Below are 57,671 nucleotides of genomic sequence, written 5' to 3' on the forward strand. Positions count from 1 at the left end.
CGCGGAATGAAGAACACTCATTCCCATCAGGATATCGCGGTTTTTGAAATTGTAGGATTTCTGCCATTGTTCATCACCCCTTTCATTTAAAGAAATCAGCCAAAGATCTGTTCCTTCTTCCAATCCAACAGTTTTGTTTCCTGATCTTTCCGATCTTGATTCTCCTCCAATGATGAATCCGTTTGAAGTTAATGCCAAGGTTCTGATATGATCATCTCCTTTTCCTCCGAAGTTCTTCTCCCATTCTACTTTTCCGTTTTTATCGAGCTTAACGATCCAGTAGTCACCTTCACCGAAGTTTTCAGTTTGCTTCGAAGTTGCAGATAGTAGGTTTGGGGTTGCTGTTCTGTCAGACGGAGTATTTGTATTGATCGTTGATTGCTGATGAGTTGTTTTAACAGATGTACTTCTGGAATAAATTCCCAGTAATGCTCCGCCGTCTCTCGTTGGAATCATCTTTTCCACTTCATCTAAACCTTTTCCACCTAGGATTAATTGTGATAATTCTTTTCCATCTTTATCCAATTTTGTGATCAAGACATCTTTAGAACCGTAACCTTTTGAAGAACTTTGAACGTTGCCCGCAACAAAGAATCCTAAATCTGTTGTTTGAATGACTGCTCTTGCTTCTTCATCAGAAGAACTTCCCAAGGTTTTCTGCCATAACTGATCTCCAAATTCATTGATTCTGATCAGCCAGATATCTGATCCTCCTTTGGAATCCTCTTTTTTATCAAGACCTTTTCCGGAGTAAGACGTTCCTGCTAAGAGAAACCCACCATCCTGTGTGGTAACGGTTGCTGATAAATAATCATGATTCTGTCCGGAAAAGTATTTTTCCCAAACTTCTTCACCCTGTTGATTTAATTTTACCAGATGAAAATCATAACCGTTGTTTTGCTTACTTCCAGCCTCCAGCTTCCCGCTTCCTGGCTGTATAGAACTTCCTGTGATCAAATATTGCTGATCAATGGTTGTGGTTACCTGGCTTAGAAAATCCTGGGTAGAGGATTTGATATCTTTTTGCCATACCACTTCCTGAGCGGATAAGCTCAAGCCTGCGCATAAGATTAGCGCACTGAGATAAAGTTTTCTCACACTTTGTTGTTTTTTGAGTTATTAATCAGTTTATTTAAAACTGCGCGAATTTAACACTTTTTAAGACACGAAACTTATTTTAATGTGGTACGCCGTAAATCATTCTATTAATCTTTAAATCTCTTTTATGATGTAGTAAAATATGTCTTATTCTAATGCAAAATTATCTCTCTACAACGACAAAACCTGTCGTATTAAAAATAAAAAAGGGCCAATCCTAAAAGAATTGACCCCAAAACATTAACTGTTTATTGATAGAATTATGATGTTTTATTTCCAGCCTCCACCTAAACTTTTATAGATGTCGACTACTGTGCTGAGCTGCTTCTGTTTTGCTTCGATAAGCTCCATTTTAGCATCCAGCGCATCTCTCTGGTTCAAAAGAACTTCAAGATAATCCGCTCTTGAATTGCGGAACAATTGATTAGCAATATCAATAGACTGATCTAGGGCTTTGGTTTCCTGTGATTTCAATTGATAATACTGATCTATATTTTTAACCTTTGACATTAGATTGGCAACATCCAGATAAGCATTCAATATGGTTTTATCATATTCATACAATGCCTGAACCTGTTTTGCATCTGCCGTCTGGAAATTCGCTTTTATCGCGCTCTTATTAATCAGCGGACCTGCCAGTTCACCTGCCAGATTGTAAGCAATGGATTCCGGCATTTTAACAAGATAGGAAGGTTTAAACGCCTCCAGACCTAATGTTGCAGAAATCTCCAAAGAAGGGTAAAACTCTTTTCTTGCAGCTTCTACATCCAGTTTTGAAGCTTTTAACTCCAATTCCGCCTGTTTGATATCAGGACGGTTTGCCAATAACTGTGACGGAATTCCGGTATACACTGTGGGAGGAATGGTAGACATAAAGTTTTCCTTTGTTCTCACGATCGGTTGTGGATACCTTCCGAGCAAAGCATTAATTTGATTTTCCTTCTCCGTGATCTGCTGACGGATCGTATATTCTGCCGCTTTGGATTTCGCCAATTCTGCTTCAAATTTCTTCACCGCCAATTCCGTTGCAGCAGCAGCTTCTTTCTGAATTTTGGAAATTTCCAATGCTCTTTGCTGAAGCTTGATATACTGCTGTATAATATCCAACTGGTTATCCAGAGCCAATAATTCATAATAGTTATCAGCAACTTCTTCAATAAGATTAGACAAAACAAAGTTTTTCCCTTCCACTGTAGAAAGATAGTGGGCAACTGCAGATTCTTTTTCCGTTCTGAGTTTTTTCCAGATATCAATCTCCCAGCTTGCATTTAATCCCGCTCCAAAATTTCCAAGTGGATCTGGCATTTCTTTTCCTGGTTCAATCTCTGTAGTAGCATCCCCTGCTCCTTCGCTGGTGTAGCGTCCGGATTTTTTCAATCCGGCTCCTATCCCTGCAGAAACAGTGGGAGTTAATCTTCCTTTTTTGGCTAAAACACCACTTTTCGCAATCTCAATCTCCTGAAGAGTGATCAACAGCTCCTGATTATTTTTTAGAGCTGTCTCAATCAGGGTTACCAGGTTTGGATCTGTAAAGAACTGTCTCCATGGAGTTGTTCCGCTATTGTTATTAGCATCCTGCTGTTCATCCTGATTAAAGTTTTGAGGAATATTTTCTTTTACCTCGTCTTTTATAACAGTCGCCATTGGCGCCTTACAGCTTGCAAGTACAAGCGATAAGGCAATGGCTGTGAATATATTTTTAGTCTTCGAATTTTCCATCATGTTCATAAGGTTCAGTTTGTTCTGTTAAAGGATTCTCTTCTTCATATCTGGCCAGTCTAGACTTATCAGCAATTGTTCCGAAGATATAATACAATCCTGGGATAATCATCAATCCGAAAATAGTTCCGATCAACATTCCACCTGCTGCTGCAGTACCAATCGTTCTGTTACCAATAGCTCCCGGTCCTGTTGCAATCACCAATGGAATCAATCCCGCAACGAATGCAAATGATGTCATTAAAATAGGTCGGAAACGAATGGCAGCTCCTTCAATAGCAGCTTTTGCTACAGAAATCCCTTCTTCTGCTTTCTTCTGTACGGCAAACTCTACAATTAACACGGCATTCTTACCTAAAAGTCCGATTAGCATAACCATTGCTACCTGCGCATAGATATTGTTTTCCAATCCTAAAAGTTTTAAACATAAAAAGGCTCCGAAAATACCCGTTGGAAGAGATAAAATTACTGGTAACGGAAGAATAAAACTTTCATACTGAGCAGCAAGAATCAGATAAACAAATCCTAAACATACCAGGAAGATAAATACCGCTTCATTCCCACGGCTTACTTCATCTTTGGAAATACCTGCCCAGTCGATACCAAATCCTCTTGGAAGCGTTTTATCCGCAACTTCCTGAATCGCCTGAATTGCCTGTCCACTACTGTATCCAGGTGCCGGAGTTCCACTCACCTCTGCAGAGTTATACATATTATGTCTTGTAATCTCGGATAATCCGTAAACTTTTTCCAATCTCATAAAGTCTGAATACGGAACCATCTGATCTTTATCGTTTTTAACGTATAATTTCAGTATATCTGTTGGTAAGGCACGGTATTGAGGGCCTGCCTGAACAATTACTTTATATGGTCTGTCAAAACGGATGAAACTCGTCTCATAGTTGGAACCGATCAGTGTAGATAAATTATCCATTGCTTTTTCAATAGTCACCCCTTTTTGTTCTGCAAGATCATTATCAATCTTAAGCATATATTGTGGGAAACTGGCAGAATAGAATGTAAATGCCGACCCCAGCTCCGGACGCTTCTTCAGCTCTTTCACAAAATCATTACTTACCTGCTCCATTTTATGATAGTCTCCACTTCCTGCTTTATCCAGCAAACGAAGTTCAAAACCTCCTGCTGCTCCATATCCGGGAACAGACGGCGGCTGGAAGAATTCAATATTAGCTCCTGGAATATTTTTGGCTTTTTCCTCGAGTTTTTCAATGATTTCTGCAGCAGATTCTTTACGTTCTTCCCAGCTTTTAAGGTTGATCAGACAGGTTCCTGAGTTGGATCCGGTACCTTCCGTCAAAATCTCATATCCTGCAAGGGATGAAACAGACTGCACTCCATCAATATCTTCGGATTCTTTCAAAAGTTCTCTGGCAATCTGATTGGTTCTTTCCAATGTAGATCCAGGAGGTGTCTGAATAATGGCATAGATCATCCCCTGGTCTTCTGCCGGGATAAATCCTGAAGGTAAAGAGTTACTCAGGAAGAATGTACAGGCACAAAATGCTAATAGTAACGGTAATGTGACTGTCTTTTTAGTCACTGTTTTATTCAACATTTTCTCATATCTGCCAGCTCCTTTCGTGAACAGGTTGTTGAATTTATCAAGGAAAATAGTAATCGGAGTTTTCTTCTTAGCTTTTCCGTGATTATTTTTCAAGATCAAAGCACACAATGCTGGTGTCAAAGTAAGAGCTACAATTCCTGAAAGGATAATGGATGATGCCATTGTGATAGAGAACTGGCGATAGAATACTCCAACCGGTCCGGACATAAATGCAATCGGAATGAATACAGATGCCATTACCAATGTAATTGCAATAATTGCTCCACTGATCTCATGCATTGCTTCTTCTGTTGCTTTTAATGGAGAAAGATTTTTCTCTTCCATCTTGGCGTGAACGGCTTCAATTACTACAATCGCGTCATCTACTACAACCCCGATCGCCATTACCAAGGCAAAGAGGGAAATCATATTCAGGGTAATTCCAAAGGCTGACATTACAGCAAATGTTCCTACCAATGAAACCGGAACAGCTAGCGCCGGAATTAATGTAGAACGCCAATCTCCAAGGAATAAGAATACCACAATGGCTACCAAAACGAAAGCCTCAAATAATGTGTGAATTACTTTTTCCATGGATGCATCCAGGAATCTGGAAACGTCATAACTAATGTCATAATGCATTCCTTTAGGGAAGTTATTCTTTTCAAGATCTTTCATCAATGCTTTTACGTTTTTGATAACGTCACTTGCATTGGATCCATAGGATTGCTTTACAGTAATTGCGGCAGAAGGCTTCCCATTCAATGTAGAATAAATATCATACATGGAACTTCCGAATTCTATATCCGCCACATCTTTCAGTCTTACCGATTCTCCATCCGGTTTTGCTTTTAAAATAATATTTCCGTAATCTTTTTCATTGTTGAAACGACCCGAATATTTTAAGATATATTCAAATGACTGAGAGCGTTTTCCGGAGCTTTCTCCTGTTTTACCCGGAGAAGCTTCCAAACTTTGCTCATTCAGAGATTCCATTACTTCATCAGCTGAAATATTATAAGCGGTTAATCTATCTGGTTTAAGCCAGATACGCATGGCATATTCACGGGTTCCCAGGATATCTGCAAAACCAACACCACTTACCCTTCTCAATTCAGACATCACGTTGATATCTGCATAGTTGAAAAGGAATTTCTGGTCAGCTTTAGGATCATCACTATACAGGTTAATGTACATCAACATGTTGGGTTCCTCACGTGTGATCTTTACTCCTTCACGTACTACAAGAGGCGGCAGCTTATTCACTACCGAAGATACACGGTTCTGCACGTTTACTGCAGCTACGTTGGGATCTGTCCCCAGATCAAATACAAGCTGAATGGAAGCTTCCCCATCATTACCTGCATCTGAGGTCATATATTTCATACCTGGAACTCCATTTAATCCTCTTTCCAAAGGGATAACTACGGATTTAATCAACAATTCGTTGTTAGCACCAGGATATTCTGCGGTGATATTTACTTTAGGCGGAGAAATAGATGGGAACTGAGTCACTGGAAGTTTTACCAATGACAGCACTCCCATAAATACAATAATCAATGAGATTACTATAGACAGAACAGGTCTGCGAATGAATTTTTTAAACATACTACTTCATTTTAGAGACCACTACTCTGCTTTTAATTTCAATGATTGAAGAACTTTCTTAGGATCCTGGAATTTTGTTTTCACCTTTTGATCGTCCTTCACTTTCTGAACTCCCTCCAGAAGAATCTGATCTCCTTTTGAGATTCCTGAACCTACAATATAAAGATCCGGAAGTTCATAAGCGACTTTGATATTTCGGGATTTTGCCACTCCGTTTTTGTCAATAACAAATACATATTTCTGATCCTGAATTTCATAGGTAGATTTCTGTGGAATAATCAAACCGTTATGAACAGGCATTGTCATCTGTATCTTTCCTGTTTCTCCATTTCTAAGAAGCTTATCCGGATTAGGGAATTTGGCACGGAAAGCAATATTTCCGGTCTCGTTATCGAATTCTCCTTCAATCGTCTGAATCTCTCCTTTTTGTGTATACATTTCTCCATTAGCAGTAATCAGGGATACCTGGTTACTTCCTCTGTCTGCAGCGTGAGTCTGATAACTTAAATATTCAGGCTCGGAAACATTGAAATACGTATAAATATTTGTATTATCCGATAATGATGTCAAAAGGTCTCCTTCATCTACAAGACTTCCCAGTTTCAAAGGAATTCTGTTGATAATACCAGAGAATGGTGCTTTAATATCTGTAAATGAAAGGTGGATCTGAGCCAGTTTCATTTCTGCATTTGCAGCATCCAGCTTGGCTTTTGCCATTGCTTTTTCATTTTTGGAAACAATGTTGTTTCCTGCTAATGTACTTGCATTTTTCAGTTCGATAGAAGCCTGTTCTACCTCTGCTTTTGCTTTTAATAATTCTGCCTGATACAGTTTAGGCATAATCCGGAACAAGGTTTGTCCGGCCTGTACATATTGTCCTTCATCTACAAAGATTTTTTCCAGGAAACCTTTTTCCTGAGCTCTCACTTCAATGTTTTTTACAGATTGAATCTGGGCTACGTATTCTTTGTTGATTACGGTATCCATTACCACAGGGGATGTCACCGGATAGACGGTAACTTCTTCTTTTTCTTCTTTTTTCTTATTGCAGCCAACCGCCAACAAAAGGGCACTCAGCGCAATTCCCGAAGCAACTCTTTTTATCATAATTCTAGAGTTTATATAATCGTTAATGTTTTGATAGAAATAAAAAACGGTAATAAAAAGGGTACGATGTGATGATTACCAACATGCACAACGTAAGGACTTCCCACCTGGTATCAGGCAGAAAATAAATAGAACAGAAAAATTTTAAATTCTGATGGAACGGATAAGAATAAATCTTTTGGTTGCCAAGCCCAGAACAAAGCCGTGAATATCCGGTTTTGATCTTTTATAGCTTTTTAATCCAAAAATGTAGACTAATGAGAAAACCCCGGCAAAAACAATTACAGCCTGTAATACATCAGAAAGCTGGAAATCGTTTTCGGTAAGCTCTAAGGTTGAGTTGTCTACATTGTCTGCCATCTGCTGAACAGAAAGTTTTTCAAAAGTCTGATTCAGGCGATTGGCTCTTTTGGGCATATGATGAGAAGTATGACCGCTGTAGTCATTTCGAAGAGTTTTAATATCGATTCTGCTTTCTACTACAAAGAGTAGAAAAAGACCGGTTAAAAAGTATACTACGAAGTTTCTCATTTTGAAGTTGCAAATGTACACCCAGATTATGACATTATCATCATGGATTAACAAAATTTAACTATCCTTTAAAATACCTGAATATAAAAAACTGATAAATAGTAAATACTTCCTCTATTCAAGCACAATTCGGGAAATTCTGTATTCCATCTGTGTAATTTTCAATTTTCAAAAATCAAGCCAATTTCAACACCTAGAAAAAATTCTAGTCATAAATCTGTTGTGTTTTTTGACATTATAAAGTGCCATTTAAATCAGTTTTAGGGTACTTGTATTACTGAATTAAAACAACTTAACCTAACTTTTGTCATGATTTCATTTTATTAATATTAACTTATTGTTTGTCTCTCTTTTTTGAATTATTTTTGCCAAAGATTAACACAAATAGATAAAAAATGAAAAAAAACCACAGCATCTTTCTGAAAATAAGACGTTTAAAAACCCCTTACTAGACTCTATTTCCCGATTTTTCTACAATAATTATTATTTCCCGTTTCCTGAAAAATGATTCAAAAAATAGTGAGATAAATCTACTTTAATTTATATTTTCTGTTAGTTTATGAAAATTTAACATATATTTATTAAAAATATTTGTAAATTTATAAGGCATTAACATCATTATTCATGAAACACTTTAAAATCACATCTCACTATGAAAAAATTATTAGTACCAATCCTTTTCGGATTGATCATTATCTCCCTAACAGCGTGTAAACATCCCGGAAAAGAAACTGAAACCTTTACTACTACTGCTCCGGAAAATGCAGACGACATTTCCAAAAATGTGTATGTTGACAGCTATGGAGAAAAGATAGAAGTAACCATCAACAGCACCAAAAATACCGCAACTATACATTTAAACGGTAAAACTTTTGACCTTAAAAAAAGTGATGCTTTACCGGAGTATACAGCCTCTAATGATGAGTATCAATATTCTGATATTAAAGGAAATATAACTTTCCTGAAGAAGAATGTAGATATGGTCCTATTCCACCTTAAACAGGAAAAAAAACAATCAGGACCGGCGAAAATGGCATCGTATTAGCATATTGAACACCATTCATCTTAAAAAAAATAAGCATTATGAAAAGTTTATATTATTATTTATCGGCACTTGTTATCGCAACGTTTTTAGTAGTTTCTTGTAAAACACAGAATACACAAAAAGCAACTACTGATATTACAGGAAAAACATGGAAGCTTACTGAGCTTAATGGAAAGCCGATTGATCTTAAAAATCCTAAGAACAATCCTTATTTCAAACTTGATATGAATGGCATGAGATACCAAGGACATGCAGGATGCAACGGTTTGGGAGGAACTTTCGAGATCAAACCTGAGATAATGAGAATAAAATTCAACCAGGGAATGTCTACCATGATGGCTTGCGAAGATCTGGATATTGAAAACCAGTTTACAAAAGCAATCCTTGCAGCGGATAACTATTCTGTGAATGGAAATACGCTTACTTTAAACAAAGCAAGAATGGCTCCTTTAGCCAAATTCGTTCTTCAATAAAATAATTCTATCTCACTTAAATAAAAAAAGACGCCTGAAAATTGGGCGTCTTTTTTTATATACTTTACTCTTTTTTATTGTAAATGATGTAACAAATTAGAAGGCTGATGTTCACCAAAACAGCAAATGCATTTGACAAAATAATAGGTAATTCACCTTTTTCAAAGCCATACCAGACCCACAGTGAAAGCCCTGAAATAAGGACCAAAAGCATAAGCAGAGAAATATCTTCCACATTCTTCTCTCTGATCACTTTTATCAACTGTGGAATCATGGAAACAGAAGTCAGAATTCCGGCAATGATACCTAATATATTCTCATTCATACATTGTACATTTTTGGATAGATATACTAAAATATGTTAATGAAATCTATTCATAGAAACTTCTTCATGCAACGGAATACCTTCTTCAATAAAGCGGAATAAATCTCTTGTAAAATAACAGCCATTCAGAATACCACGGGCACCTAATCCGTTAAAAACATATAAATTTTTCAATGTTTCATGCCTGCCAATGATGGGTCTTCTGTCTTTTACTGTGGGACGGAAGCCAAAGTGTACTTCCGCCACTTCAAAATCGTAAGGATAAAACTCGGAAAGTCCTTTGACCAATTGCTCAACTGCTGATTCGTCAATATGATGATGAAGCTGTTCCCTATCGTAGGTTCCACCATAGAAATAAAGTCCGTTTCCGGTCGGAAATAAGAAATGTTTTTTCTTAACCGTTATGTTTTCAGGAATTGGCTGAGACAATTTTACTTTAATATGGTGACCTTTGTTTGGATTCACTGCTATTTCTGAAAAGTATGGATTATCCTTCACTCCCATCCCTTCGCAGAAAATAATATTTTTGAAGGTAAAATCTTTGTATGTGGATTCTGAAGGGTTCGATTTGGTATAATCGAATTTTTCCTTTACCAAATGATCATTTTTTTCAAAATAATTGAATAGACCTGTGAAAAATCCATTAACATTCAGTCTGGCAGACTGATTCACCTTTCCGGTCTGAAAGTCATTTTTTAATACATTTAAACGATCAAAATTTTCATCAAGAAAAGCCGATAATTCTTCATTCCCCGATTTTTTCAGCCATAGAGTCTGTTCATTCTCATCATGAAAGATTCGGTGAATGGGAGCATTGATCAGGTAGTTTTCTCCGGTATAAGATTCTATTTCATTCAGACTATCTTTAAGAAAATCTATTTGTTCCTGTGCTTTCCAGAATGTGGTAAATTTCTTTAGAACAACCGGATTGATAATTCCTGCTGAAACTTGTGAAGCACTTTTCCTTCCCTCAGAAAAGATAACAAAGGACTTATCATTTTTAATTAGCTGATGAGCCATAAATAGTCCTGCGTATCCATCTCCTACAATAATATAATCTACATTTTTCATATGAGAAATTTCATTTATTTAAAGGTCATATGTAATCGCCTACATTATTGATTATGATTATTGATTAGCAATAAACAAAGGGCGATTTCATAATAAAAAAAACCTGAGTAAAAATACTCAGGTTTTCTATAAATATCAAGTGAAATCTAGTAATTCCACATTTCATTTTCCATATCAAGAATCTGTGCTTTGATTCTATCACTTTCTTCCAGCTGTTCATCAGCATTCTTAGGGATATAGTGATTAATAGTACCATCTCCTAAACCGCTTGAAGATTTATAGATGATAGAAGAGAATCTTCTTGCATTGATTACATCATCGAAAGATAAATCAGCAGACGAATTTTTTCTGTTGAAGACAAAATTGTTTGCTAAAACATCACGAGCATTTGGATAATAGATCCAGAACAGGTCAATAAGCTCATCGTTACCTGCAATAGGTTTACCATCCGGACCAATAACACCCTGTACTGCAGGATCTGGTCCCATTGCAGCAATGCCTAGAGGTCTGTATTTCATTTGCCCATCTCTCTTATCGATAAACCACATACCCATAATTTTAAGAACTTTTACTTTATCAGTAGTTGTCTTAAATACGTCAGTATATTGTTTCTTTTCTGCTTCTGTAAGCTGTCTTCCAGAGTTTAAGATATCAATAGCAGCATCATTGATGATTACTTTTTCCAATCTCTTCTGAATTCCTTCAGGAGAAAGCTTTACAGTAAAGTTTTCATCATCATATATCTGCTCGATCTTTCCAGATAAAGCTGCATCCAGCAATAATTGGTATAAAGATCTTGTTGGAGTAGAAAGAAGACTATTCTCATTATCATAGTAGAATGGCTGGTTGATCTTATCATTCATATCAATGATCTCCCATACAAACATACTCTTAAGGATGTCTTTTTCTTCTACAAAACCATACTCAAGAGGTTTTACCGTTTTATCTACAATAGTATCACCAACTTTCTGTTTGTTTTCTGCTCTCATCTGTCTGAACTCTTCCGGAGAAGCTGCGTTCAGAATAGTCTGGGAAAAAGCAAATCCCGAAACTAATACTAAAAGGGTGCTAATATATTTTTTCATAATAAATTACAATTTTAGTCCTATGGAATGTTAATGATTATAGGAGTAATGTTCTTAATAACCTGGCCATCTAAACCTTGAGCTGTAACTTTAATATCAAAGATAGAAACTACATCTCCTGATCTAAGATTTTTCACTAATCCAGCGGCATCATTTAATGAATTTCCGTGAACTAGTAATGCTGCTCTACCAGGTACTCTTACCATAAACTGCGTTACAGTAAATGAAACAGGGAAGTCGAAGTCAGGAATTGCTGCCTGTACCGTTTGGTTCTGGATAGAAGTTGCCGGCATAGATACTATACTACTTCCTCTGATCTGACCCTGTGGTGGTGGTACATTTTTAATTCTGTATTCAAATACCTGAGATACAGATTTTCCGTAAGGATCTGTTCCTGACAATGTTAACTTAACCGTATTACCCGAAGTTGGTTTTATACTCCATTTTCCTGGGCCTGTACTTTTCACAGATGCACCTGGAGCAGATAATGAAAGTTTAGAATTGTCAGCACCTAAGATTGATCCTGAAACAGGGTTCTCAAGTCCTCTATACATTACATTCATTTTGTCTGCAGAAAGTAATAGTCCTTTTTCAAGTTTTACTTCTCTAGGTCCTGCGATTACATTGTAAGTATGCGTCCAAGGGAAACTTTGTGGCTTACCTGAAGCATCTGTTAATGTAATAGTACCTCCTAATTTATGTTCACCAATTCCAGAACCTGAAATAGATGTAATACCTTTACCGTTTTCTACTCTGCCTACACCAGAGATACTGATCTTATTGCTGTTAGAATAAGTTCCTAACATTACTTTTACTTCAGCTTGTTTTCCTGCCTGGATATCTACCGGACCTGAAACGATTGGTTCATAGCTTGAGAATTTAATATTCGCATCTACTTTTTCCTGAAGTAATAGTGCCAATGCATCAGACTGTACATTTCTGGCATCATTTTGGATAATTTCCAAATTAGATATTGCAGCAATTAGTGTCTGATGAAAAAATTTATTTTGGAACCAAGTCTTTTCATTTGGAGATTTTCCTTTAGGATATTCTGCAATAAGAGACCTGTTAGCTCTTTCAACTAAGTCTTTAAGCTGAGCATTATTTCCAAAAGTAGCATTGATATAATTTCTTACGTCATCAATTTTAGCTTTCAAATCTAATGCATTCTTTGAAGGGGAATTTTCATCTCCTTCTTTAAAGAAATAATCTGTAGTAGCTTCATTATTGTTAAGTGCAGAAAAATTCTCACTTACATCAAGATCTTTACCGTCTTTATCTTTATCATGAAAATCCGACTGTTTCTTTAACAAATCTTTAATATCCTGAGAAGATTTCACCAATACATCAATCTTAGATTTCAACACTTTGTATTGAGCCCAAGGCTGTGCGTAGGTATCCGGAACTTGCTGAGCTTTAGCTTCTAATGTTCTTTCAAAAATCTTTTCGTTCTTTCTTTCTGTTAAAGTTCTGGTTTCATTTAATGCTCTAGTAGAGTCATAGTATGATCTGATGATTTCTGCATCAATATTTAGGGCCATCATCGCGATGAACACCAAATACATCAGGTTGATCATCTTCTGACGAGGGGTCTGTTTTCCTTGTGCCATTCTCTTTTCTTTGTTTTTTGATTAAGTAGTTAAATTTAGAAATGGTTAGGAATTAAGACTTCATAGCAGTTAGCATACCACCATAAACTCTATTTAAATTATTAAGATTAGATGTTAAACCTTGTAGCTCTTGGTTGAACTTTTCAGAGTGCTCTGCAGATTTCTGCATATCTGCTACATATTTATTAGCAAATTCTGATTGTTTTTTACCGCTTTCCAATTGCATAGCATAAAGAGCATTCATGCTTTCCATATGCTGAGCTGCTTTGTTCAATTGGTCATTATATTTATGAGTAGAAGCAGATACGTCAACAGTTTGATTGATCTGATCAACAGAGTTTGAAAATTTATCAATTCCTGTTCTTAATCTCTCAAATAATTGAACATCTAATCTAGCGTCTTCAAGCATTTTGTCCAATTTAGTTGAAAGAGAGTTTTCTAATTCAGCAAACTGAGCTGCAGCGTTATTATTTCTGGAAGAAACATTAGAGTGCAAAGGATTTGGGTTAGCATGTTTATCTAATAACTCAGGATAAACATTCTCCCATGCATAAGATTCTTCTGATTTTGGAGGGTCAAATGCAAAAATGATAAAAATAACAGCTTCGGTAATAAGTCCCACTGTAAGAGCAAGATTACCATTAATTGGTCCCAAGGTATAGTGAGTAATTTTAAGCCAAGCTCCGAGAATTACAATTGCAGCACCGAATGAATAAAAGAAATTCATCCAAGCATCTTTAGTCTTAAACATATTGAGTTAGTTTTTTTAATGTTAAATAAAATTGTTATTGAAAAATTGTCTGATTAATTTCTGTTAACTCTTCTTGGCTTAACAGCTGCTTCAGGAATATCCTGTACAGTTCTGAATCCGATATAGCTTCTTGCGGAATCTTTTCTTTCCCAATCTCTAGCACCTGTCATTAGTGCATATCCTATATCTTTCCAAGATCCTCCTCTTACAGATTTCTTCGTATCCTTTTTATCTTTAGTAGAAGGATTTAGTGTAGAAGAGAATCCAGCTGAGGAATTGTTAAACGAAGATAATGTCCACTCAGAAACGTTTCCAGCCATATCAAATAACCCAAACCCATTTTTCTTAAATTTCTTAACTGGAGCTGTATATGTATAAGTACCTTTTTTCTCGTCTTCCATGTAGTTACCTCTCTTCGGTTTGAAGTTCGCAAGGTAACAACCTCTGTCATCCATTAAATATGGACCTCCCCAAGGGTAAGTAGCATTTTGCATACCTCCTCTTGCAGCATATTCCCATTCAGTCTCAGTTGGAAGACGGAACTCTAATGGTCTTTGTTTTTTTCTTTTTAAACTTTCGTTGTAATCAGTTTTCAATTTAGATCTGAAGTTACAATAAGCTCTTGCCTGATCCCAGGTTACTCCAACTACAGGATAGTCTTTGTAAGCTTTGTGCCAGAAATATTGTTCAAATAATGGCTCATTGTAAGCAAAGTGGAAATCTTTTACCCAAACTGTAGTATCAGGATAGATCGCGATACTTTCACTTTTCAGGTAATTAGCTCCTCTTTCGTTATCTGCAACAGCAGCGTCCATATCTCCCCAACGGTAAGTATATTTCAGCTTACTTACATCTAAAATTCTTTCGTTTCCAATTCTTGAAGAAGAAGGCAGATACATAGATTCTAAAACCTCTGCGTATTCTACATCCGGGTATTTTGTTGTACTCCAGTGTAAAGGAATTTTCCAATCTAACCTTTTGCTAGCATCATATCCTCCATCTTCACGGCCTCCCTGGCCTTCCATATATTCTTGATAAGGTGTTAAATTTTCTTCTTTTTTAGCAAGATATGCGTAATCTCCTATTGCTGCTCCTTTACGTCCGCCTTCATCACCACCTTCTCCGGCAGCTTCAGCAAGTAAAGTTCTCGCAATAGAGTCTCTTACATAATTGATAAATACTCTGTACTCCGAGTTGGTAGTTTCTGCTTCATCCATGAAGAAAGAAGAAACAGTAACAGTCTTCAATGCTGCTTTTTCAGGAGTATTTGTTGGATCCTGATCTGCTAAACCAGCAACAAATGAACCTGCAGGAATTGCGACCATTCCGTATGGTCTTTCCGCAACAAATGATTTAGTTTTTTCTCTTGGTATCAATTCTCCTTTTGTTCCTGGCTTCCCTACAGAAGAGCTGCCACCACCTGAACAAGATACCGATGCTACCGACGCAGACAATAATAAAAGAAATATCCTTTTCATGTTAATTTTTATAATTAAGCCGTAAATATATAATTTTTTTAAGAAACTTTTAAGATTTTTTTTGAAATAACGGAAGAAATCTAAATTTATTTTATTTACAACAACTTTTTATTCCACGGTTACAGATTTTGCAAGGTTTCTTGGTTGATCTACGTTGGCTCCTCTATATACTGCAATATAATAAGCAAGCAGTTGTAGTGGTACGGAAGCAACGATTGGTGAGAAACATTCTGAAGTTTCAGGGATTTCAATAACATAATCTGCCATTGCACTCACCTGACGGTCTCCTTTATTAACTACAGCGATAATTTTTCCTTTTCTCGCTTTAATTTCCTGAACGTTACTTACAATTTTATCATAGTGGCCTTTTTTAGGTGCTATAATTACAATTGGCATATTTTCATCGATCAGGGCAATAGGACCGTGCTTCATTTCTGCAGCCGGGTATCCTTCTGCATGGATGTAAGAAATTTCTTTTAATTTTAATGCTCCCTCAAGGGCAGCTGGATAATTGTACCCTCTTCCTAAATAAAGGAAGTTTGTAGCTTTCACAAAATCTTTTGCAATATTCTGCGTCAGCTCATGGGTTGTATTCAACACTTCTTCAATTTTCTTAGGAATAGCATCAAGCTCAGCAATTAAGCTCATAAATTCAGCGTTTCCTAAGTTTCCGTTGTGTTTTCCTAATTTAAATGCAATTAAAGTAAGGATGGTAAGCTGTGCCGTAAATGCTTTTGTAGAAGCAACTCCAATTTCAGGACCGGCATGCGTATATGAACCTGCATCTGTAATTCTTGCAATTGAAGAATCTACAACATTACATATACCATATATAAATGCACCTTTTTCTTTTGCCAGTTTTAAAGCAGCCATCGTATCAGCGGTTTCTCCGGATTGAGAAATGGCAATCACTACATCTTTATCTGTAATAATTGGGTTTCTGTACCTGAATTCTGATGCGTATTCTACTTCAACAGGGATTCTTGCATATTCTTCTATAAGATATTCTCCGATAAGACCTGCATGCCATGAAGTACCACAAGCAATAATAATGATTCTGTTGGCATTTTTGAATCTTTCCACATGATCCCAGATTCCTGCCATTTTGATCACTCCTTCATCTACAATAAGCCTACCTCTCATTGTATCGTGTACAGATTTTGGCTGTTCAAAGATTTCTTTAAGCATGAAATGCTCATATCCACCTTTTTCTATCTGTTCAAGACTAAGTTTAAGCTCCTGAATTTCAGGCTCAATTTTAGAGTTATCATTGATGGTTCTGATATCTACTCCACCTTCAAGAGAGATGGTAGCCATATGTCCTTCTTCAAGATAAATAGCTTCCTTTGTAAACTCTACGAAAGGAGAAGCATCAGATGCAATAAAATATTCTTTATCACCGATTCCGATTGCTAAAGGAGAACCTAATCTTCCTACTACCAATACTCCGGGATAATCTTCATGAAGTACAGTGATGGCATATGCTCCATATACTTCATTCAATGCATATCTTACTGCTGTCGGGAAATCAGTTTCAGGATTAAGATCCATAAAATACTGGATAAGGTTTACCAATACTTCAGTATCTGTTTCTGATTTGAAAGTAAATCCTTTTTCAGTAAGCATTGTTTTAATGGTATCATAGTTTTCGATAATACCATTGTGTACAATTGCTATTTTTCCGTTGTTTGACAAATGCGGGTGGGAGTTTCTGTCACTTGGAACTCCATGGGTAGCCCAACGTGTGTGCCCCATTCCAATTTTGGATGTTCCTTTTAAATCTTTCGAAATATTCACCAAATCCTCAACTTTACCCTTTGTTTTTTCTACTTCAAGCTTATTGTCTGAACCTTCTAAAACAATTCCGGCACTGTCATACCCTCTATATTCTAATCTTCTAAGACCATTGATTACAATTTCGTAAGCGTCTTGAAAACCTGTATATCCTACTATTCCGCACATATTATTTTGTCTAGTGTTTTTTTATTGTATTTATTTTTTTGTAGCGTAAGTCACTTTAAGCTGGACTCTGTTCGCGTTTGTTTTGTCTAATGAACCTGTAAGAATCATTCTATTCATATCAAATGCTCTTGTTGTATTACGAACACCTAAAAGATTTCCTGTAGCATTTGCAGCGAATGTTCCTGCATTGATCCATAATGGTTTATTAGTTATTGGCTGATCATTTCCACTCGCATCCTTTTCTGTTTTCCCTTCAACAAGATCTTTAAGGGTTTTTGTTACTACAAAATCATAGTACCCTTTACTTTCATTGTAATTATATAACCCAAGACCAGCTAATAAGTCTGATGAATAAGCTAATTTTGAGAAATCAAGAGTTCCATCAGCCTTCATTGGATTCACTGTAAACCTACGGTCTTCTGTTGAATTGGTATTTTTCCAGCTTGCAGGATCCAGATATACTCTGATCTTAGCACTTAAAATACCTATCTTATCTTTTGTATAAATATCTCTAAGAGCAGCAATCGTTTCATCCTTAATTTTCACAACTGCAGAAGGACCTCCCATACCCTGAACATAAAGTTTTGCATCTCCGTCATTGGTATTAATTGATGCCAATGCATTTGCAGACGGAGTTCCGCTTCTGTCGAATTCATATTGTCCAATATGAGCATTAAGACCTCCTACATTAAATACAAGATTTGTTTGTGGTCTTGTAGTTGTTCCGTTATCTACTTTATCATATTTATAATACATGATAAGCTGCAAATCATTAGGAGAGAACTGGTAAAGGTATTTATCCGTTTCATCCACAGAAATTCTGATTCCTTTAAAATATCTGATAAAGTTGGAAGCATCCTGAAGTTCAGGCTTTCCTTTTTTATCAAGAATATGAGTTTGGAAAAAGTCTGTATTGGTCAGCTTCAGTCTGTATCCAAGATTTCCTGTGAATACAACTGAATTATCAGATTTTTTGGTAATAGAGATTGCGCTTACGTTACCGTCAAATACTCCTGACCCTAACAATTCCCCAGTACTTACATTCACATTAGAACGCTTAAAGCTATCATCATTTGAATCCAGAAATTGGGTAATCTCATGTACATTGATCTTCATTGATTTTGAAGCGCCTCCTATTTTACCATATTTACGAACAGGATACGTTTTTTTCTCAATAGAAACTTCTGTAGCGACTCCATCTACCGGGAAATCAGTTTTCGCGTATGTATTGGTCTTTAATGAATCACCTTCAAAGTAATAAGTATTGGAAATTGTATTGGCTGGTGGTCTTACCACAAGAACTACAGAGTCTACTTTTGGGTTTGCACCATTAAAATCGAAATTATCAACAGGCATTCTTAGCTGAGTAAGATAAGAAGCTCTCTGCATTCCGAACTGGCTTTCTGTGAAAGCTCCAAGAACACCTACCGTTAAGGCTCCGCCACTTTCATTCAATCCATTGATCAATCTGGCAGCATCACTCCTGATAGAGTCATTATTATTATAATTGTATGCAACAACATCATATGATATTTCATTACCTTGTGCTGCGTCATTATTAAACAACTGCTCACCAAGAGAATCCGGATCAGGTTCACAGTTATAAAGGATTGTACTTCCGAAAATCGCCAATAAAAGCATGGCGAAGGTCCTTTTAAGAGTATGAGTCATTAAAAATGTGTTTTTAATAAAGTTGATTAATAGAATCTACGTCAAGATATTCCGATTTTTCGGTTGTTGTTTCATTGAAAGCCTTATCCAGGTCTTCATCCAGAAACTCGTCACCTTTTACAACGGCATTTACATAGTTCATACTTTCGATAACAAAACTTTTGATTGTTGGTTTATCTAACGCTTTTAATCCTGAAATATTATCAAATTGTAGCTTTTCGTCGATCTTTTTATCCAGATCAGCATCTTTCTCATTATACAGAGAAAGCACAATTTTCGCGTCTTTGAAATAAGTATCTGATTCGTAGTAAGTTTTAAGGTAAATTGGAACAAAAGAAGACATCCATCCGTTCAAATGAATAACATCTGGCACCCAGTTTAGCTTCTTAATCGTTTCAATAACTCCTCTGGCAAAGAAAATAGCTCTTTCGTCATTGTCTTCGAAAGGATTTCCTTCATCATCGAAATAATATTGTTTTCTTTTGAAGTATTCTTCATTGTCAATAAAGTAAACCTGAAGTCTTTCCCCCGGAAGAGACGCTACTTTAATGATTAGAGGCTGATCCAGATCATTGATAATGATATTCATCCCTGAAAGGCGGATTACTTCATGAAGCTGGAACTTTCTCTCACTTATTTGTCCAAATCTTGGCATAAAAACTCTTACATCATTGCCTTCTTGGTGCATCTTAAGTGCCATTTTGTTTACCACTGCAGCCATATTCGTGTCTTCCTGATATGGATACATCTCTGTAGTAATGTACAGTATTTTTTGATTCGGCATAAACTTTCTATCTAATTTTTGTAAAAATGCTTTAATGTGCAAAATTACAAAAAAACATCCAACATTATTTTAATTAACATTTTTTTACGAAAATTCCCTCGCCCAAATTATTAAAAGTACATATTATTATGCGATATTTTTAGTATTTTTGAAATAGTATTAAAATAAACTATGGAAGTTATAAAAAACAGGAAAGTCCTTCAGGATTTCATTGAAAGACAGAAAGAAATGGGAAAAAAAATTGGCTTTGCTCCTACTATGGGTGCTTTGCACAAAGGCCATCTTTCTCTGTATGAAGAGGCAAGAAAAGAAAATGACCTTGTTATTTCTTCAATTTTTGTAAATCCAACCCAGTTCAATAATCCTGAAGATCTTGAAAAATACCCAAGAGATATTAACAGAGATATCCTTATTCTTCAGAATTCAGGGCTTGTGGATGCTGTTTATATCCCTGAGGTAGCAGACATCTATCCTGAAAAAACCGAAAGCCAGCATTATGATTTTGACGGATTGGAAAATGAGATGGAAGGAAAATCAAGACCGGGACATTTTGATGGCGTAGGAACAGTTGTAGAAGAGCTATTCAGACAGGTACAGCCTGACAGTGCTTATTTTGGAGAAAAAGATTTCCAGCAGCTTGCTATTATTAAAAAAATGGTAGAGAAAAAGCATCTTCCTGTTAAAATAACCGGAGTTCCTATTTACAGAGCAGAAAATGGACTTGCATTAAGCTCTAGAAACCAAAGGCTGCATGAAGATAGGAAAGAAGCTTCAAAACTTATTTATGAAACTCTAAATAAAGTGAATGACTGGTTCAGAACTGTTACCATACCTGAAATAAAACAAAGAGTAACTGATATTTTTGACGACCAGCAGGGCATGAAGCTTGAATATTTCCTGATTGCTGATGAAAACACATTACAGGAAACGGATTTCTTCTATAAAGACAGAAATTTCAGAGCGTTTATTGTTGTAGTAGTGGATGGAGTGAGATTAATCGACAATATGCATTTGGATTAATACAATATACTTTATAAAATAAAAAAACTCTGACGACAACAGCCGTCAGAGTTTTTTTTGTTCTATTATAATTATTGTTACTTATATCATTTCAGACTTCATACAAAAATCAAAGGCCTCCTGAGGGAAGCCTTTGAAACACCAAATCACAAAATATTAATATGAAAAAAATTTACTTTTCAGTAAACTTGTGACCCGGCTGGGATTCGAACCCAGGACCCATACATTAAAAGTGTATTGCTCTACCAGCTGAGCTACCGAGTCGGCCACAATTAAAATGAAATAAATTTCAATATTAATTATAAAATTTTCTTTGCAGTGCCTGCGACTGGACTCGAACCAGCACATCCTTAGGAAACCACCCCCTCAAGATGGCGTGTCTACCAATTTCACCACGCAGGCAATAAAATCACAGAATTTGTAATATTTATTGCTAGTGACCCGGCTGGGATTCGAACCCAGGACCCATACATTAAAAGTGTATTGCTCTACCAGCTGAGCTACCGAGTCGGCCACTTGTGCAACAAGTTTTCATTTAAGTAATGTCCCTTGTTTTAAGTGGTGCAAAGATATGACTTTTTTCTTTATCTCAAAACTTTTTCGCAAATTTGTTAAAAAAAATTTCATGGTAATTTCATTGATCGGATACATGGGAAGTGGCAAATCTCACATTTCCAAAATATTAAGCGAAAAAATCAATTTTAAATTAATTGACCTAGATAAAGAGATTTCCAGAAGAAATAAATTAACCATCCCGGAAATATTTGAAAAAAAGGGTGAGATTTACTTTAGAAAGCTGGAAAGAGAGGCGCTTGAAGAGATATTGGCTTCTGACGAAAATATAGTTTTAAGTCTTGGCGGAGGAACTCCTGTGTATTATAATAATATGGAGATCATCAATCATAATTCTAAAAGTGTGTTTTTGAGAAGTTCTGTTGGAACTTTAGTAGAAAGACTTTCAAAACAAAAAGAAAAAAGACCATTGATTGCCAATATTTCTGATGAAGACCTCCCGGAATTTATCGCGAAACATTTGTTTGAAAGAAATCAGTTTTACAGTAAAGCACAATTTACAGTAGGTACAGATTCACGAGAACCGGAAGACATTGTCAAAGAAATAATAGAAAAGCTCTATCTCTAGAGCTTTTATTATTTTTTTTAATCTTCATTTTCTTCATCACCACCTGTCTCTCCAAAGAAATCATCCCAGTCTGTAAAATCAGAATCAACATCATTTCCCACATAATCATCCATCTCTCGTCTGTCTTTTTTGGTAGGCCTTCCTTCTCCTTTGTTTCTGTAATAGTCTTGTGACATTTTACGAAGTTTCAGTAATTCGTACTGTTCTTTATCGGTAACATCCTTGATATGAAGGGAAACAAGCTTGGCTCCTATTCTGCTTTTAGGAATCTGAATTACCTTTATTTTATAATCAATCTGATTCTTACGGATTTTAATAGTATCTCCTTCTTTTACCTCTTTAGATGACTTTACGGCAGACGTTCCTATAGAAACTCTGTTCTTTTTAATCTCCTCTGCTGCAATACTTCTCGTCTTATAAAAACGAATGCTCCATAAAAATTTATCTATTCTCATAATTTTTTATACTTTTGCCGTTATATTATTTGTAAAGTAATTAAAGTTTTTTGAAATGAAAAAAATATTTTTATATATCCTTGCAGGATCTTTGTGTTTTTCTGCTTGTAAGAAAGATGATGATGTGTCAACCTATGTAGAGCCGGAAGACATTAATACTCAAAACACCTATGACGATCAGGCCATTAAGAAATTTATGGATGAAAATTATCTGGATGCGCAGGGAAATGTAAAAGCTTTTAGTTCCACAGATACTTCAGATGATACCGAAAAGAAATTATCTGAGTTGAATCCTGTAACACTTCCTTCAGGAACAATCTATATTGTTAGAAATGGAGCTCAGCCTTCACCAGCAGATGAGCAAGTAATTGGCAGCACAGATATTCTTAAAGTAATGATGAAAGCGACTACGTATCTGGCAATCAATACAGACGGACAGTCTTCATTTACTGCTGCTACAGATTTCATGAATACAATCAATGGGACTGGAATTCCTGCGATTGACCCTAAGTTCTATTATATTTCTGATGTGAAAGACAAGGAAGATCCATTAATCAAAAATGCAACTACTGATGCTGCAAAACAAAGAAGTTACTATGAGATTGAAGGATTCCGTGAAGCATTGCAAAAATTTAAAGCATTTGACAACTATCCTACTGCATCACCGTATAACCTTCAGGGAGTAATTATTGTTCCTTCAAGAGCTGCTTTCGCAAGAGATCCTTATTTCCCTTACAATTACCAAGGTTACAGCCAGGTAATTTCATTGAGAAATAAAACTTTTGTTTTCAACTTCCAGGTTTATAACAGAACTGTAAGACCATAAGGTATAACATCAAAGTTTACATAAAATAAGAACCCCGCAATGATTATTGTGGGGTTTATTTATATTGATCATATTATTAGTATTAAGATCTTGCTTTCTGTTTTACATTTCCTAAGACATCCGGGAAATAAAGGTCTGCAAGGTGGTCGAATTCATCTCCTCTCATAAACATGGTAGCATCTACTTCTTCATAAGAACTTCTTCCCGCAGCAGCAATCAGTTCATTGCAGGTATGGAGTGTGTTTTTGTGGAAGTGATATACTCTTTCTGCCTTATCAGTTACATCCAGCCCTTTGATAAGCATTTTATCCTGTGTAGCAACTCCTGTAGGACAGTTGTTTGTATTACATCTCAATGCCTGAATACATCCTAAAGAGAACATAAATCCTCTGGCATTGTTACACATATCTGCCCCCATTGAAATGGCTCTCAGAATGTCCAGACTGGTAAGAACTTTTCCGCTGGCAATGACTCTTAATTTATTTCTTACGTTGTAATTGTTAAGTGTTCTGTTCACAAATATCAAAGCTGGTTCCAATGGCATCCCTACTCCATCTGAAAACTCTGGCGGAGCTGCTCCCGTTCCTCCTTCTGCACCATCTATCGTAATAAAATCCGGATAAATTTTCAGTACATTCATCTGAACGCAGATATCTTCAAATTCTTTCGTATCACCAATACAAAGTTTAAATCCAACTGGTTTTCCTCCTGAAAGTTCTCTCAGATGCTGTACGAACCTCAACAATCCTGCTGCGTCTGAGAATGAAGTATGTGATGGTGGTGAAATAACAGTCATACCTGGTGTTACGTGACGGATGGCTGCAATTTCCGGTGTATTTTTTACGCCCGGAAGTACTCCTCCGTGACCTGGTTTTGCCCCCTGTGATAATTTGATCTCAATCATTTTCACATTAGGAAGAGTAGAATATTTTTCAAAAAGCTCCGGATTGAACTTTCCTTCTGCATCACGGCATCCGAAATATCCTGTTCCGATCTGCCAGCAAAGGTCACCTCCTTCCATGTGGTGGGGTGAAATCCCTCCTTCTCCTGTATTATGGTAAAAATTTCCTTTTTTTGCTCCTCTGTTCAATGAAATTTGTGCTCTGTCACTCAATGCTCCAAAACTCATTGCAGAAATATTGAATAACGATGCGTGGTAAGGCTGCGTACACTGCTCTCCACCAACCCATACTCTTGGAAGTTCTTCTGATGGTGATTTGGCATAAATAGAATGCTTGATCCCTTCATATTTTCTGTGATTCACTTCCAGCTGTGTCCCAAAAGCTACAGTATCACTTAAATTTTTTGCACGTCTGTATACTGCAGAACGCTGATTTCTTGGAAACGGCTTCCCGTCTGTCTCCCTTTCAATAAAGTATTGTTGCATTTCGGGTGAAATACTTTCGAAAAAATACCTGAAGTACCCCAATACAGGAAAATTCCTCAAAATAGCATGTTTCGATTGGTAAGCATTGTAAACACCCAATGCATAGATGGCGGATAACAGTGTTGGTATCCAGTAATGCGCTCTGATCAGCAGTGCTATAATCCATGTAGCAGCTACTAATACAATTCCCCAAGATAAAAACTTATCTCTCATGAATGTAGTATTTAAAAGTTTAAAAATAAATTTAGTAGAATTTTTGCAAAGAGCCTATGCTTTTGCTAAAAAACTTTGGTAAGAAGATTGCACAGAAACCGTGCCATCTGACAGGATTTTTTCTAAATTTAGAAATTCAATTTGGTTTACGAATGCAGGATCGAAATCTTTCTGGACTCTCACATAGTTTTCTGTGAAGCCAAACATTTTTCCGTCTTTATTTTCATGCTCCCAAAGAACAGGAAGCGTTTTTCCAAGTTGTGTCTGATAAAATGCCATTTTCTTCTTTTCGGAGAGAATTCTAAGCATTTTATTACGTTTTTTTCTTTCTGCAACGGGAACAACACCTTCCATTGCAGTAGCTTCTGTATTTTCTCTTTCAGAATAGGTAAATACGTGAAGGTAAGTAATAGGAAGTTCATTAAGGAAATTATAAGTCTCCATAAATAATTCCTCTGTTTCTCCCGGGAACCCTACAATAACGTCTACACCGATAGCTGCATCAGGCATTACCTCGCGAATTTTGTTTACTCTGTCATTGTACAGCTTTGTCAGGTAACGGCGCTTCATTTTTTTCAAAAGATCATCGCTTCCGGACTGTAACGGGATATGAAAATGCGGAACAAAGCTTTTACTTTTAGAAACCAGCTCTATACTTTCATCTTTTAAAAGGTTAGGTTCAATAGAAGATATACGGATTCTTTCAATCCCTTCTACTTTATCCAATTCCGAAATAAGATCAAGGAACGTATGCTCGTGTCTTTTATTTCCAAATTCTCCTTTACCATAATCACCAATATTCACACCCGTAAGAACAATTTCTTTGATGTCTTTTGCAGCAATTTCTGTGGCATTTCTGAGAACATTTTCGATAGTATCGGAACGTGAAATTCCTCTGGCTAAAGGAATGGTGCAATAAGTACATTTATAGTCACATCCATCCTGTACTTTCAGAAAAGCTCTGGTTCTGTCTCCGATAGAATAACTTCCGATAAAGAAATCGGTTTCTTCAATTTCACATGAATGAACTACTCCTTCACTTTCAGATTTCTCCAAATCGTCAAGGTAGCTAAGAATATTGAATTTTTCTTTTGCGCCTAAAACAAGGTCAACCCCTTCGATCTGTGAAATTTCTTCAGGCTTTAGCTGTGCGTAGCATCCGACAATTACTACCAGTCCTTCCGGATTGGCTTTCATTGCTCTTTTTACGTGAAGTTTACATTCACGGTCTGCATTTTCTGTCACAGAACATGTATTGATAACATACACATTCGCTTTATCATCAAAACCTACCTTATCATAACCTGCATCTGTTAATTGACGGGCAATAGTAGATGTTTCTGCAAAGTTGAGCTTGCAGCCAAGTGTATGAAACGCGGCAGTTCTGTGAAAAGTAGACATTTGTTACTCCTGAATTTTATGGGTGCAAAGATAGTAATTTTAATAAGAATCCAAGATTGATTGAATCTATTGTTTATATTCATCCCTTACTTCAGAACTGTTTTGAAAGCAGACGGGTGATGAATTGGCTTCCGGTTCTTGTGTTGAAAATTTCGTTTTCATTTCAGTATTAAACTCTTGAGAGCGGTTTCTGGCAATAGACAAGGTATTCCAGTCTTCATTTTTTATCATTTTAGCGATATAAACAATCTGACCAATATGATAAGGATAATGAGCCAATTGTCTGAGAACAGCATCAATCACCGGGTGTGCTTCTCCCCTGATATACGTTATTGAATAGAGATTATCATCATTTATTTTTTCAAGAGCTTCAAAAAAACATTTCCAGCCCTGTTCCCAAAAATCCAGAACCTGTTCTTTGGTGGTAAAGGTATTGACAAACTCTCCGTCTCGGTTACGCCAGGATTTTTCTCCGTCTTCTGTAAGGAAATTAGTCCATCTGGAAAGCATATTTCCTGCGATATGCTTCACTATTATCGCAATAGAATTACTTTCTTCATTGTACTGCCAGAACATCTGATCATCTGTCAACTGGCCGAATGTCTTATCACCAAGAGATTTATAGTATTCAAAGCGTTTTACAAAAAGGTCTTTCATGCTTTCTATTTTGCTATCTAATGTAACAACTTTAGAAAGATAAAACCACCTCAGATGAAGTGGTTTTATCTATGCATTTTATTGATTATTATTCTCTGTTTTTTACGAGTACCCAACCACTAAATTTGATTGGAGTATTCTTCTTGTCATTTTCATTCCATGTGATAGAATACCAGTATGTTCCGGTAGGCACTCTCCTTCCGCCCTGGGTACCATCCCATTTATAGCCGTTTGATCGGTCTGCCTGGAAGATTTTGTTTCCATATCGGTCAAAAACATTCATGATCAGGTTTTGTTTTTTGGCTAATGCTGAATAATCAATCACATCATTGATCCCATCAGCATTAGGAGTAATCACATTGACCAGATTTGGCACCACGATTCCTATTTCTATTGGATCACAGTCATAAGCATCTTTTACATATACGGTGTGATCTCCTCTTGAAAGATTACTGAACACATTAGAATCCTGCCAAATGATATTATCAATTGAATATTTATAAGCTGGATTTCCTCCTATTACGGATATGGTAATGGTATTATTTGAAATATCAATTCCAGAAACAACTGGCTGATCAGAAGGAAGCACTTTCACGGTTTGTGTTGTAATACACTCTCCTGTCTTCAGTTTTACCCAATATACTCCGATTCCCACTTTGATTGTTCTTGTTGTGGCTCCTGTACTCCATTCATAGCTTTTAAATCCGGCTCCTGCATCCAGTGTTGTCTGATCTTCTGCGCAAATGGTAACATCTTTAAGCGTATCAGAATATACAGGTGCAATAACTACCAAAGTAATTCTGGCTACGGCATAACATCCCTGAGCATTGGAAACTCTTACATAAACAAATCCATTAGGAGCAATATAATTATTGGCATTCAGAATTTCATTGGTCTGATTGATGGCGTCTGACAATGAAGGATAATATTTTTTGGTAGGATTCGTTTGACCTGTTACCGAAGCATTAACAAGGTTGAAAGAGGCTGTGGATGGATTGGCTTCTATGAAACATGATCTCAAGGTGACCTCATTCACTACTACTACCGGATTAAACTTCAGGGTAATCTGTGCGATGGCAGTACAGCCAAATTCAGATATTATTTTCACATAAATAACACCTTCAGCAGATACAAATGTCATTGGAGTTGTAATTTCATTGATACCGGCATTGAGATCCGCCATCGTGTGATAATATTTCTTCGTAACATTTGGATTCGCAATAACGTCAGCGGTTGTTAAATCAAACAATGCAGTTCCTGCATTATTATTGTTACAGGCTGTTAATGTTACATTTTGGGCTGTAATAGCTCCATTTTTGAATTTAAATGTTCCAACCTGTTTACATTTATTAAGCGGATTGGTTGCGTTCGTAGGATCGGTATAATTGATACTGTAATAGTAAACCGTTGTTGTATTTACTGTTATAGGAGCTGTAATAGGATTATTTCCCGTTAAGGCATCATTCTGAGTCAGATGATAACTCACCCCAAAGTTTTGATTTCCATTAAGAATTCCCGCAGATAAGGTAGAAAAATCAAATAAGGCTGTAGGAGAACATATTACCACTTCTCTTGGGTCTGCAGGATTTGCAGCCGGAATCCCCGGAGGATTAAATGGCTGCGTCTGGATACCAGGATCTGTAAACGGAGAAGCCAATGTTGCAGTTCCGCCCCAAGTCAAAGAAAAAGGAGCTGTTGTAGAACTTGTGGCACTTACCCAGTTGTCGATAAACAAATAATAAGTTTGTCCCGGCAAAACGTCCAGATATCTGCAATAAGGAGTCAGTGAACCTCCGGCAGCACTTAAAAGAGTACTGGTCATATTTAGTCCTGTTGCAGGACCTGGCCCAATAACGGTTGCAGCATTACAACGTATGGGTGATCCCAAACTTCCACAGGTCACATTAGGACCAAAAATGGCCCAGTCATAATCGGCATCCGGATTATTCGGAACCAGATCGAAAGTAAGTGTTCCTCCGGTAGCAATCGTAATTTTATACCAGATTGAGTTGTGCTCACCGGTAAAATCTATACAACTTCCGGAATTCACCAATTCTTTTATGTTACCGTATCCTGTAGGGCTATAAGTGATATTTGAGTTTCCACAAACTGAAAGCGCCGTAGCACAATCTGCCTGAGAATAATAAACATGAGAGATACACAGAAGTATGAAGAGTAAAAGTTTTCTCATAGATTATATGTTTTTGTGGTTTATTAGTTATACATCGTATTGATATTCAACATACATCAAATATACCTATATTTTAATTACAAATAACAAAATCCATATAATTTTAAACTATTTTAAATTAAAACACCAAATGATTTAAAATTATTCATCTTAATTCAAATTAAACAAAAGAATAACCAAACTCACAACTTTATTTAATACTTGTAATATTTCCACATAGATTTTCGAGGTGGAATATTTTATGGAAGGGGCTTTTTACTTCTTTCAAATGCTCTTTATCCTGGATAAAGGTATATCTTGAAGCAATAGAATTCATATCCGAAACAATTACCAGCCAGCATTCGTCCACAGAGGTATCATAGTAAGGAAATTTCTCATTTTTCTTTTCAATGAGTTCCAGAATTTTGTCCGAACAGAGTTCATCAAAAAGACTCATGCTGTATTCATGAGTGATGAAAACATTTCTTCGGTGGAAGGATTTCCTGATGCTTTTTACACAGCCTACCGCTTTATTTTTTTTAATGCTTTTATAAATATTAATGATATTTTCCTGCTGTACTTCCAGATTATCAAATTTTGTTTCTGAGTGGAATTCTAAAAAATAAACACCACGATATTTCGTAGTGTCTTCTTGTTCTAATAATATTTCTGCCTGGCGGAACATCTTGTTCAAAGTACTTTCCACTTTTTTCATTTCCAGATGGTTAATTACTTCGGTCAATTCAATTCCGATTTTTTTGTCGTTTAATTTTGCGATAAAGTCCGGACTCTCGCAGGTAAGATTTTCAAATTTCACATCGGGGAAGTGATGCATAAAAGAATTGAGAAGAAGAATCTCGGATTTCTTTCTGTATTTTTCACGGTCATGAAGCGGAGATTCGTCTATGGTACGGTGATATTTCTCTATGGGCTTTTTTTTCAAATGCCGATTCAGGTAATATAAACTCAGATTCTTTATCAGATCTTCCTCAGAAAACGTCTTTTTCATGTGTGATTTTTTTATTTAGTTAAAGAACACATGCAGCCATGGGCTTTCATCGTTAAAAGTTTTTGATAATCAAAAATTTACACACTTAAAGGTAAGTAAAAAAACTATTCAATACTTAGTTTTACGATTAATTTATCTGTTAATTAATGTAAAGTTTATTTTCATAATTAATACCTTTGCCTTTTTTAAACACAAATACCTATTTATGGATTTTAAGAATTTCAGAATACCTTACAATATCAACCCCCAATATTCCAAAAAAACCGCCTATTTTTCAATGGAATTTGCCATTGAGCAAGTACTGAAAATATACTCGGGAGGACTTGGATTCCTGGCAGGATCTCATATGAGAAGTGCTTATAATCTTAAGCAGGACCTTATCGGAATCGGTATCTTATGGAAGTTCGGTTATTATGACCAGGCAAGAAACCAAGACCAGACGCTACAGCCGGTATGGACAAAAAAGATGTACAGTTTTCTTGAAGATACCGGAATAAAATTTCAAATCGAAATCCACAGTGCTCCGGTTTGGGTAAAAGTATGGTATCTTGATCCCGAAATTTTCAATACAGCACCTATGTTTTTCCTTTCTACAGATGTTCCGGAAAACGATCATGTTTCCAAAACAATCTGTCACAAATTATATGATGCCAATGAATCTACTAAATTGGCTCAATACATTCTACTAGGAAAAGGAGGAGCTCAATTACTGGATGAGCTGAATACAGAAAGAGATGTATATCATCTTAATGAAGCTCACGGACTTCCGGCAGCGTTTCATCTTTTAAGAAAATACAACGGCGATCTTAATAAAGTCAGAGAAAAACTGGTTTTCACCACTCATACTCCGGAAGAAGCAGGAAATGAAAAACATAATTTCAAATTATGTTATGACATGTCTTATTTCTCCGGTTACAGCATGGAAGAGGTAAAAAAAATTGAAGGTTCCAATGACGACCGTTTCAATCACTCTCTTTGTGCATTAAGAATGGCAAGGATTGCAAATGGAGTTTCTCAGCTTCATGGTGTAGTTTCCAGAGCGATGTGGAGTAAATATCCCGGTATCTGTGAAATTACGTCGATCACCAATGCTCAGGAGTTTAAATATTGGGCAGATAAACCTTTATACAATGCAAAAGACGAGAATGAGGCAGTTGTTTTTGACATCCGTAAAAAGCATTTAAAGAAACAACTTTTCAGCATCGTTGCGGACCAGACAGGGAATTTATTTGATCCTAATATCTTCACGATTGTCTGGGCGAGAAGATTTGCAGGCTATAAAAGAGCAGACCTCCTTTTACATGACAAAGAGAGATTCTACAGACTTCTGAACAATCCGAAATATCCGGTACAGATCATTTGGGCGGGAAAACCTTACCCAATGGATTATTCGGCTATTTCTACGTTCAATACTTTGGTGGAAGAAAGTAAATATCATAAAAATATAGCGGTTCTTACAGGTTATGAGCTTTCTTTAAGTAAATCTTTAAAACAAGGTTCTGATGTATGGCTTAACAATCCAAGAGTTCCGAGAGAAGCTTCGGGAACATCAGGTATGACGGCTGCTATGAATGGCTCAGTAAATTTATCTACAGATGACGGCTGGATCCCTGAATTTGCTAAACATGGAGAAAATTCTTTCGTGGTTCCAAAAGCAGATTATCATAACATGAGTATCTATGAGCAGGATAATTATGATTTAAACAAACTATACGAAATCCTGGAAAACGAAATCCTTCCAACCTATTATGACCGTCCCGACCAGTGGAGAAAAATTCAGCACAATGCAATGAATGATGTGAAAGATCATTTCAACAGCGACAGAATGGCTGATGAATATTACAGACTACTTTACAACGAGGCAAAATAACCCATTTGCTTTTCGTTTTTCAATAAAAATACCCGGAAAAATTTCCGGGTATTTTTATTGAAGTTTATTTGCTTTTTTTCTTTGAAGGTACTTTCAATCCTTCTTCTCTTGCTTCAGAAATACCAATAGCAATGGCTTGTTTTCTGTTGGTCACTTTCTTCCCGGAAGAAGATTTCAGTTTTCCTTCCTTGAATTCGTGCATTACTTTTCCTACTTTGTCCTGAGCTTTTTCTGAATATTTCGTTTTGCTCATAATCTGACTTTTTAAGATTTTGGCAGGGAAACCCCTAGTTCATATACACAGGCATGTTTCAAATACTTTGAACGCTCTCTCGATGTTACCGATTCAAAATGATCATTTTTGATGACAATAATCGGGTCTTCTATATTTTCAATTTCAAAATTGGCAAAATACCTCTCATCCGGACTTGTCTTGTCATTCCTTGCTTTTATTTTCTGCAGTTCATCCGCATATTTCCGGAATCCCGGATCTGAAGAATGGATAAATTTGTATTCATCACCTGCATCCACATGGTAGTGAAGTTTTTTCTCTATCAAACCTGCTTCATCAGTAATTTCTGGGTTATCATTTCCGTCTCTAAACACTACTTCCACTAATGTTCCTCCTTTCTTATGAGCACACTCTTCGGCATCATTAAAGCTGGAAAAACCTGTATAAATAATCTGATCGTTCAATACATAACGATTCAGTTTTTGGTTATATGCATTCGTTTCCATAATTATCATTTGATTTGATTTATACTTATTATATATTCAATTTTTTTGCCAAATTGCCTTTTTTAAGAAAATTCATTAATGAATATTTTTTATTACTTTAGAGTCGAAAACTAAAAACAGTATTTACCATGAAAAATCTAAAAAAAATGTCAAGACTTCAATTAAAAGAAGTACACGGCGGGGTTTTACCCGGAATGAGAAGATGTGTAGACGAAATTACCTGCAAAATCAGAACCTGGTGGATCGGAGGTGGATTAAATTCTCCCTGCACTGCCGCATATCCTTTCTGTGCTCCGGAAGGTTATTATCCCCCGGAAACAGAAGATCCGGGAACTATGCACGAAGTTTAATCAAAATACAGAATCAGGACATCATATCCTGATTTTTATTTTATATGGTTATGTAAGTAAGAATTATTAAATTTGGAATCATTAAAATTGAAAATGAAAAAACTCCTTTTAACTCTTACTGTGGCTGCGGTATTTCAAAATGTGTCAGCACAGGAAATTACTTTAGATAAAATATATTCAGGATATTACCGTGGAAAAGGGATCGCAGGGATTACTTCAATGAAAAACGGAGAAAATTATCTTGTGATTGAACCTTCAGGAATTGCAAAATATTCTTACAAAACTTCACAAAAAGAAGGAAATCTTGTAGACGGAAAGTTTGAAAGCTATATTTTTTCTGATGATGAATCTAAAATTCTTTTACAAACAGGAAGCCAGCCTATTTACAGACATTCTTTCTTAGGAAAATTTGATGTAAAAGATTTAAAATCCGGAAAAGTAATCAGTCTGAATGAAGGTAAAACGGTGCAGGAGCCGACATTTTCGCCGGATGCAACAAAAGTGGCATTCATTTCTGACAACAATTTGTTCTATCAGGATCTTACCTCAGGAAAAATCACTCAGATTACGACTGACGGTAAAAAGAATGCTATTCTGAATGGTCTGGCAGACTGGGTTTATGAGGAAGAATTCGGTCACGCAAGACAATATGAGTGGACAAAAAATTCTGATGCTATCGTATTTGTAAAGTCTGATGAAAGCCAGGTTCCGGAAATTTATATTCCAATCTACGGAAAAAGCCTTTACCCAGCGGAAATGCGTTATAAATATCCAAAAGCAGGAGAAAAAAACTCTGTAGTTTCAGCACAGCTATACCGTCTTGATAACGGGAAAACAATGCAGCTGAACTTAGGTTCTTTCAAAAATTACTACATCCCGAATGTATTTCAGACTGCAAAACCGGACGAAATTGTTTTAATTACTTCTGAAAGAATTCAGAATGCTTCAGATATTTTAAAAGTTAATACTAAAACAGGAGCTGTTCAGAAATTATTCACCGAAACGGATGATAAGTGGATTGACACAGACAGCCCTACTCTAGAGTTCCTTGAGGATGATTCTTTCCTTTGGACCTCCGAGAGAGACGGAAACCGCCATCTTTACTGGTATGACAAAGATGGTAAGCTTAAAAAGCAGATCACAAAAGGAAACTGGGAGGTAACGGATTATTATGGTTTTAATCCAAAATCGAAAGAAATTTACGTTCAGACTACTGAAAAAGGAAGTATCAATAAGGTTGTTTCCAAAGTAAATATTGAAAACGGGAAGTCTCAACTGATTTCTAATGCAGAAGGAAACAATTCTGCTAATTTCAGCAAAAATTATAATTACTTCATCGAAACTTCTTCTACCGCTGCAAAACCATACACTTATGTTTTGAAAGACGGAAACGGAAAAGCAGTGAAAGAGCTTCAGAACAATAATGATCAGCTACAGAAATTAAAAACGGATAATTTTGTTGAAAAAGAATTCATCACCATTCCAAATGCTGTAGGTGATCAGATGAATGCCTGGATCATGAAGCCTAAAAACTTTGATCCGAATAAAAAATACCCTCTGTTTATGTTCCAATACTCAGGCCCGGGATCTCAACAGGTTGCTAATTCATGGGATAATGGAAACGCAATGTGGTTCAACCACCTTGTACAAAAAGGATATATTGTGGCTTGTGTAGACGGACGTGGAACTGGCTACAAAGGAGCTAAGTATAAAAAAGTAACTTATATGAACTTAGGAAAATATGAGATTGAAGATCAGATCACAGCAGCAAAGTGGTTCGGAAACCAATCTTATGTGGATAAGAGCAGAATCGGAATGTTTGGATGGAGCTTTGGGGGTTATATGACCAGCTTAGCAATGACCAAAGGTGCTGATGTTTTCAAAATGGGAATTGCTGTAGCACCGGTAACCAATTGGAGATACTATGACTCTGTATACACAGAAAGATTCATGAGAACACCTCAGGAAAACCCTGATGGATATGATAAAAACTCTCCTACAGAATATGCTAATCTATTGAAAGGAAAATTCTTATTAATCCACGGAACGGCTGATGATAACGTTCACTTCCAGAACTCTATGGAATTCTCAGAAGCTTTAATTCAAAACAAAAAACAGTTTGATTTCATGGCTTATCCGGATAAAAACCACGGAATTTATGGTGGACAGACAAGACCTCAACTGTATCAGAAAATGACAGATTTCATCTTGAATAATCTATAAATATCAACTTTATATCTAACAAAATCCCTTTCAGAGTTTCTGAAAGGGATTTTTATTAGCATATTTATTAAGGATATTTTACAGCTTTATCCAGTTCTATAGGATTATTAAAAGCTTTTATTTTCTTTCTTTCGTTGGCTTCTGCAGGCTTCAGTTGTTCTTTCGAGAGAACAGTTCCGTCATCAAGAAGGAGCTTTTTTCCTTCAGGTATTGTAAGATTTCCATTCAAAACATATTTAAAAGGATTAGAATAAAGATCTAACTTTAATTTATCCAGTTCTTTCTGTGTAACAGGAATTGCTCTGGACATATAACTTTCCAATGAAATACGTTTATAATCCTCAGGATTTTTTTCGCTTTTGATAACTTTAAAATAATAATTCTTTTTGTTATCATAGAGTTCCATAATCAATCCGGGAAGGCCATTAAACTTATAGGGACCATAAGGAATGGGAATATCTTTGGAAAACCATGCCACCCAATTTCTTCCACCAAACTGTGTTACAGCTTTTTGAACCTGATAGCCCCTAAATGTTTTGGTACTGTCTGAAATTTGCCAATTCTGTTCTGCCTTTTCGTTAATTTTATAGAAGTTCACATCACCAATGTATTCATAGTTTTGATAGGATGGGTTATTCTTTTTTTTAATGAGAAAAGAGGTTAGTTTATTAATTGGAGATTGTCCGGTAGTAGTAAATACAGAATCCCTAATATAATACAACCTGTTATAATAGGTTATATCTCGTTTTGTGATGTCCAGATAGTAATTTTCTTTAGTAATATCTTTTAAGGTTGAATCTTTCTTAAATTTGACCTCATAGATAAATCTGTTGTTTTGTGAAAACATCATGCATGTTCCCAGCAATATAAATAATAAGTTTTTCATAATTCATTTTAATTTTCAGATAAAAATTCCGGGATAAAAAACTCAAGATCAGCTCTCTCATACTGCATAGGATATTCCCTATCATTAATAAAGATATTGGGCGTAAAATGCACACTATTGCCGCTTACCCATTTTTCGTGCCCTTTTAATAATTCAAGCGCATTCTCTGAACTGCCGAAATATTTAGAATATTTTTTATACCATTCATTTTTGTTTTCACTATACCCCTGAACATCATACCAGCCGCTCAGTGCTTTTAAAAACTCGATTTTATTTTCGCTATTGATATAAATATTGGTAAGATTTATATGAACCATTCTGTTATCAAGATCCTCTCTGCTAAGATCTACATCAAAGAAAATATTGATTCTCAACTCATCAGAGTACTTTCTGACCATCTTCAGAAAAACAGGATAAAATTCTTTGCAGTGTTTACAAAAGGGATTGGTAATAAAGGTCAACGTTTGATCTGCATTTTCATTTCCAAACACAAAAGCGCTTGAAAAATCTTTATTGATCAACTTTTTCTGCAAAGACAAATTATTTTTGAAAAACTGATAATTTCTCCTGAATTTTAAATTTCTTTTAAGGGTATTTTCATCTTTCTGTGCATTTTTATTTTTTGTTCGAAGGTTCAACAAAACAATGAGTGAACCGAAACAGCCAATGATAAATAAGGCAATAGTACTGCTATCAATTGATTTGCTCATAAAGAAAATAAGATTAGAAGCAATCAACTGAATACATACAGAGGCTATGATTACCATGCAGACAGGGCAATATTTTTTAACCACAAATACTTGGTAAAATAATGATAAGAAAGCAATGGGTACGAATGCAAATAGCCCATACCGATAGATCTCAAAAAAGAATTCAATATTTTTTATCAGACTCAATAAAATAAAACATACTAATTGACTGGTAAAAAACAGAAGTGAAATCTCAGATAAATCTATTTTATTAAAAATCTTCCACTTTTTTGAATTAAAAACCATGTCACAATCTGTATTCAGATAATCACTTTTGCATACCCCAACCGGTATGAATGTTCCTTTTCCATGAGTTTTTTTGTAGGCTTCATAGGCAAAAATAAATCCGATGAGACTGGTAGCAGCAAAGATCAATTTCAAAACCAGATTAGAGGAATCATATCCGAAAAGAAACAGAAATAACAAAGCTACAATTCCCCAATTAACAGAGCCATACTGAAATTTTGATGTTGTCTGGGGCAGCTCTTCAGATGGATCTACAATCAGTATTATATTTTCCCATTCTGAAAAAAAATCTTCTGTTGGAGAACCATTAACTGTTATTGTATTGTTTTTATTGTTTACAACAGCCAGCTCTCCTTCTACTAAAGCCAAAAAATCCTCAGGTAAAATATCTTTTTCCTCATTATCAATTCTATAACTGTAATTTTCAATATTGAAAAAGCTTAAAGCATCTGAAAATGCCAGAAGGCTTGGAAAATCGGGATGCCCTTCCAGTTGAAGTTCAAACTCATCCTTATCAATAGATATTTTATGATCATCCAGATAATTGATAACAGCAGTATAACTTTTGCGTGTCATTTTAATATCACTTTTTGTATTTCAAAAAAATAGCAACAGTTTCCTGTTGCCATTTTAAAAGATGTACACTGATTAACCACAACAAAAAGTACCGTTGCAATAAGAATCACCATTTCCATTATGAGTGTTTGCACAAGCAGCATTAGTACATCCACATCCTACACCTGCAATAGGGTCTTCTGCTCTTACTCCTCCTTTAATTGTTCTCAGATCATTTCTGGATAAACTTCCTTTCATCTTTTTTAAATTAAGTTTTTTCATAAAAATGTTTTTTTTAATGATATGTCACTATTGACATTAGCGAAAGTAGAAAACAAATATCACTACTAAAGGAAATACATATGTATATTTTTTGCGTTTTAACTTTCCTGTAAATTGCTGGATGTGTACAGATTTTTATATACAGAAAACAGTTATGCACATTCATATTTCTTATTCATTTCATTAATCATTTATACCCATATTATTTATTTTATCAATTGAAATTAAAAACTTATTTTTGGGAAATTTGAAAATTGAATATATGAAGACTAAACATCCTAAAGGGCTGCCCTTTCTCTTTTTTACAGAAATGTGGGAGCGTTTCGGGTACTACCTGATTCTTGGAATCTTTGTGCTGTATGTTATTGAGCCTACTGGTATGAAAGGAGGGCTTGGACTGCCAGACAAAACTGCTGATGATATTTTCGGAACTTACATTGCCTTAACTTATCTGACACCTTTTATCGGAGGATTCCTAGCGGACAGAGTGTTGGGATATATTAAATCTATTTATCTTGGTGGTTTTTTAATGGCCGCGGGATATATAGGAATGGGTGTTTTTAAAGATTTACCTTTATTTTATGCCTCTTTAGCATTAATTATAATAGGAAATGGTTTCTTTAAGCCTACTATTTCAACCTTATTAGGAAACCTTTATTCTGAGGAACCTTATAAGGCCAATAAAGACTCCGGATATAATATTTTCTATATGGGAATCAATATCGGAGCATTTATCTGTAACATTATTGCCGCTTTCATGCGTAATAAATTCGGCTGGGGCGAGGCTTTTATCACTGCCGGAGTCGGAATGTTGATCGGGATGGTTATTTTTACGATCGGTAGAAAGCATTACATTCATGCTGCACAGATGAAACCAGTACAGGAAGGAGATACAAAGCTTTCAGAAATTATGCTGAAAGTATTTGTACCAGCTATCGTTGCAGGAGCTATAGGTTGGTTTATTCCAAGCAATATTTTCGGAAGCGACAGTACGGATGCCTTCATTTTCGCTTGTATACCTGTTATTTATTTCTATGCTTCTCTTTACTTTAAAGCTAAGCCAGACGAAAAAGCATCTATCGGAGCATTACTTTCTGTATTCCTGATCAGTATGTTCTTCTGGGCGGTTTTCAAACAAAACGGAACCGCTTTGACAAGATGGGCGAATTATTATACAGACAGAAGTGTTCCTGCTTCTCTTGAAAAGCCATTGGAAGGAATTTACATGGTGGAAGGAAAGAGCTATGAAGACAAAGAAACACCTGTTTATGATAATCAGTTCCGTTCTCAAAAAGATGATAACGGAGAAACGAAGAAAGAGATGGGGAAAGATGTTTATTTTAAAAACATTTCACCTGAGCAGCGTGCTGCCCTTGAGAAAAACCCTGAAAATAAAGTATATCTGTATAATACAGAATTATTCCAGTCTATCAACCCGTTCTGGGTAATTGCTCTTACGCCTGTTATCGTAGGATTTTGGGCATTATTAAGAAGAAAAGGAAAAGAACCTTTAACGCCTACTAAAATAGTTTTGGGATTATTTATTTCCGGACTTTCCTGTCTTGTGATGGTTTTAGCAGTGATGGCCGGAGATAATGGAGCTGTGAAAGTTTCTCCTTTATGGCTGGTTGCCAGCTATGGGGTAATCACCATCGGTGAACTATGTCTGTCTCCAATGGGACTTTCTTTTGTCTCTAAACTTTCACCGGCAAGAATTACAGCATTAATGATGGGAGGTTTCTTCCTGGCTAACTCTGTTGGAAATAAACTTTCAGGAATCCTTGCAAGTACATGGTATAACTACGAAAACAAGACAAATTATTTCCTGGTGAACTTCGCTTTGTTAATATTTGCTACACTTTTGGGTCTTTCTATGTTAAAAAGACTGAACAAAATCATGAAGGAAAAAGGACATTAATCCTTGATATTATAACGATTAGCAAGCTGCGGAATAGTTCCGCAGCTTTTTTATTTAAAAATAAAATTAAAACCTTGCCAAAAACCCAAAATAAACTATATTTGTCAGTCTTAACAAAAATTAACAATAGAAATGGATAATATTGAAGCATTGAGTCCGAAACCGGATGAATTTGTAGAGAATAAGAATTCCAGGCATCCTAAAGGATTATGGGTTCTTTTCGGAACAGAAATGTGGGAGCGTTTCAACTTTTATGGAATGAGAGCTCTTTTGACGCTCTTCATGGTAAATTCCTTATTAATAAAGGAAGCTGATGCAGCAATCATCTATGGTGGATTTCTAGCTTTATGTTATTTAACCCCTCTTTTGGGTGGATTTATTGCTGATAAGTATATCGGAAACAGATTTGCTATCATCATTGGTGGATCATTAATGGCTATTGGCCAGTTCTTATTATTCATCAGTGCTTCTACCTTCTCCGCAGATTTGGGTAGTTCCAAAATGATTATGTGGCTGGCATTATTCGTTATTATTTTTGGTAACGGATTCTTCAAACCAAATATTTCCTCAATGGTAGGAAGCCTTTATCCAAAGCAGGAAAAGTCTAAACTGGATTCTGCTTTCACCATTTTCTATATGGGGATCAATATTGGGGCATTCTTAGGTCAGTTTATCTGTCCATACGTAGGAGACGTAAAAGATGCAACAACTGGCGTAAGAGATATCTTTGCTTTCAAATGGGGATTCCTTGCAGCTTCTATTGCAATGGTAATCGGAACAATAACATTCTTTATCCTTAAAAACAAATATGTAGTAACTCCGGAAGGAAGACCTATCGGAGGATTACCAAAAAATAATACAAGTGCTGACTTTGAAGAAGGAGAAACACAAACTGCTAAATTCTCGGGTCAGGCGTTAGGAATCACAGGTGGAATATTCGTTATTTTATTCTTTGCTTTCAGATATCTTCTTGTAGGTGAGTTTGGATTCAATTCCGTAGAAATGGGACAGCTGATTAAAGGAATTATTTATCCTTTCATTTATGCTGCTGGTATTTCTCTTGCTTTCCTTATCATGTCTTCTGCTGAGAATAAGGTTGAAAGACAAAGAATCTGGGTAATTTATATAGTATCATTCTTTATTATTTTCTTCTGGGCTGCATTCGAACAGGCAGGTTCTTCGTTAACATTTATCGCAGATAACCAGACAGACAGAAACATTTTCGGATGGAATATGCCACCTTCAATGGTTCAGATCTTCAACGGTATTTTCGTAGTTCTTTTAGCAGTTCCTTTCAGTTTATGCTGGGACAAGTTAAGAGCTAAAGGAAAAGAGCCGGTATCTCCGTTCAAACAAGCAATGGGATTGGCATTAATTGCTCTTTCTTATTTCATCATTGCACACAATGTAAAGGATCTTGGAAACTCAGGTTTATTAGCAATCAAATGGTTAATGTTACTATATTTCATCCAGACTTGTGGTGAACTTTGTCTTTCTCCAATTGGTTTATCATTGGTCGGTAAGCTTGCTCCAAAAAGATTTGCTTCATTACTATATGGTGTTTTCTTCATTTCGAATGCTGCTGGTTACGCATTGGCTGGTTCATTAGGAGCTCTTATCCCTGCAACAGGTGATAAATTCAAGAAAGCTGAAGAAATTGGAGTTAATCTACAGGATGTTTTGGATAAAAAAGTAACCCTGACAGCTGATCAGGTGGCCGCTTTTGATAAAGCTCAGCTTCCATTACACAACCCTACTTTTGTAGGATTTGAAATCCACAATCTATTTGAATTCTTTATGGTATTCGTAGTACTTTGCGGTATTGCATCTGTCATTTTAGGTTTAATTTCGCCTATCTTAAAGAAAATGATGCACGGTGTAAACTAATTGTATCAACAAAATATAATAAAACCTCTGCTAAGTCAGAGGTTTTTTTTATTTTCGTACGATGGAAATTTCCGAAGATTCTTTATTCCAATCCGTAAAGGAAATTGTTAGACAGTCGCGCGAAAAGGTTTTTCGAATAGCGAATTCTACGCTACTGCTTACTTACTGGCAGATTGGAAAACTTATTGTTGAAGATGAACAACAGGGAAAAGAACGCGCAGAATATGGAAAATATACGCTTAAAAAACTTTCTCAGAAGCTTACTTTAGAATTTGGGAAGGGGTTTGATTATACCAACTTATCCAATATGCGAAAGTTTTACACGGCGTTTCCAATTGTTGACACATTGTCTCAACAATTGAGCTGGTCAAACTACAGACTGCTTTCCAGCCAGGATAATAAAGACAAAAGACATTATTATCTGAATGAGTCCGTACAAAATAACTGGAACTATAGAGATCTCAAAAGACAAATTATCGGAATTTTATTATGTTCAGAAAAGATGAAACTATTGTAAAATATTCCGTTTTGAATGATAAAAACAATTTATTTGCCAGCAAATACCTGCTGTACCTCCCAAAAGAAGAAGAATTAAAACAAATTATTGACCAGGACAGAATCCGTTTTGAACTGGATCAGGACAATAACAACCCTTAATTAGAACTTAATCATATATCATTATGAGCTTAACTTTAGATGAAATACAAAATTTCAAAGGAAAGTATCCCAGACAAATCTGGAGCCTGTTTTTCTCTGAAATGTGGGAACGTTTCTGTTTCTACGGAATGCGTGGAATGCTGGTTTTCTTTATGATCTCCCAGCTTAACTTCCATGAAAAAGAAGCCAACCTTCAATATGGTGCCACACAGGCCTTCGTATATGCCTTTACTTTTGTAGGAGGTCTTTTTGCAGATAAAATTTTAGGATTCCGAAAGTCCCTATTCTGGGGTGGTCTCCTGATGATTGTAGGAAGTTTAATTCTTGCTACAGACCCACACAAATTCTTTTTCCTGGGAATAGCATTTACCGTAGTAGGGACAGGTTTCTTCAAACCTAATATTTCATCCATGGTAGGTCAGCTTTATAAGCCTAATGATTCAAGAGCAGATGCTGGATTCTCACTTTTCTATGCGGGAATCAACCTTGGAGCATTATTAGGTGGTTATTTGTGTATTGCCATCGGTAAAGGAGAATTCCTGAGTAATGTGATTGCAGAAGAAATGAGATGGCACATTGCATTTGGACTGGCTTCAATTGTTATGGTGATAAGCTTAATTAACTTTGTATTTACTCAAAGAACATTGGGTACTATTGGCCTGCAGCCAGGACATCCTTTAGCAGAAGAAAAAACAGTTCCAATACCAAAATGGAAAGAATATGGAGTCTATGTTTTGTCATTGGTTTTTGTACCTATCATTATGACTATGGTTGCTAAAACAGAATATACAGATTATTTTATGTGGACAATCGGGCCATTAACTTTAATCTATCTATTCTATGAAATGTCAAAAGTAACAGCTTCAGAGCGTAAAAAGCTTTGGGCAGCTTTAGTTTTCATTATATTCTCAATTATATTCTGGGGAATTTATGAACAAAGTGGAGGTTCTTTAAGTATTTTTGCGGCTAAAAATCTAAACAAAGATCTCTTAGGATTAGACCCAAATGGGGTGAATAACTCAGGGGGAGCTTTCTTCATTATCTTCCTTGCCCCACTGATCGGGCTTCTTTGGATCTGGCTAAACAAGAGAAAAATTGAACCCAACACGATTATCAAATTCGGATTAGGATTTATTTTCCTGGGGTTAGGATATTATGTTTTATTTGCTACCCGCCTGTTTGCAGACCTTCAGGGAATCACTTCATTGAATTTCTTCACATTGGCATTATTGATCATTACCCTTGGGGAATTGTGTCTCTCTCCTATCGGATTATCCATCATGACCAAGCTTTCTACTAAGAATCTTCAGGGAATGATGATGGGAATGTGGTTCCTGGCATCAGCTTATGGGCAGTATGTTGCAGGGATTATCGGAGCCAGTCTTGCTACGGCAAAAAAAGGTTCTACCAACTATGATGAATTGATCACTTATACTGATGGATATAAACAATTAGGATTATACGCGGTAATTGCCGGAGTGGTATTAATTTTGATATCTCCGTACGTGAAAAAATTAATGCAGGATGTAAAATAAAAAAATAAGTAGTTATGCTTATTTTTACCTAAATATCACAATATGAAGAAAATTTTAAGCATAATACTCTTACTTTTATTAAATTTCAGTTTTGCACAGGTAAAGTGGATGACCATTGAAGAAGCTTTAAAAGCTCAAAAGGAAAATCCAAAAAAAATACTGATTGATTTTTATGCAGACTGGTGTGGCCCATGCAAAATCATGGATAAAAAAACTTACGGACATCCTGTGATTGCTCAGATTTTAAATGAGAATTACTATCCGGTCAAGTTTAATGCAGAAGAAAAAAATAGTATTGAGATCTTTGGAAGAACATTTTCCAATCCCAATACCGAGCATAAAAAAGGGAAAAATTCGCTGCACGAGTTTACACAATACATGAATGTGGGAGCTGTTCCAAGTACAGTATTTCTGGACGGACATGGAGATCCTATAACCATTCTTCAGGGAGAGCTTTCAGCAAAAGAACTGGAACCTTATCTGGAGCTAATCTCAAAAGATTTGTTCAAAAAAATCAAAACGAGAGAACAATGGGAGGATTATCAGAAAAAATTCAAATCTAAAATCAAAGATTAAATGAGAATTTTGAAACCTGATTTTAAGGTTCAATTCTAAAAATTCATTATAGAGGCTTCCAATTTTTTTGGAAGTCTTTTTTATTTTACCGAAATTCGAACTTTTATTTCTTTTGTCCCGAATAAGGCTCAAAAAATTCGAAAACTGCATCCCGATATCTTAAAATGAATCTCGAAACCTCCATAGAATATGTAAAAGGAATAGGTCCGGAAAGAGCCAAACTCATCAAAAGTGTGTTGGGCTTATCTACCGTGGAAGATCTACTGAACTTCTATCCTATCCGTTATCTGGATAAAAGTAAAATTTATACTGTTTCTCAGCTGAAGGAAGAGACCAGCCAGGAAATACAACTAAAAGGAAGAATCACTCACGTACAGGAAATACAGACCGGAAAGACCAAGAGATTATCAGCCAAATTCAATGATGAAACTGGCAGTATGGATCTTGTTTGGTTTCAATATTCCAAATGGCTGAAAGAACAGCTTCCTATCAACAAGGAAGTTTATATTTTTGGAAAGATCAATGTTTTCAATCGTCAGTTTTCTATGCCGCATCCGGAAATAGAAGCTGAAGAAAACAAAGAAGGCGACACCCGTCTTAAGCCAATCTATCCGAGTTCTGAAAAACTAACGAAGAGAGGTTTAAATCAAAGATTTTTTCAGAATGCATTAAGAAACGTCTGTAAAGAGATTCCAAGTCTTATTGAAGAGAATTTTCCGGAATACCTGATGAAAACCTTTAAATTCATGTCCAGACAGCATGCTTTTCTGAATGTCCATTTTCCAAAAGATCAGGCACATTTTGATAAAGCAGACTACAGATTGAAATTTGAAGAATCATTTTTCTTTCAATTGGGATATGGTTTGAAGAAACTCCATCACAAAACACAGTCGTATGGTAATCCTTTCCCTATTATCGGCGACCATTTCAATGATTTTTATGAAAATCATCTTCCTTTTGAGCTTACCAATGCACAGAAAAGAGTATTAAAAGAAATTCGTCTGGATATGAAAAGACCCATTCAGATGAACAGACTTCTGCAGGGTGATGTAGGTTCCGGAAAAACGATGGTTGCCCTTCTTACCATGCTTATTGCGATGGACAATGGCTTCCAGAGCTGTTTGATGGCCCCTACTGAAATTCTTGCCCAGCAGCACCATAACGGGATCAAAGAATTATTAGAAAAAACAGGAATCAATATCCGTCTTCTAACCGGTTCTACCAAAGCAGCAGAAAGAAGAATTATCCATGAAGAACTGGAAAACGGCTCACTTTCTATTTTGGTAGGAACGCACGCTGTTTTAGAGGATAAAGTCAAATTTAAAAATCTTGGATTAGCTATTATTGATGAGCAGCACAGATTTGGAGTGGCTCAAAGGGCTAAACTTTGGGCTAAAAATAAAATTCCACCGCATATTTTGGTGATGACCGCTACTCCTATTCCAAGGACGCTTGCAATGAGCTTTTATTCTGATCTGGACGTTTCTGTAATTGATGAAATGCCTGTAGGAAGAAAACCTATCATTACCGCTCACAGACGTGAAAAAGACAGATTGTATGTGTATAATTTCTGTAAAGATGAAATTAAAAAAGGCAGACAGGTCTATTTCGTATATCCTCTTATTGAGGAATCTGAAACTTTGGATTATAAAAATCTAATGGAAGGACTGGAGCACGTTATGGAATTTTTCTCAGATTATAACGTAACCATGCTGCATGGAAAGATGAAGCCTGACGAAAAAGATGCGGCTATGGCTTATTTTGCTTCCGGAAAAGCGGAAATTATGGTAGCAACTACAGTAATTGAAGTGGGAGTAAATGTTCCCAATGCTTCTGTCATGGTGATTGAAAGTTCGGAAAGATTTGGACTTTCACAGCTTCACCAGTTGAGAGGACGTGTAGGAAGAGGTGCAGAACAGAGCTATTGTATTCTGATGACTTCAGATAAAATGTCCAAGGAAAGCAGAACACGTATCAAGACAATGACTGAAACCAATGATGGTTTTAAAATTTCTGAAGTGGATATGCAGCTTCGCGGTCCGGGAGATATTCTGGGTACTCAGCAAAGTGGTGTGGTAGATTTTAAGAGATTGGATCTGATCAATGATTCAGCGATCATTAAAACTACGAAAAATATGGTAGAAAGAATTCTGGAAGCGGATCCAATGCTTTCCAGACCTGACAATCTGATTATTAAAAACTATTATATCAGATATTACAAAGGAAAAAATAAGTGGAGTAAAATATCATAAAAAAAACCGCAGAAAATTTTCCTGCGGCCCCCTTATAAAACTGTTATTTAGAAGAAATTACTTTTGGTCTGTCCAAAGAAATTCATTTTAATAGTTATGGCTTAATATTTTGTGATGTGGTGTGAAAATATTTATATAACAATATAATAATGAGTCAAAACCATAACTATTAAAATAAATTATAAAAAAACAAAATGAATTATTTTTTCCAACTTACTTATTATAAAAACTAACTGTCTTTCGGTGGAGATGAGGGAATGAAACGAATAAAAATATCTCCAACTACTTTTGAGTTTTCATGATTGTACCGTTTTGTTTAAAGATCTTCTGTGCTTTAAAATTGGAAAATTATTATAATCCATTTTGTTTAACTAACATCGTGATTTATATAATTTTTGTTTTTAGAAACAATTACTTTTCATTCATCCGTATCTTCTACTATATAATGAAATTTGTGTCTGAGTTTACTTTTACAAATGTCAGTATATTAATTCAAATCCTTTTTATATTATTTTAATTATTAGTTATAAAATTATCACTTATTTGTGAATAGTATGCAATAAATATGATTTATGATTTATTAATATTAAATTAACAATCCTTTATTAATCATACTTTTAGAATGAGATGATCTTTATTTAAGCCGGAAGTATGATACTGCCAATTAATCGTAATAACTTCTGTAAGTACCTTTTTGAAACTCTCAAAACAGTAGTTTTTTTTCATAAAAATATGAGCTCCTTTTACAAAAATATCTTCTATTTCGTTTTCTGAAATTGGTTCAGAAAAAATGGCAGTTACCATATTATTGAATTTTGAATGGGATTTGATTTCTTCAAGGCAATCCATGCTTTCTTTTCCCGGGATTGTATAGTTGATGAAAACAATTTCCGGAACGACTGCATCTTCATTATTCAGATATTCCATCAGGTCTTTCCCATTGTTAAAGCATTGGACTTTTATAGAGATTTTCAGGTCTTTTAAAATATTTTTAAAAATAATCAAGGTGCTATCATCGTTATCTGCTACTATTACGTTCAGAAATTCTTTATTCATACTGCATTTTTGGATTTATTACCGTGATTTGGGCTCTTCTTCGTTTTCCAATAATCTTTTGAAACTGAGAGGGTGTAATTCCTGTTGTATTTTTAAACTGGGTGCTCAAATGCGCCACACTGGAATAGTTCAGCTTATGGGCAATTTCTGTGAGGCTTTGTTTGTTTCGTATGATCAGGGCTTTTGCATGTTCTATTTTTTGCAGAATAATAAAATTCTCAATAGAAGTAAATGCAACTTCTGAAAACAGGTTGGAAAGGTATCCGTAGCTGTGATTCAATTTTTCAGAAATGTAAATGGATGCTTTTACAGGTATAATCTCATCAGAAAAGACAAGTTCTACGATGGCATCTTTTATTTTCTGTACCAATGCGGTTTTCTGGCTTTCTATGATTTCGATACCATAATCTTCCAGATTCTTCTTAAAAAGGTTGTGCTGTTCCTGAGTAAGGGGCTCATAGAACTCCACTTCACCAAAGTTCAGCAACCTGTACTTCAGTCCGTGTTCTTTAAGTTTCTCGTCCAATACCTTTTTGCAAAGGGCATTGAAATCAAATTTAACATACATTTTCATCCTAGTATTATATAAGCCAATTTTATTTAGTAAATATAACAATTTATTTCATTTAAAAGTGAAATAGCCTTATTTTTTTTATTTTGACGTATATACGCAAAAACTCCTGTATCATTGAATACAGGAATTTAAACACTAAGGATGAAAAAAATATACTGATAAAAAGCTGTTCAGCTCAAAACCAAGCATATGAATGTATTGTTATAAGTGATTTGGTTCTGAAGCAAAGATGAATCAAAAAAACACATCACTTGTTATAGAATTATAATTAAATGTTACAGAATTTTAAGTCAAATCAGAGTGAATTATATACTCCATTTGGTAGTCATCCATTACGAAACCATACCCAATATCCAAAACCAATTCATTATATACTTTAAAATCCTGAGATTCATAGAATTTTTTTGCGTTATTATCTTTATTTACATTTAAAATAATCCTTTTGTCGTTGCTTTCGGAGAGTTTTGTTTTCAAGAAGTCAAGTGCCCCTTTGCCGAAGCCTTTTCCTTTACTTTCCGGAACAAGGTAAATTCTGTGAAGTTTTGTAGTTTCTTCTTCATAAGCATGCTCATAACCGATAAAGCCTTCAAAAGATTCATTATTTTCATCAAAAATTAAATAATAATGATAATTAGGATTCTCCAGATGCTTTGAAATTTCATCATGAGAATACATTTCGTCCAACATATAATTAATCTGTTCATTGGAGATAATTCCTACATACGCACTCTCCCATGATCTTCTTGCCAAATCCTGGATCAAAGGAATATCCTTTTCTTTCGCTTCTATTAATTTCATTATTTTAATTTTAAATACAAAGTTTACAAAAATTCTTTCTGAATATTTTATTTTTTACTCTTACAGATGTTTTTTCTACTTACCGATTATGGGAAAATAAAAAAGGTGAAAAGCGTTTAACTTTTCACCTTAATAAGTTTATGGTAAGATTAAAATGTTACTGAAAAATTTAGAATTTATTTCCAGAAACATATTTAATCATTCTTAAATGTTTGCCATTTCAGCTTTAATCTTTGCATGAAGACCTTCTGAAGCTTTTACTAAAGGTAATCTTAAGAAATTTTTGATGATTCCCTTTTCAGCCAGAATTACTTTAATTCCGCAAGGGTTTCCTTCTGCAAAAATCATACGGGTAATATCAACCAGCTTATTATGGATTTCATAAGCTTCTTTTACTTTCCCTTCAAAAGCCAGCTGTACCATCGTAGAGAACTCCTTAGGATAAGCCTGCCCAATTACAGAGATCACTCCATCTCCACCTGCCAGGGTTACCGGTAATGTATATTCATCATCTCCTGAAACCAAAGAAAATCCTTCAGGTTTCTTTCTCAGAATATCAAAATATTGTAAAATATTAGGTGAAGCTTCCTTAATCAAAAACAAGTTAGGGAATTCTTTAGCAAGACGAAGTGTCGTATCTGCTTCTACATTCTGTCCGGTTCTTGAAGGAACATTATAAATAATAATATTTTTTCCTGTGGAAGCTAACGCCTTATAGTGCTGATAAAGACCTTCCTGATTCGGTTTATTATAATATGGAGATACTGAAAGTACTGCTTCAAATGCTGAAAGATCGGCTTCTTCTATCTGTTTCTTGACGTCAAGAGTATCGTTACCGCCAATCCCTAAAACCAAAGGAAGACGTTTATTATTTACCTTAATGATATGCTCAATTACCTGTTTCTTTTCCCCTGCAGAAAGCGTTGCGGCTTCTGCCGTAGTTCCCAATACTACTAAATAATTGGTTCCGTTTTCAATATTGTATTCAACAAGTTTTGTTAAACTGTCGAAATCAACGGATAAATCTTCATTAAAGGGTGTTACCAATGCAACACCTACTCCTTTTAAAATGCTCATCTGTTAGAATTATTTTTGCCAAATTTAGTCATTTACGCCAAGAATTTATAATAAATAATAATGTTTTATTATACATATAGTTATATTTGCATATACTAAAAGATATTATGAAAAATAAATTCTTATTACTAGGAATTGCCCTGACGTCCCTTGCAGCATGTAAAACGGCTTCTGCACCGCAGCAGCTTATGTCTGTAAAGACTCAGAAAAACATTTCTATTAATAATGAGCTAAAAAATGAAGAAGAATTTGTAAAATTTATTGAGCCCTATAAACAAAAACTGGATAAAGAAATGAACCAGAAGATCTCACACACCAATGTAGATCTTACCAAGCAGGGTGATAACAGCAATCTGGGAAATCTTTTAGCTGATTATACATTTGAAGGAGGTAATGAATGGATAAAGACTCATCTTAAGCAAAACGTAGATGCTGCATTAATCAATATCGGAGGAATTCGTACTACTATTGGAAAGGGAGATATCTTACTCAAAAATGTATTTGAAGTAATGCCTTTCGAGAATGAGGTGGTTATTGTGAAAATGAAAGGAGCTGATGTACAGGGACTTTTTGAATATTATGCAAAAACGCAGGTCAACAACCCAGTTTCTCACTTGTATATTGAGACCAAGAACGGACAGATCATTAAATCATTAATCAACGGTAAAGAAGTAGATCCGGCTCAAGACTATTATATTGCCACTTCAGACTATCTTGCTCTGGGTGGAGACAACATGAAATTCTTTGCAAAGGGAGAATTAATAGCAACAGGTATTAAAATGAGAGATTTATTTATTGATTATTTTAAGAAAGCCCCTGAAGTTGTAGTCAATTCTGATATTCGTTTAAATTTTATCGGGAAGAAATAATGGATAGAAAAAGTTTTTTAAAAGCAATAGGCGGCGGATCTTTAGCAATGGCTTTAGCTCCCAATATGATGATGGCGGAAGAATTAAAAATTCTCAACTTAAAATCTGCAAATAAACTCACTATTCTTCACACCAATGACCAGCACAGCAGAATAGAACCTTTCGATTCAAGCTATACAAGAAACCCTAATCAGGGAGGTTTTGCAAGAAGGGCAAGCTTAATTCAGCAAATCAGAAGTCAGGAAAGCAATGTACTGCTACTTGATTCAGGAGATATTTTCCAGGGAACTCCTTATTTTAATTTCTTTGGAGGGGAACTGGAATTCAAATTAATGTCCATGATGAAGTATGATGCCTCTACCATGGGGAATCATGATTTTGACAATGGTCTTGACGGATTTTTAAAAGTGCTTCCTAATGCCAAGTTTCCTTTTATCTGTTCCAATTATGATTTTAAAAACACTATTCTTGACGGGAAAACTTCCCCCTATAAGATATTCAATAAGAATGGAATCAAAGTAGGAATTTTCGGAGTGGGAATTCAGCTGGATGGCCTTGTAGGTAAAAAACAGTATGGAGAAACCGTTTATTCCAATCCGATAGATGTAGCACAGCATTATTCAAATTTTCTGAAAAAAGATCAGAAATGTGATCTCGTTATTTGTCTTTCGCATATCGGCTACGATTATAAAGATGAACCGAATAAAATAAGTGATAAAATTTTAGCCGCCAGTACAGAAAATATTGATATTATCTTAGGCGGCCACACTCATACATTCTTACCGGAACCTCAATCCTATACCAACAGACAGGGCAAAAATGTACTGGTGAACCAAGTTGGATGGGCAGGACTTCTTTTGGGTAGAATAGATTTTTATTTTGATATAAACAAAAACGTACAGCATATTTCCTGGAACAACCAGGCAATAGACAGCAGCATAACCGCATAATATGAAAAAACTCTCTCTAATTTCTCTTGGTATTTTAGCCTCTCTTCAGCTTACAAAAGCTCAGGTCATTTCATCAAAAAAATGGGCAGATCTGTTTTCCTACAATAATGTTTTCGCCATGAAAGAAGACAATGGGAAAATTATTGCAGCCACAGAAAACGGAATATTCTATTATACAATTGCAACAGGAGAAATTACGAAGTTGTCCAAAGCCAATGGTCTGCATAATATCGGAATTACAGCTTTCGATTATAACCCACAGACTAAAATTGGGCTTATTGGTTATGAAAATGGCTCTATGGATATCATCACTCCACAGGAAATCAAATATATTGTTGATATCCCTATTGCTATGGGCTATAACGGGAATAAAAAGATTAACCATATTTCCATTACGGGAGATCAGGCTGTAATTTCAGTAGGCTATGGACTTTCCATCTTTAATCTGAACAATAAAGAATTCGGAGATTCTGCATTTTTCCTGACCGGTGGAGTATATCAGGCAAGTAATGAAGCTACCATATTCGGGAATAAAGTATATTCTGTAACCAATACAGGATTAAAAAGTCATCAAATGAATACCACTTTCCCGGTGTATTCTACATGGACTACCGAGATTCCCGGAGCTTTTAAACATATTGATTCAGAATCTGAACTGGTATTTTCTAATGCTACAGCTGCCTATGCTTACAACAATGGTACTCCAATACAGCTTCCTACTAATTTCGAAAATATACGTGATGTTGTTACTACATCTAATAATATTATTGTCACAGACAACAGAGTTTATACCTATGGAATAAACGGAGTTTCTCAGAATGCAGTAAGTCTTGGTGAAGCATGCAATACAGCGCTCACTGCTGGCGGGAAAATTTTGGGAGGAACGGTATTATCAGGAATAAAAGATGAAGGTAACAATACTTATAAACCATCAGGGCCTTATTTCAATATAGCTTATAACATTAATCTTTTTGACAACAATCAAATGCTTGTCTCCTCAGGAGCCAGAGCAAATAACTATAACGAGCCGGCTATCAATCCTAAGAAACCAGGCTTCTATTATTTCAATGGTACAGAATGGATATATCCTTCCTATTTTGTTAATAATCCATCACCAGATATTAATGTACTGGATGCAATTATAAGCCCATTCAGCGGTAATGAAGTTCTTTTTACCAATTATACAATGAGAGAGAATGGGGTTTACAAAATGAAATACAATGCAACCAGCAAAGATTTTGAACTGGTAAAGTATTATAATCTTGGAGCAGAGCCTTATTTCAGACGCCCTGTAGGTTTTGCTACCGATTCCCAAAATAACCTTTTTGTATCTTTTGGATTTAATGACCACAACCCTTCTATTGGAATCTTTGATAAAGCAGCCGATGATTTTGTTATCAAAAAAATTGTACTTGCCAGTGACGGTATTCAGAAGACCGTTTTTCATGAAAACATGTTATGGACTCCTCTACCGAGATCCAATAACTTCTGGGTTTATGATTATAAAAATGCAACCAATCTTTCTGATGACACTGATTATATCCTTGCTGAAAACAATGGACTTCCAGGAAGTTCAGGAGGTGTGCTATCCGTAGCATTTGACAAGTCCGGTGATGCATGGATTGGTACAGACAGTGGTTTAAGAGTAATGCCTAGTGCCTCATCTGAAATTAAAAATTCTCATCCTACAATGGAACCTATTGTAATAGAACAGAATGGTCTGGGGGAAGAGCTTTTCAGAGAATCAGCTATTCTTCAGATTGCTGTAGATGGAGGTGATCATAAATGGGTATCTATTGATGGAGGTGGTGTATATTATCTGTCTTCTGATGGCCAGAAAACAATAAAGCACTTTACCAAAGAAAACTCACCACTTCCTACCAACAGTGTCACAGACATCAAAATTGATAAGAAAACCGGTAAAGTATATTTTGTAACTTATAATGGTATTGTAACTTATCAAGGTGATGTTGCTGATGTAACGTCTAATTTTGGAGATGTTATGGTATATCCTAACCCTGTTGTTTATTCCAATTTCAAAGGGAAAGTAACCATTAAAGGTCTTGCAGAAAAAACCAATATAAGAATTGTAGATGCTGCAGGAAATGTAGTTCACTCTGCTGTAGCACGAGGAGGTTATTATGAATGGGATCTTAATAATCAGAAAGGAACAAGAGTAGCATCAGGGATTTATTTTGTTTTGATGACTAATGAAGACGGATCTGACAAAGCTACAGCCAAAATAGGAGTAGTCAATTAATTAATGAATTCACAAAACGGTTTTTTACTTTCATTTATCAAATATGGAGAAAATGATGCTGTACTGCATTGTTTTACAGAAGAAGAGGGTTTTCAAAGCTATTTCCTGAAAGGGATCTATGCTAAAAAGAATAAAAAGAAAGCCCTGCTTCAGCCACTGAGCCAGCTTAATTTTTCTGTAAATCCATCACGGGGTAATGGTATAGCAACTGTTTCAAAATTTGAATTGGTAAAGAATAATGACATTTATACCGATATAAAAGTCAATACTGTTATTTTCTTTATCTCAGACTTTTTGAGTCATATTCTTAAATATGAGAATAAAAACACCCCAATTTATTCCGGCATTGATCATTTTATCAATGAGCTGACCAACAAAAATTATCAGGCTCACCTTCTGTTTTTATTAGCTTTTTTAAAAATTCAGGGAGTTGCTCCGCTTCTGAGTGAAGGCAGATTTCTAGATCCGGAAACAGGAACTTTCTCCCTTGGAATCTGTCATCAGCTTTTCAATGAAGAAATATCTACACTATGGAAAGAAGCCCTTTGTGCGGAAGATTTTTATGCAACAAAGATCCATTCTTCTTTAAGAAAAGATTTCCTGGACAGTCTTTTGGTGTATTATCATTATCATATTACGGATTTTAAAACTCCAACATCCTTAGAAATTATTCAGCAGATATTTGAATAAAATAAATTTGTTTTTTACTTCTCTTTTGTCTTTTCAACATCATCCGGCATTTCAGTTTCGGACTCTGCAATCTGCTTTTTGGAGAACCGTGGCTGGAGGATTTTGGCAATAAGACCCGTCCATCCTGTCTGATGGGATGCTCCTACTCCACGGCCATTATCTCCGTGGAAATATTCATAGAAAAGTACATAATCTTTAAAATCCGGATCGGTCTGAAATCTTTCATACTGTCCATGAACAGGCCTTTTCCCATTTTCATCTTTTAAAAATATCTTTGCAAGCCTCTTGTTTAAAGCATCTGCAATCTGATCAAGGTTTGAATAATTTCTACTTCCTGTAGGATATTCCACCAAAAAATCAGGGCTGTAATAGAAGAAAAATCGCTGCAGACTGTCTATAATCAGGAAATTTATCGGAAACCATACAGGACCGCGCCAGTTGCTGTTTCCTCCGAAAAGTCCGCTGTCACTTTCTGCAGAGGTATATTTTACACTGTAATTTGTATCATTCAATGTTAGTGTATAAGGATTACTTTCATATTCTTTTGATAAAGCTCGCACTCCATACTCACTTAAAAACTCATCCGGGTTCAGCATTCTGCTTAAAAGCCTTTTTAAACGATGTCCCCGAAGCAGAGACAAAAGGTGTTTAGAGTCCTGACCTTTCACTTCCCATCTTGAAACCAGAGAAGCAAGCTCAGGTTTGTTATCCAGTACCCATTTCATTCTTTTCTTGAAATTGGGAAGATTTTCAATCATTTCATCATCAATCACCTCAACGGCAAACATCGGAATCAACCCAACAATCGTTCTTAACTTCAAATACATATGACTTCCGTCACTGGAAGCTATGGCATCGTAGAAAAATTCATCCTGTTCATCCCAAAGACTGAAGTTTTCATCCCCCATATTATCTAATGAATGGGCAATCGATAAGAAATGTTCAAAAAACTTCATTGCCATTTCTTCATACACCTTATTATAAAGTGCCAGTTCCAGAGCAATTCTCATCATATTCAAGGCAAACATGGCCATCCAGCTAGTTCCATCCGACTGCTCCAGCTGTTCTCCGTTCGGTAAAACAGAATTTCGGTCAAAAACACCAATATTATCAAGCCCTAAAAATCCTCCTTCAAAGATATTATTACCATTAAGATCCTTTTTATTAACCCACCATGTAAAATTCATTAATAGCTTCTGGAAAGCACTTTCCAAAAACTCCAGATCGGGTTTATCTTTTAAATATTCATCAATTTTAAATACCCTGAAAACAGCCCATGCATGCACAGGAGGATTCACATCGCTGAAATCCCATTCGTACGCGGGTAGCTGTCCGTTAGGATGCATATACCATTCAAAAAGAAAAAGTTTTAATTGATGTTTTGCAAAATCAGAATCTATCAGGGAGAAACTGATGGTATGAAATGCCAGATCCCATGTGGCATACCAAGGATATTCCCATTTATCTGGCATGGAAATAATATGTTCGTTATTAAGATGCTTCCAGTCATAGTTTCTTATTTTTTCACGGGATTTTGGCGGAGGCATTTCTGATGGATCTCCTTTCAGCCATTTTTCTACATTGTAATGATAAAACATTTTATTCCACAACATTCCGGCAAAAGCTTGTCTCTGAACCAGCTTTTCATCTTCCGAAGAAATTCCTTTCTGGATGTCAGCATAAAACTCATCTGCTTCTTTCTGCCTTTGTTCAAAAAGAGCATTAAAATCTTTAAATGGTTCCCTTATATCTTTATCTGAAAGTCTGAATTCAAATGTTTTCGATTCACCGGCTTTAAAATCTTCGTCAATGAAGAAAGAAGCTTTGGTTCCGATATTTTGAGGATTTATAGACTGGGAATTTCCCGTCATCACAAAATTATTGATCCCGTCTTTACAATATTTTGCTTCATTGGAAGACTGGTAAAGCCTTTCATTATTGGTTTCGTTGTTACAAAACAGAGTCTTTAAAGATTGTTTTGCGTATACATTTTTAATCTCAATATCCTGATGATTAACATTGATATGATTGGCTTCTTCAGCATGCAGTTGTGGTTTATAATCATCATATCCCCAGTTCCAGGTATTCCTAAACCAAACTGTTGGCAATAGTAAAAGAGGAGCTTCTTTTTCAGATTTATTAACGATCGTGAGCCTGACCAGAATATCATTCTGACTTTCTTTTGCGTATTCGATGAAAATGTCAAAATATTCATTGTGATCAAAAATACCAGTATCTATCAGCTCATATTCTGTTTCATTTTTACTTCTTGCAGCATTTGTTTTTATGAGATCTTCGTAAGGAAAGGCATTCTGAGGATACTTATACAGCATTTTCATATAGGAATGCGTAGGTGTGGAATCCAGATAATAGAAATATTCCTTTACATCTTCCCCATGATTTCCCTGTCCATTGGTCAATCCGAAGAACCGCTCTTTCACCATTTTATCTTTCTTATTCCAGAATCCCACAGAGAAGACCAGCTTCTGAAGATCATCACAGATCCCACATA

The 57,671-nt window shown here is 35.7% G+C and carries 48 protein-coding genes, 3 tRNA genes and 1 pseudogene (1 of these 52 running past the window's edge); 19 read left to right on the forward strand and 33 right to left on the reverse strand.

The window, feature by feature from the left end; all coding sequences use genetic code 11:
• The 5 genes from ACM6F9_RS19110 to ACM6F9_RS19130 form a co-directional block, all read right to left on the reverse strand.
• On the reverse strand, window positions 1-1,098 hold a 1,098-nt coding region (locus ACM6F9_RS19110), incomplete at its 3' end, for a T9SS C-terminal target domain-containing protein (RefSeq protein WP_414847170.1).
• A 270-nt stretch (window positions 1,099-1,368) separates the two neighbouring features.
• On the reverse strand, window positions 1,369-2,826 hold the full coding sequence (locus tag ACM6F9_RS19115) for a TolC family protein (RefSeq protein WP_105704385.1): 1,458 nt from the start codon (window positions 2,824-2,826) through the stop codon (window positions 1,369-1,371).
• Complete coding sequence (locus ACM6F9_RS19120; protein ID WP_414847171.1) at window positions 2,798-5,989, reverse strand: efflux RND transporter permease subunit; 3,192 nt, start codon at window positions 5,987-5,989, stop codon at window positions 2,798-2,800. Before ACM6F9_RS19120 ends, ACM6F9_RS19115 begins: the two co-directional genes overlap by 29 nt.
• A gap of 21 nt (window positions 5,990-6,010) precedes the next feature.
• Entirely contained in the window at window positions 6,011-7,093 is a 1,083-nt protein-coding gene (locus ACM6F9_RS19125) for an efflux RND transporter periplasmic adaptor subunit (RefSeq protein WP_414847362.1), read from the reverse strand.
• 147 nt (window positions 7,094-7,240) lie between these two features.
• Window positions 7,241-7,627: a hypothetical protein gene (locus ACM6F9_RS19130; RefSeq protein WP_414847172.1), complete on the reverse strand. Its 387-nt coding sequence runs from the start codon at window positions 7,625-7,627 to the stop codon at window positions 7,241-7,243.
• Between the two features lie 652 nt (window positions 7,628-8,279).
• On the opposite strand from ACM6F9_RS19130, the gene ACM6F9_RS19135 reads away from it, so the two are divergent.
• Window positions 8,280-8,672: a multicopper oxidase domain-containing protein gene (locus ACM6F9_RS19135; RefSeq protein ID WP_414847173.1), complete on the forward strand. Its 393-nt coding sequence runs from the start codon at window positions 8,280-8,282 to the stop codon at window positions 8,670-8,672.
• A 38-nt stretch (window positions 8,673-8,710) separates the two neighbouring features.
• Window positions 8,711-9,145 (forward strand): META domain-containing protein, encoded by a 435-nt coding sequence (locus tag ACM6F9_RS19140; protein ID WP_414847174.1) that lies wholly within the window; start codon window positions 8,711-8,713, stop codon window positions 9,143-9,145.
• A 64-nt stretch (window positions 9,146-9,209) separates the two neighbouring features.
• Here the strand turns inward: ACM6F9_RS19140 and ACM6F9_RS19145 are convergent, their stop codons facing one another.
• The 9 genes from ACM6F9_RS19145 to ACM6F9_RS19185 all read right to left on the reverse strand — a co-directional run bounded on the left by ACM6F9_RS19145 (window position 9,210) and on the right by ACM6F9_RS19185 (window position 19,882).
• Complete coding sequence (locus ACM6F9_RS19145) at window positions 9,210-9,470, reverse strand: SemiSWEET transporter (RefSeq protein ID WP_105704380.1); 261 nt, start codon at window positions 9,468-9,470, stop codon at window positions 9,210-9,212.
• A 36-nt stretch (window positions 9,471-9,506) separates the two neighbouring features.
• On the reverse strand, window positions 9,507-10,541 hold the full coding sequence (locus ACM6F9_RS19150) for an NAD(P)/FAD-dependent oxidoreductase (RefSeq protein WP_414847175.1): 1,035 nt from the start codon (window positions 10,539-10,541) through the stop codon (window positions 9,507-9,509).
• A 146-nt stretch (window positions 10,542-10,687) separates the two neighbouring features.
• On the reverse strand, window positions 10,688-11,626 hold the full coding sequence (gene gldN / locus ACM6F9_RS19155; RefSeq protein ID WP_414847176.1) for a gliding motility protein GldN: 939 nt from the start codon (window positions 11,624-11,626) through the stop codon (window positions 10,688-10,690).
• A 20-nt stretch (window positions 11,627-11,646) separates the two neighbouring features.
• Entirely contained in the window at window positions 11,647-13,236 is a 1,590-nt protein-coding gene (locus ACM6F9_RS19160) for a GldM family protein (RefSeq protein ID WP_414847177.1), read from the reverse strand.
• 52 nt (window positions 13,237-13,288) lie between these two features.
• Window positions 13,289-13,987: a gliding motility protein GldL gene (gene gldL / locus ACM6F9_RS19165; RefSeq protein ID WP_414847178.1), complete on the reverse strand. Its 699-nt coding sequence runs from the start codon at window positions 13,985-13,987 to the stop codon at window positions 13,289-13,291.
• Window positions 13,988-14,040: 53 nt separating this feature from the next.
• On the reverse strand, window positions 14,041-15,465 hold the full coding sequence (gldK, locus tag ACM6F9_RS19170; RefSeq protein WP_121490094.1) for a gliding motility lipoprotein GldK: 1,425 nt from the start codon (window positions 15,463-15,465) through the stop codon (window positions 14,041-14,043).
• 108 nt (window positions 15,466-15,573) lie between these two features.
• Window positions 15,574-17,427 (reverse strand): glutamine--fructose-6-phosphate transaminase (isomerizing), encoded by a 1,854-nt coding sequence (glmS, locus tag ACM6F9_RS19175; protein WP_414847179.1) that lies wholly within the window; start codon window positions 17,425-17,427, stop codon window positions 15,574-15,576.
• A gap of 30 nt (window positions 17,428-17,457) precedes the next feature.
• Window positions 17,458-19,098, reverse strand: a complete 1,641-nt coding sequence (locus ACM6F9_RS19180; protein ID WP_414847180.1) for a DUF4270 family protein — start codon at window positions 19,096-19,098, stop codon at window positions 17,458-17,460.
• Between the two features lie 13 nt (window positions 19,099-19,111).
• Entirely contained in the window at window positions 19,112-19,882 is a 771-nt protein-coding gene (locus ACM6F9_RS19185) for a glycogen/starch synthase (RefSeq protein WP_105704372.1), read from the reverse strand.
• A gap of 171 nt (window positions 19,883-20,053) precedes the next feature.
• Here ACM6F9_RS19185 and panC point away from each other — a divergent pair, with 171 nt between their 5' ends.
• Window positions 20,054-20,902, forward strand: coding sequence for a pantoate--beta-alanine ligase (gene panC / locus ACM6F9_RS19190; RefSeq protein WP_414847181.1), 849 nt, complete (start codon window positions 20,054-20,056; stop codon window positions 20,900-20,902).
• A 191-nt stretch (window positions 20,903-21,093) separates the two neighbouring features.
• Here the strand turns inward: panC and ACM6F9_RS19195 are convergent.
• From ACM6F9_RS19195 to ACM6F9_RS19205, 3 genes are all read right to left on the reverse strand, one after another.
• Window positions 21,094-21,166, reverse strand: a tRNA-Lys gene (locus ACM6F9_RS19195).
• A 55-nt stretch (window positions 21,167-21,221) separates the two neighbouring features.
• A tRNA-Leu gene (locus ACM6F9_RS19200) sits at window positions 21,222-21,304 on the reverse strand.
• A gap of 35 nt (window positions 21,305-21,339) precedes the next feature.
• A tRNA-Lys gene (locus ACM6F9_RS19205) sits at window positions 21,340-21,412 on the reverse strand.
• A 115-nt stretch (window positions 21,413-21,527) separates the two neighbouring features.
• On the opposite strand from ACM6F9_RS19205, the gene ACM6F9_RS19210 reads away from it, so the two are divergent.
• The gene (locus tag ACM6F9_RS19210) at window positions 21,528-22,043 is read left to right on the forward strand and encodes a shikimate kinase (RefSeq protein ID WP_414847182.1); all 516 of its coding nucleotides are present in this window, start codon (window positions 21,528-21,530) and stop codon (window positions 22,041-22,043) included.
• Between the two features lie 17 nt (window positions 22,044-22,060).
• Here ACM6F9_RS19210 and ACM6F9_RS19215 read toward each other — a convergent pair whose 3' ends face one another.
• Window positions 22,061-22,498, reverse strand: a complete 438-nt coding sequence (locus tag ACM6F9_RS19215; protein WP_129042398.1) for an RNA-binding S4 domain-containing protein — start codon at window positions 22,496-22,498, stop codon at window positions 22,061-22,063.
• Window positions 22,499-22,553: 55 nt separating this feature from the next.
• Between ACM6F9_RS19215 and ACM6F9_RS19220 the strand changes: the two genes are divergently transcribed.
• Window positions 22,554-23,324 (forward strand): hypothetical protein, encoded by a 771-nt coding sequence (locus ACM6F9_RS19220; RefSeq protein ID WP_414847183.1) that lies wholly within the window; start codon window positions 22,554-22,556, stop codon window positions 23,322-23,324.
• Window positions 23,325-23,406: 82 nt separating this feature from the next.
• On the opposite strand, the gene ACM6F9_RS19225 is transcribed toward ACM6F9_RS19220, so the two are convergent.
• From ACM6F9_RS19225 to ACM6F9_RS19245, 5 genes are all read right to left on the reverse strand, one after another.
• Window positions 23,407-24,924, reverse strand: coding sequence for an FMN-binding glutamate synthase family protein (locus ACM6F9_RS19225; RefSeq protein ID WP_414847184.1), 1,518 nt, complete (start codon window positions 24,922-24,924; stop codon window positions 23,407-23,409).
• A 54-nt stretch (window positions 24,925-24,978) separates the two neighbouring features.
• Window positions 24,979-26,325 carry a tRNA (N(6)-L-threonylcarbamoyladenosine(37)-C(2))-methylthiotransferase MtaB gene (gene mtaB / locus ACM6F9_RS19230; protein ID WP_414847185.1) on the reverse strand — a complete coding sequence of 449 codons (1,347 nt, stop codon included), beginning with the start codon at window positions 26,323-26,325 and terminating at the stop codon, window positions 24,979-24,981.
• Between the two features lie 66 nt (window positions 26,326-26,391).
• Entirely contained in the window at window positions 26,392-26,982 is a 591-nt protein-coding gene (locus tag ACM6F9_RS19235; RefSeq protein WP_414847186.1) for a DUF1572 family protein, read from the reverse strand.
• Window positions 26,983-27,070: 88 nt separating this feature from the next.
• Complete coding sequence (locus ACM6F9_RS19240) at window positions 27,071-29,173, reverse strand: T9SS type B sorting domain-containing protein (RefSeq protein WP_414847187.1); 2,103 nt, start codon at window positions 29,171-29,173, stop codon at window positions 27,071-27,073.
• Between the two features lie 190 nt (window positions 29,174-29,363).
• Entirely contained in the window at window positions 29,364-30,161 is a 798-nt protein-coding gene (locus ACM6F9_RS19245; RefSeq protein ID WP_414847188.1) for a hypothetical protein, read from the reverse strand.
• A 205-nt stretch (window positions 30,162-30,366) separates the two neighbouring features.
• Between ACM6F9_RS19245 and glgP the strand changes: the two genes are divergently transcribed.
• On the forward strand, window positions 30,367-32,031 hold the full coding sequence (gene glgP / locus ACM6F9_RS19250; protein ID WP_414847189.1) for an alpha-glucan family phosphorylase: 1,665 nt from the start codon (window positions 30,367-30,369) through the stop codon (window positions 32,029-32,031).
• 64 nt (window positions 32,032-32,095) lie between these two features.
• Here glgP and ACM6F9_RS19255 read toward each other — a convergent pair whose 3' ends face one another.
• Window positions 32,096-32,284 (reverse strand): DUF6496 domain-containing protein, encoded by a 189-nt coding sequence (locus tag ACM6F9_RS19255; RefSeq protein ID WP_105684237.1) that lies wholly within the window; start codon window positions 32,282-32,284, stop codon window positions 32,096-32,098.
• 11 nt (window positions 32,285-32,295) lie between these two features.
• Window positions 32,296-32,769 (reverse strand): hypothetical protein, encoded by a 474-nt coding sequence (locus tag ACM6F9_RS19260; protein ID WP_414847190.1) that lies wholly within the window; start codon window positions 32,767-32,769, stop codon window positions 32,296-32,298.
• Window positions 32,770-32,897: 128 nt separating this feature from the next.
• On the opposite strand from ACM6F9_RS19260, the gene ACM6F9_RS19265 reads away from it, so the two are divergent.
• Window positions 32,898-33,119 carry a bacteriocin-like protein gene (locus ACM6F9_RS19265; RefSeq protein WP_414847191.1) on the forward strand — a complete coding sequence of 74 codons (222 nt, stop codon included), beginning with the start codon at window positions 32,898-32,900 and terminating at the stop codon, window positions 33,117-33,119.
• 93 nt (window positions 33,120-33,212) lie between these two features.
• Entirely contained in the window at window positions 33,213-35,342 is a 2,130-nt protein-coding gene (locus ACM6F9_RS19270; RefSeq protein ID WP_414847192.1) for a S9 family peptidase, read from the forward strand.
• Window positions 35,343-35,409: 67 nt separating this feature from the next.
• Here ACM6F9_RS19270 and ACM6F9_RS19275 read toward each other — a convergent pair whose 3' ends face one another.
• The 3 genes from ACM6F9_RS19275 to ACM6F9_RS19285 all read right to left on the reverse strand — a co-directional run bounded on the left by ACM6F9_RS19275 (window position 35,410) and on the right by ACM6F9_RS19285 (window position 38,060).
• Complete coding sequence (locus ACM6F9_RS19275; RefSeq protein WP_414847193.1) at window positions 35,410-36,228, reverse strand: GLPGLI family protein; 819 nt, start codon at window positions 36,226-36,228, stop codon at window positions 35,410-35,412.
• An 8-nt stretch (window positions 36,229-36,236) separates the two neighbouring features.
• Window positions 36,237-37,799, reverse strand: coding sequence for a vitamin K epoxide reductase family protein (locus tag ACM6F9_RS19280; protein ID WP_414847194.1), 1,563 nt, complete (start codon window positions 37,797-37,799; stop codon window positions 36,237-36,239).
• Window positions 37,800-37,871: 72 nt separating this feature from the next.
• A complete protein-coding gene (locus ACM6F9_RS19285; protein WP_414847195.1) occupies window positions 37,872-38,060 on the reverse strand; it encodes a hypothetical protein in 189 nt (62 codons plus the stop codon).
• Window positions 38,061-38,322: 262 nt separating this feature from the next.
• Here ACM6F9_RS19285 and ACM6F9_RS19290 point away from each other — a divergent pair, with 262 nt between their 5' ends.
• The 7 genes and pseudogenes from ACM6F9_RS19290 to recG form a co-directional block, all read left to right on the forward strand.
• On the forward strand, window positions 38,323-39,978 hold the full coding sequence (locus ACM6F9_RS19290) for a peptide MFS transporter (RefSeq protein WP_414847196.1): 1,656 nt from the start codon (window positions 38,323-38,325) through the stop codon (window positions 39,976-39,978).
• Window positions 39,979-40,110: 132 nt separating this feature from the next.
• The gene (locus tag ACM6F9_RS19295; protein ID WP_414847197.1) at window positions 40,111-41,865 is read left to right on the forward strand and encodes a peptide MFS transporter; all 1,755 of its coding nucleotides are present in this window, start codon (window positions 40,111-40,113) and stop codon (window positions 41,863-41,865) included.
• 61 nt (window positions 41,866-41,926) lie between these two features.
• On the forward strand, window positions 41,927-42,382 hold the full coding sequence (locus ACM6F9_RS19300) for a DUF1016 N-terminal domain-containing protein (protein WP_414847198.1): 456 nt from the start codon (window positions 41,927-41,929) through the stop codon (window positions 42,380-42,382).
• Window positions 42,355-42,522 carry a hypothetical protein gene (locus ACM6F9_RS19305; protein WP_414847199.1) on the forward strand — a complete coding sequence of 56 codons (168 nt, stop codon included), beginning with the start codon at window positions 42,355-42,357 and terminating at the stop codon, window positions 42,520-42,522. Before ACM6F9_RS19300 ends, ACM6F9_RS19305 begins: the two co-directional genes overlap by 28 nt.
• Window positions 42,523-42,545: 23 nt before the next feature.
• The gene (locus tag ACM6F9_RS19310; protein ID WP_414847200.1) at window positions 42,546-44,057 is read left to right on the forward strand and encodes a peptide MFS transporter; all 1,512 of its coding nucleotides are present in this window, start codon (window positions 42,546-42,548) and stop codon (window positions 44,055-44,057) included.
• A gap of 42 nt (window positions 44,058-44,099) precedes the next feature.
• Window positions 44,100-44,633, forward strand: a complete 534-nt coding sequence (locus tag ACM6F9_RS19315) for a thioredoxin family protein (protein ID WP_414847201.1) — start codon at window positions 44,100-44,102, stop codon at window positions 44,631-44,633.
• Between the two features lie 158 nt (window positions 44,634-44,791).
• Window positions 44,792-46,885 (forward strand): annotated as a pseudogene (gene recG / locus ACM6F9_RS19320) (ATP-dependent DNA helicase RecG); the annotation flags it as partial.
• Window positions 46,886-47,494: 609 nt separating this feature from the next.
• On the opposite strand, the gene ACM6F9_RS19325 reads toward recG, so the two are convergent.
• The 4 genes from ACM6F9_RS19325 to dapA form a co-directional block, all read right to left on the reverse strand.
• Entirely contained in the window at window positions 47,495-47,941 is a 447-nt protein-coding gene (locus ACM6F9_RS19325) for a response regulator (protein WP_414847202.1), read from the reverse strand.
• Window positions 47,934-48,515: a helix-turn-helix domain-containing protein gene (locus ACM6F9_RS19330; RefSeq protein WP_414847203.1), complete on the reverse strand. Its 582-nt coding sequence runs from the start codon at window positions 48,513-48,515 to the stop codon at window positions 47,934-47,936. The genes ACM6F9_RS19325 and ACM6F9_RS19330 overlap by 8 nt, the downstream gene beginning before the upstream one ends.
• Window positions 48,516-48,800: 285 nt before the next feature.
• Window positions 48,801-49,313 (reverse strand): GNAT family N-acetyltransferase, encoded by a 513-nt coding sequence (locus ACM6F9_RS19335; protein WP_414847204.1) that lies wholly within the window; start codon window positions 49,311-49,313, stop codon window positions 48,801-48,803.
• Window positions 49,314-49,517: 204 nt separating this feature from the next.
• Window positions 49,518-50,390 (reverse strand): 4-hydroxy-tetrahydrodipicolinate synthase, encoded by an 873-nt coding sequence (dapA, locus tag ACM6F9_RS19340; protein ID WP_414847205.1) that lies wholly within the window; start codon window positions 50,388-50,390, stop codon window positions 49,518-49,520.
• A 107-nt stretch (window positions 50,391-50,497) separates the two neighbouring features.
• On the opposite strand from dapA, the gene ACM6F9_RS19345 reads away from it, so the two are divergent.
• The 4 genes from ACM6F9_RS19345 to recO are packed head-to-tail and all read left to right on the forward strand — an operon-like array spanning window position 50,498 to window position 55,159.
• Window positions 50,498-51,259, forward strand: coding sequence for a 5'-nucleotidase C-terminal domain-containing protein (locus tag ACM6F9_RS19345; protein ID WP_414847206.1), 762 nt, complete (start codon window positions 50,498-50,500; stop codon window positions 51,257-51,259).
• Window positions 51,259-52,209, forward strand: a complete 951-nt coding sequence (locus tag ACM6F9_RS19350; RefSeq protein ID WP_414847207.1) for a bifunctional metallophosphatase/5'-nucleotidase — start codon at window positions 51,259-51,261, stop codon at window positions 52,207-52,209. The genes ACM6F9_RS19345 and ACM6F9_RS19350 overlap by 1 nt, the downstream gene beginning before the upstream one ends.
• A 1-nt stretch (window position 52,210) precedes the next feature.
• The gene (locus ACM6F9_RS19355) at window positions 52,211-54,469 is read left to right on the forward strand and encodes a hypothetical protein (RefSeq protein ID WP_414847208.1); all 2,259 of its coding nucleotides are present in this window, start codon (window positions 52,211-52,213) and stop codon (window positions 54,467-54,469) included.
• 3 nt (window positions 54,470-54,472) lie between these two features.
• Entirely contained in the window at window positions 54,473-55,159 is a 687-nt protein-coding gene (gene recO, locus ACM6F9_RS19360; RefSeq protein ID WP_414847209.1) for a DNA repair protein RecO, read from the forward strand.
• Window positions 55,160-55,173: 14 nt separating this feature from the next.
• Here recO and ACM6F9_RS19365 read toward each other — a convergent pair whose 3' ends face one another.
• On the reverse strand, window positions 55,174-57,671 hold the 3' portion of the coding sequence (locus ACM6F9_RS19365; RefSeq protein WP_414847210.1) for an MGH1-like glycoside hydrolase domain-containing protein. The gene runs 172 nt beyond the window's last position; only the last 2,498 of its 2,670 coding nucleotides appear in the window; its start codon lies off the right edge, out of view; the stop codon is at window positions 55,174-55,176.

It is taken from the genome of Chryseobacterium sp. IT-36CA2, from assembly GCF_949767875.1.
Taxonomy (GTDB): domain Bacteria; phylum Bacteroidota; class Bacteroidia; order Flavobacteriales; family Weeksellaceae; genus Chryseobacterium.

Bases quoted from the DNA above. Each gene is read 5' to 3' on its own strand.
- ACM6F9_RS19140 (WP_414847174.1), top strand. From the start codon at position 8,711: ATGAAAAGTTTATATTATTATTTATCGGCACTTGTTATCGCAACGTTT.
- ACM6F9_RS19135 (WP_414847173.1), top strand. From the start codon at position 8,280: ATGAAAAAATTATTAGTACCAATCCTTTTCGGATTGATCATTATCTCC.
- glmS (WP_414847179.1), bottom strand. From the start codon at position 17,427: ATGTGCGGAATAGTAGGATATACAGGTTTTCAAGACGCTTACGAAATT.
- ACM6F9_RS19330 (WP_414847203.1), bottom strand. From the start codon at position 48,515: ATGAAAATGTATGTTAAATTTGATTTCAATGCCCTTTGCAAAAAGGTA.
- gldN (WP_414847176.1), bottom strand. From the start codon at position 11,626: ATGAAAAAATATATTAGCACCCTTTTAGTATTAGTTTCGGGATTTGCT.
- ACM6F9_RS19345 (WP_414847206.1), top strand. From the start codon at position 50,498: ATGAAAAATAAATTCTTATTACTAGGAATTGCCCTGACGTCCCTTGCA.
- ACM6F9_RS19255 (WP_105684237.1), bottom strand. From the start codon at position 32,284: ATGAGCAAAACGAAATATTCAGAAAAAGCTCAGGACAAAGTAGGAAAA.
- ACM6F9_RS19240 (WP_414847187.1), bottom strand. From the start codon at position 29,173: ATGAGAAAACTTTTACTCTTCATACTTCTGTGTATCTCTCATGTTTAT.
- gldK (WP_121490094.1), bottom strand. From the start codon at position 15,465: ATGAAAAGGATATTTCTTTTATTATTGTCTGCGTCGGTAGCATCGGTA.
- ACM6F9_RS19335 (WP_414847204.1), bottom strand. From the start codon at position 49,313: ATGAAATTAATAGAAGCGAAAGAAAAGGATATTCCTTTGATCCAGGAT.
- ACM6F9_RS19350 (WP_414847207.1), top strand. From the start codon at position 51,259: ATGGATAGAAAAAGTTTTTTAAAAGCAATAGGCGGCGGATCTTTAGCA.
- ACM6F9_RS19280 (WP_414847194.1), bottom strand. From the start codon at position 37,799: ATGACACGCAAAAGTTATACTGCTGTTATCAATTATCTGGATGATCAT.
- gldL (WP_414847178.1), bottom strand. From the start codon at position 13,987: ATGTTTAAGACTAAAGATGCTTGGATGAATTTCTTTTATTCATTCGGT.
- recO (WP_414847209.1), top strand. From the start codon at position 54,473: ATGAATTCACAAAACGGTTTTTTACTTTCATTTATCAAATATGGAGAA.
- dapA (WP_414847205.1), bottom strand. From the start codon at position 50,390: ATGAGCATTTTAAAAGGAGTAGGTGTTGCATTGGTAACACCCTTTAAT.
- ACM6F9_RS19300 (WP_414847198.1), top strand. From the start codon at position 41,927: ATGGAAATTTCCGAAGATTCTTTATTCCAATCCGTAAAGGAAATTGTT.
- panC (WP_414847181.1), top strand. From the start codon at position 20,054: ATGGAAGTTATAAAAAACAGGAAAGTCCTTCAGGATTTCATTGAAAGA.
- ACM6F9_RS19265 (WP_414847191.1), top strand. From the start codon at position 32,898: ATGAAAAATCTAAAAAAAATGTCAAGACTTCAATTAAAAGAAGTACAC.
- ACM6F9_RS19185 (WP_105704372.1), bottom strand. From the start codon at position 19,882: ATGCCGAATCAAAAAATACTGTACATTACTACAGAGATGTATCCATAT.
- ACM6F9_RS19245 (WP_414847188.1), bottom strand. From the start codon at position 30,161: ATGAAAAAGACGTTTTCTGAGGAAGATCTGATAAAGAATCTGAGTTTA.
- ACM6F9_RS19120 (WP_414847171.1), bottom strand. From the start codon at position 5,989: ATGTTTAAAAAATTCATTCGCAGACCTGTTCTGTCTATAGTAATCTCA.
- ACM6F9_RS19260 (WP_414847190.1), bottom strand. From the start codon at position 32,769: ATGGAAACGAATGCATATAACCAAAAACTGAATCGTTATGTATTGAAC.
- ACM6F9_RS19275 (WP_414847193.1), bottom strand. From the start codon at position 36,228: ATGAAAAACTTATTATTTATATTGCTGGGAACATGCATGATGTTTTCA.
- ACM6F9_RS19305 (WP_414847199.1), top strand. From the start codon at position 42,355: ATGTTCAGAAAAGATGAAACTATTGTAAAATATTCCGTTTTGAATGAT.
- ACM6F9_RS19310 (WP_414847200.1), top strand. From the start codon at position 42,546: ATGAGCTTAACTTTAGATGAAATACAAAATTTCAAAGGAAAGTATCCC.
- ACM6F9_RS19215 (WP_129042398.1), bottom strand. From the start codon at position 22,498: ATGAGAATAGATAAATTTTTATGGAGCATTCGTTTTTATAAGACGAGA.
- glgP (WP_414847189.1), top strand. From the start codon at position 30,367: ATGGATTTTAAGAATTTCAGAATACCTTACAATATCAACCCCCAATAT.
- ACM6F9_RS19160 (WP_414847177.1), bottom strand. From the start codon at position 13,236: ATGGCACAAGGAAAACAGACCCCTCGTCAGAAGATGATCAACCTGATG.
- ACM6F9_RS19295 (WP_414847197.1), top strand. From the start codon at position 40,111: ATGGATAATATTGAAGCATTGAGTCCGAAACCGGATGAATTTGTAGAG.
- ACM6F9_RS19290 (WP_414847196.1), top strand. From the start codon at position 38,323: ATGAAGACTAAACATCCTAAAGGGCTGCCCTTTCTCTTTTTTACAGAA.
- ACM6F9_RS19220 (WP_414847183.1), top strand. From the start codon at position 22,554: ATGAAAAAAATATTTTTATATATCCTTGCAGGATCTTTGTGTTTTTCT.
- ACM6F9_RS19225 (WP_414847184.1), bottom strand. From the start codon at position 24,924: ATGAGAGATAAGTTTTTATCTTGGGGAATTGTATTAGTAGCTGCTACA.
- ACM6F9_RS19210 (WP_414847182.1), top strand. From the start codon at position 21,528: ATGGTAATTTCATTGATCGGATACATGGGAAGTGGCAAATCTCACATT.
- ACM6F9_RS19315 (WP_414847201.1), top strand. From the start codon at position 44,100: ATGAAGAAAATTTTAAGCATAATACTCTTACTTTTATTAAATTTCAGT.
- ACM6F9_RS19325 (WP_414847202.1), bottom strand. From the start codon at position 47,941: ATGAATAAAGAATTTCTGAACGTAATAGTAGCAGATAACGATGATAGC.
- ACM6F9_RS19130 (WP_414847172.1), bottom strand. From the start codon at position 7,627: ATGAGAAACTTCGTAGTATACTTTTTAACCGGTCTTTTTCTACTCTTT.
- ACM6F9_RS19150 (WP_414847175.1), bottom strand. From the start codon at position 10,541: ATGAAAAATGTAGATTATATTATTGTAGGAGATGGATACGCAGGACTA.
- mtaB (WP_414847185.1), bottom strand. From the start codon at position 26,325: ATGTCTACTTTTCACAGAACTGCCGCGTTTCATACACTTGGCTGCAAG.
- ACM6F9_RS19180 (WP_414847180.1), bottom strand. From the start codon at position 19,098: ATGACTCATACTCTTAAAAGGACCTTCGCCATGCTTTTATTGGCGATT.
- ACM6F9_RS19115 (WP_105704385.1), bottom strand. From the start codon at position 2,826: ATGAACATGATGGAAAATTCGAAGACTAAAAATATATTCACAGCCATT.
- ACM6F9_RS19285 (WP_414847195.1), bottom strand. From the start codon at position 38,060: ATGAAAAAACTTAATTTAAAAAAGATGAAAGGAAGTTTATCCAGAAAT.
- ACM6F9_RS19145 (WP_105704380.1), bottom strand. From the start codon at position 9,470: ATGAATGAGAATATATTAGGTATCATTGCCGGAATTCTGACTTCTGTT.
- ACM6F9_RS19270 (WP_414847192.1), top strand. From the start codon at position 33,213: ATGAAAAAACTCCTTTTAACTCTTACTGTGGCTGCGGTATTTCAAAAT.
- ACM6F9_RS19235 (WP_414847186.1), bottom strand. From the start codon at position 26,982: ATGAAAGACCTTTTTGTAAAACGCTTTGAATACTATAAATCTCTTGGT.
- ACM6F9_RS19355 (WP_414847208.1), top strand. From the start codon at position 52,211: ATGAAAAAACTCTCTCTAATTTCTCTTGGTATTTTAGCCTCTCTTCAG.